Source organism: Actinoplanes sp. NPDC049599 (assembly GCF_044465625.1).
Lineage (GTDB): Bacteria > Actinomycetota > Actinomycetes > Mycobacteriales > Micromonosporaceae > Actinoplanes.
Window position 1 is genome coordinate 1 of the sequence record NZ_JBITLX010000031.1, and the last position, 56,898, is coordinate 56,898.

Consider the following 56,898-nt stretch of genomic DNA (forward strand, 5'->3'; position numbering starts at 1 on the left):
GTTCTCCGGACGACAATCGTGGTGCCATCTGCACACACCCCGTCTTGATCAACGATCAACGACAGGTGTTGCAACCACCGGCTGAGCCCAAGCTCCTCACCCCACCGTCACAAGATCGCCGCCAACACCCACCACGGCGCCACATTTGCGGTGTTTTGGGAGTAGCGGCGGCTCGGATGGTGAGACGCCTGGCCGTCTGCTGAGACGATCGGCCAGCATCCGAGACCGACACTCATCATGCGGACACCGCGTCCAGTAGCCGGGAGCACGCCTCGTGCCGGGAGCACGTCCCGTGCCGGGAACACGCCTCGTGCCGGGAACACGCCTCGTGCCGGGAACACGCCTCGTGCCGGGAACACGCCTCGTGCCGGGAACACGCCTCGTGCCGGGAACACGCCTCGTGCCGGGAACACGTCCCGGGAGCACGTCCCGTGCCGGGAGCACGCCTCGCGGCCGACGGCACCCGCAGCCGGGAGCACCGCAGCCGGCAGCACCCGCAGCCCGGCCCGCACCGCACCGCACCCCGACCGGAACGACGCTTCCCCGCACGACCGGCCGCCGATCCACCGCCACCCGCCTGCCGCCACCCACTGCCGCCACCCACTGCCGCGACGCCGGACCAGCACCGCCCGGCTTCAGCACGGCCGGGCGACAACCACCCACCCAACACGGTGCCGTCCAGCGATCCGCGTGCGGGGTCCGGGTTGAGCCAGCCGGCCTTCCCTCGAAAGGGCAAGTTGACACCGACGCGCCACCGGTCACGCAGAAGGCTCAGCCGGGTGGAGGACCGCGGGAGATCGGCACCGGTCCGGGACGGATCTGGCACACATCGAACAGACCCGGTCGAACAACCCGGGCCGCCTAACGCAGGCCGATCAGACGCAGGCCGACCAGACGCGGCCCGGACAGAACGCAAGCCGGCCAGACGCAGACCGATCAGATGAGCATTTCAGGTCCTACCTGGGACTGGCGCCGCGGGCTTCGGAGACCGGGGACAACGACCGCAAGGGCCAGCCGATGTCCAAGGCCGGGTCGAGGCTGGCAAGGGCCACTCTGATCCGCGCCGCGGACACCGCCCGCAAACAGGACCCCCAACTCGCCCGGGTCTACCACCAGCAGATGCTCGAACGCGGCGCCGGACACCTCAAGGCCAGCTGCGTGGTCGCCGGCCGGCTCGCCGAACGGCTCTGGACCGTGATGCGCCGCCGCAAGCCCTACGTCGACGGCACCTCGATCACACTCGAACAGGCACAAACAAGTCATCGCCGAGCAGTGGACCGTTACCGAGACGTTCGCCGACGACGGCGCAGCAACAAGAGGAAGGCGGGGAAGCCCCCTCAGCAAGTCCTCACAGGACTTGACAGCAAATCCTCGATGGGGAATCAGTCGAGGAAGTCTTGGAGCGACGGCTTCTCGCCGGCGGTGTGGGCAGCGAGCAGCTCCGCGAACCGTTCCGACGGCATGATGCGGACGCCCAGCTCCTCCGCCTTCGCCGCCTTCGAGCCGGCTCCCGCGCCCACCACCACCAGATCCGTGCGGGCCGAGACCGAGCCCGAGGATCTGCCGCCCAGGTTTTCGACCGCCTCGTTGCCCTCGTTCCTGGTCAGGCCCGGCACCGAGCCGGTCACCACGACGGTCATCGGCTTTCCGTCCTCCCTCCGCAGCGGGAGCGGGGCCGCCACCTCGGCGTTGCCGGAACCGGTCGCTTCGGCGGTCGTCTCGCGGCCGGGGACGCCGGGCTCGGTCATCGTGATGCCCCGGGCGATCAGTTTGTCGATGACCGGGCCGAGCTCGACCAGTTCCGCCGCGATTGTTGTCGCGCGTTCCGGGCCTACCGCTTCCACCTCCTGCAGCTGCTCGACCGTTGCCGCGCGCAGCGCCGCCATGGTGCCGAAGTGGCGGGCCAGCCGGCGGGACATGGAGCGGCCGGTCATCCGGACGCCCAGGCCGGTCAGGACGCGGGACAGTGGCTGGGCCTTGGACGCCTGGATGGCCGTCACCAGCTTGGTGGCCGACGTGCGGCCCTGCCTGTCCAGCTCGGTCAGGGCCTCCGGCGTCAGGTCGTACAGGTCGGCCGGGTCCGTCACCAGGCCGGCCGCCACCAGGCCGGCGATCACCTTGTCGCCCAGGCCCTCGATGTCCATCGAGTCGCGGGCGGCGAAGTACGACAGCGACTCCCCCGCGCCACAGGCTCTGCCCTGGGTGCAGCGCCAGCGTTTCTGGCTGCGGTCGATCTCGCCGCCGCAGCGGGGGCAGACCTCCGGCGGGGTGAACGGCTGCGCGTCGGCCCGGCGTTCGTCCAGCTTGGCGCCGGTGATCTCGGGGATCACCTCGCCGGCCCGGCGGACGAACACCGTGTCGCCGACCCGGACGTCGCGGCGGACCAGGTCGCCGAAGTTGTGCAGGGTCGCCGAGGTGACCACCACGCCGCCGACCTGGACCGGCGCCAGCACCGCCACCGGGGTGATCAGGCCGGTGCGGCCCACCTGCACCTCGATCGCGGTGAGCGTGCTGGTCCGGGTGTCGGCCGGGAACTTGTAGGCGATCGCCCAGCGCGGCGCCCGGCTGGATGAGCCGGCCCGGTCGCAGTCGCCGGGGTCGTCGGCCTTGACCACCGCGCCGTCGATGTCGAAGCCCAGCGTGCCGCGTGCCGCGCCCATCGCCGCGATGGCCGCCGACAGCTCGTCGATCGTGGCGCACTGCGGCATCCCGGTGGGGGAACCGGCGGTGGTGGCCACCCCGAGCTCCGCGACGGCGGCCATCGCGGCGGTGTGGGTCAGGCCCTCTCCCTCGGGGAGGTCGTGCACCGCGTACGCCAGGAACGACAGCGGCGCGTCGTAGGCCCGGTCCTGAGCACGCAGGGTGCCGGCCGCGGCGCTGCGGGGGTTGGCGAACGCCTGACCGCCGTGGGCGGTCCGCAGCTCGTTGGCGCGGGCGAAGTCGGCGTCGGTCATGAAGACCTCGCCGCGCACCTCGACCGTCACCGGCCGGCGCAGCTCCGCGGGGAGCCCGGCCACGAGCCGGGCCTGGGTGGTGACGTCCTCGCCGGCCCGGCCGTCGCCGCGGGTGGCGATCTGGCGCAGCCGGCCGTCGACGTAACGGGCCGCGATGGCCATGCCGTCGATCTTGGGCTCGACCGTGTAGCCGAGCGCGGGGCGGCCGAGCACCCGGTCCAGCCGGGCCGCCCAGGTGCGCAGCTCGTCGGCGTCGAACACGTTGTCGAGGCTCAGCATCGGGGTGCTGTGCTCGACGTCGCCGACGGCCACCCCGGCGCCGACCGTCACGGTGGGTGAGCCGGCCTCGGCCCAGCCCGGCTCCGCCCGCTCGGTCGCGGCGGTGCGGGCCAGCAGCGCGTCGTAGGTGGCGTCGTCCATGACCAGATCGCCGCCGGCGTAGTAGGCGGTGGCGGCCGCGCGCATCCGCTCGATCGCCGCGCGGTATTCCTCGCGCGTGCCGAACGCGCTGGCGTGGGCCGCGTCGACAACCGGGGCGACCTCGTGGTCGCGGGTGGTCAGGCCGGCGGACGGTCCCGTGCTCGACATGCTGTGCTCTCCTCCTGGCGACGCCCGGCCGCGGAAAGCGGCCGGTGGTTCTTGATACCGCAGGGGTCCGACAGAAACCCGCGATCACGGCGGCCCCGCGGTTATCTCACCCATTGCTGGTACGCGATACACGCACCGCAGTCAACGAGGGCCGGACTGAGCCTCATTTTGCAGTTGATGTGAGAATTCCGTCCGAACGTCCATGGCAATCGGATCATCGCTTGCGGAGCATGGACCCGTGCCCGGACGCCATCGAAGAACCTTGAGTATCACCGGCATCGTCGTCAGCGCGGCCACGGCCGCGCTTGTCGTCATCGGCGCCGGATCCTGGCTGGGCTACCAGCGCCTCTCCGCCGGAGACTGTTCCGGGCAGGTGCGGCTCGACGTCACCGCCGCCACCGAGATCGCCGGGGCGGTGCAGACCGCCGCGGACGCGTGGACCAAGGGCGAGGACGCCCAGGTCGACGGCGTCTGCGTGAAGGTCAACGTGGCCGCCGTCGATCCCGCCGCCGCGGCCGCCGCCATCGCCGCCAAGCACGGCGTCAGCCTGCCCAGCGTGAACGGGGGCAAGGCGGCCGTGCCGGACGTCTGGATCCCGGACTCGTCCACCTGGCTGCTGCGGGTGAGCCGCGAGGCCCCCGGCTTCGTGCCCACCGACACCGTCCCGGTCGCCGGCAGCCCGGTGGTCCTGGCCATGCCGGCGCCGGTCGCGCAGCAGCTGGGCTGGCCCGCCAAGCAGCTCAAGTGGTCGGACCTGCTCGGCCAGCTGACCGCGGGCAAGTCCCTGCGCCCCGGCATCGTCGACCCGACCCGCGACGCCGCCGGGCTCACCGGCCTGCTCGCGCTCGGCGGGGCGGCGGGCAACGACGCCGCCGGCGCGACCCGGAAGGTCCGCGCGCTGCGCGAGCTCGCGGCGAACACATCGAGCATCCGCCAGGACCTGGTGGAGAAATTCCCGCGTACGGCCGAAGAGGTCACCACCGGCCTGAGCGCGGCGCCGCTGTCCGAGGAGGACGTGCTGGCGTACAACGCGGACAAGCCGCCGATCCCGTTGGCCGCGCTCTACCTCGACCCGGCGCCGGCGGTGCTGAACTACCCGTTCGCGATCATGCCCGAGGTCGACCCGCAGAAGTCCCAGGCCGCCGCCGGGCTGCACCAGGCGCTGCGCGGCACCACGTTCCTGAACGCACTGGCCGCCGCCGGTCTGCGCGGCCCGGACGGCAAGGCGGGAGCGGGCTTCACCGCACCCGCCGGCGCACCCGCGGAGGTCGCCACCGCGATCCCCGCCGGCGGCGCCGCAGCCCAGGGCACGAGCGCCGCGGCCCAGGCCGGCACGGCGATCAGCCAGGTGCTGGGCAGCTGGGCCGCGATCACCCAGCCGGGCCGGGTGCTGGCCGTCTTCGACATCTCCGGCTCGATGCTCAAGAAGGTGCCCACGGCGGGCGGGCTGACCCGCGCCGAGGTCACCAAGCGGGCCGCGGCGCAGGGGCTCCAGCTGTTCGACGACAAGTGGGCGGTCGGCACCTGGTTCTTCTCCACGGATCTGGTCGGCTCGCAGGCGTGGCAGCCGAAGGTGCCGATCAGCCCGCTCTCCTCGGCGCGCACCCAGCTCAACGACGCGCTCAACGAGATGCAGCCGAAGAAGACCGGCGACACCGGGCTGTTCGACACGGCGCTGGCGGCCTACAAGACCGTGAAGACCGGATGGCAGGCGGGCCGGGTCAACTCGGTCATCCTGTTCACCGACGGGGTCAACGAGAACGACGGCGGCCTCACCGAGGACGAGCTGGTGGCGGGGCTGAAGAAGGCCCGGGACCCGCGCAAGCCGGTCCGCATGGTGATCATCGGCATCGGCACCGAGGTCGACCGCAACGAGCTCAAGACGATCGCGGACGCCAGCGGATCAAGCAGCGGCGTCTTCGTCGCCGAGGACCCTGCCAAGATCAACGAGATCTTCCTGCAGGCGATCGCCACCCGCACCGGAGCCTGACCCGTCCGGGGCCGGGGCAGCGCAAGCGGCGCCCCGGCCCCGGACGGTCCGGAAAGCCTTCACCACGCGCCAGGCACCGGCCAACCGGCCAAGCCCGGAAACAGCCCAGGCCCGGGAAACAGCAGGCCCGGGAAACAGCCAGGCCCGGGAAACGGCCCAGGCCCGGGAAACAGCCAGGCCCGGGAAACAGCCAGGCCCGGGAAACGGCCCAGGCCCGGAAACGGCCCAGGCCCGGGAAACGGCCCAGGCCCGGAAACGGCCCAGGCCCGGAAACGGCCAGGCCCGGAAACGGCCAGGCCCGGAAACGGCCAGGCCCGGAAACGGCCAGGCCCGGAAACGGCCAGGCCCGGAAACGGCCAGGCCCGGGAACACCCGGGCCCGGAACTCGGCCGACCGCCCGGGGGCCACGGCCGAGGAGGCCCGGCCCCGGAAAGCCCCAGCCCGGCAAACCCCGGGCCCAGACAGCATTCAGGCCCGGAAAGACCCCAGGGCCCGGCCGGAAACCCCGGCAAGCGCGCCGAGCTCCCGGCCGAACCCCGGGTAAAGCACCTGCTGCCCCGGCTCACCCGGTCCGGGACAGCAGGCGGTCCGTCAGGCGACCGCGCAAGCCGCCCCGTTCAAGGTGAACGCCGCCGGCCGTCCGCTGTCACCGGTATGCGTGGCCTGCAGACCGATGCTCGTGGACGCCCCCGTCGCCAGGCTCCCGTTGTACGACACGTTCCGGGCCGTGACCGCCCCGCTCGACCCGGTCCACGTCGCGTTCCAGCCCGACGTGATGGTCTGCCCCGCCGGCAGCGTGAAGCCGAGCGTCCATCCCGTCAGCGGCGCCCCCGTGTTGGTGATCGTGATGGAGGCTGTCAGCCCGGTGTTCCAGGCGTTCACCACGTACCCCACCCGGCACGCCCCGGACGAGGGCGGCGGACTGGTCGGCGGGCTGGTCGGCGGGCTGGTCGGCGGGCTCGTCGGCGGGCTCGTCGGCGGCACCGATGGGGTGCTGTCCAGGCCGAGGAACGTGATGGCCCGTTCGGCCATGCCCGACTGCGGCAGCGAGTGTCCCGTGTTCGCCACGCTGATCGCCTCGACCGGCGCCTGCGCGGAGGTCGAGCCGTACCGGGTCCGGGTCCAGCCCGACTGCGGGGTGTCGGTCAGCACCGGGGTCTGGCTCACGCCGTGCACGTTGGTCCACTGCTTGATCTGCTCCGCGAAGTTCGGGTAGCGCAGTGTGTCGTCGTTGACCCCGTGCCAGGTCTGCATGCGCGGCCGGGCGCCGCTGTAACCCGGGTACGCGGCGCGCACCAGGTCGCCCCACGCCTGCGGGGTCTTGGTGACCTGGCCGTTGGCGCAGGCGCTGTTCCAGCTGGAGCCGTCGGTGGTGGCGAAGCAGCCGAACGGCACCCCCATGAACGCCGCGCCGGCGCGGAACACGTCCGGGTAGTCGCCGAGCAGCACGTTGGTCATCATCGCGCCGGACGAGGCGCCGGTGACGACGGTCCGGGCCGGATCGGTGTGGTAGCGGTTCTGCACGTAGCGGACCATCGACACGATGCCCACCGGGTCGCTGTTGCCGTCGTGCCGCAGCGCGCCCGGGGAGGACACGTCGAAGCAGTTGCCGGAGCGGGTCGCCGACGGGTAGATGACGATGTAGCCGTAGCGGTCGGCGAGCGAGGCGAACGAGGTGCCCGAGTAGAACGCGGGCCCCGAGCCGGTGCAGTAGTGCACGGCCACCAGCAGCGCCGGGTTGGTGGGCAGCCGGTCCGGCACGTACAGGTGCATCCGCAGGTTGGTGGGGTTGGTGCCGAAGCCGGTGATCTCCTGGAGGGTGGCCGCGGCCGCCGGCCCGGCCGGCAGCAGGACGGAGGCGGCGAGCGCGACGGTCGCGGCGGTGACCGCGAGCAGGGTCTGTACCAGTCTCTTCATGATTCCTCAGTGGGGGGAGGTCCGGCGCGGGGGGGGGGGGGGGCCCCCCCCCCCCCGGGGGGGGGGGGGCGGGGGGGGGGGGGGGGGGGCCCCGCCCCGCGCCGGAGGTACGGTCAGCGGGTCAGGACGCCACGCAGGTCGGCGTGGCCGTGGGGCCGGTGCCGGTGCCCTGGAAGCCGAACTCGGTGCTGGAGCCGGCCGAGATCCGGCCGTTGTACGACACGTTCGCGAACCGCACCGCGCCCGTGGTGCCGGTGTTCTGGGCGTTCCAGGTGTTGGTGACCGCCGCGCCCGACGGCAGGGTCAGCGTGACCGCCCACCCGTTGACCTGCGTGGCACCGGCGGTGACCCGGACGGTCGCGGTGAAGCCGGTGTTCCACGAGTTCAGCGTCACGGTCGCCGAGCAGCCCGTGCCCGTCGGGGGCGGCGAGGTCGGCGGGGTCGTCGGCGGCGTGGTGGGCGGGGTCGTCGGCGGCGTGGTGGGCGGCGTGGTGCCGCCGTTCAGGGCGTCCAGCGTCGCGGTGTAGGCGGCCTTCTTGTTGCCGGAGCCGTCGAAGAGCAACGGGGTGCCGCTGGCCCGCCACGAGTCGGAGTCCCGGATGCCCCAGACCGTGATGCCGTTGCACCGGGCGACCGCCAGGCAGTCCTTGACGACGTTGCCGTAGGTGGTGGCCTGGGTCTGCCCCGAGCCCTCGATGTCCAGCTCGGTGATCTGCACGTCCACGCCGAGCGCCGCGAAGCTCTCCAGCGTGGTGCGGTAGTTGCCGGGGTACGGCGACCCGCTGTTGAAGTGCGACTGCAGCCCGACGCAGTCGATCGGCACGCCGCGGGACTTGAAGTCGCGGACCATGGTGTACACGGCCTGCGTCTTGGCCCACGTCCAGTTGTCGATGTTGTAGTCGTTGTAGCAGAGCTTGGCGCCCGGGTCGGCGGCGCGCGCGGCCCGGAACGCGGCCTCGATCCAGTCGTTGCCGGTGCGCTGCAGGTTGGAGTCGCGCCGGCCGCCGCCGCTGTCGGCGAACGCCTCGTTCACCACGTCCCAGGTGACGACCTTGCCCTTGTAGTAGGTGGCGACCCGGGTGACGTGGTTGAGCATGGCCGAGCGCAGCGCGGAGCCTTCCATGCTCTGCATCCAGCCGGGCTGCTGGGAGTGCCAGGCCAGGGTGTGCCCGCGCACCTTCATGCCCTGGGCGGCGGCGTGGTTGACGATCCGGTCCGCGTTGGTGAAGGTGAACTGGTTCTGCTGCGGCTCGGTCGCGTCGATCTTCATCTCGTTCTCGGGCGTGACCGAGTTGAACTCCCGGTTCAGGATCCCGACGTAGGTGCTGTCGCTGAGCTTGTTCGCCGCGACGGCCGTGCCGAAGTACCGGCCGCTGGCCGCCGCGGAGGCGCCCAGGGTCGTGGCGGCGTCGGCGCTGGGCGCCATGAACAAGGTCAGGCTTCCGGCCGCGGCACCGGCCGCGATCAGGGCGAGAGTGGTGCGTAGTCGCTTCGACATGGAGGACGCCTTCCGAGGGGGACGGGGAGTGGGAGCGCTCCCATTTTGAGCCGGTCCAGGGGTCAAGGGAATAGACCGGCGTGATTCTTATCGGGACAGGGAACGGGCGATGCCCGCGGCGGTCGCCGCGCCGTGGTACTTGCGGACCAGGTGCAGGCACAACTCCAGGCCGGGCGGACCGGCCGCGGCCGTGAAGATCGGGTCGTCGTCGACGTACCGCACGCCGGGCGCCAGCCGCACGCGCGGATAGCGGCGGCGCAGCTCCTCGGCGTGCGCCGGGCAGGTGGCGACCGCCCGGCCGTCGAGCAGGCCGGCGGCCGCGACGGTGAACACGGCCTCGCCGACGGCGAGGATCCGGCAGCCGCGCACCACCGCTTCGCGCAGCGCGGCCGCCTCGTCGGCGGTGATGGTGTCGGCCCCGCGCCGCACCGGCGGGGCGATCGCGAGGATGTCGGCATCGGCCAGCAGGTCGATGGCGCCGGCCGTCGCGAAGGCCAGGTCGAAGATCGGATGGGTGAAGACCTCACGGTACGTGGACAGCCGCGCCGGCAGGGCCGACAGCGGCGGCAGCAGCACCGCCACACTGGTCATGCTCCTCATCGGAACCACCGCCCCGGCACCGCGTCGGCGAGGGCCTGGTAGCCGGCCGGGTTGAGGTGCAGGTGATCACCGGTGTCGAACAACGGGTTCAGCTGCCGGGGCGCCGCCGGGTCACGGACCGCGGCGTCGAAGTCGGCGACGCCGTCGAACCGCCCGGCGCCGCGGATCCACTCGTTGAGCCGGGTCCGGGTGCGCTCGCGCAGGCCGTCCGGGTCGTCGTAGCCGGTGTTGCCGCCCAGCGGCGTCAACGTGGCGCCGTAGACCCGCAGGTCACGTGCGTGCGCCCGGGTGATGATCTGGTCGTGGGCGAACACCAGCTCGTCACCGACCGCCTGCTGAGCCGCCGGCGTGGCTGCCGCCGTACCGATGTCGTTGACGCCCTCGAAGACGATCAGCGCGACCGCACCGCCCACCGCGAGCACGTCGCGGTCCAGGCGGGCGAGGGCGCTCGGCCCGAGGCCGTCCTGCAGCACCCGGTTCCCGCCGGCGGCCTGGTTGAGCACCGCGTGCCGGCCGCGCAGCCGCTCGTTGAGCCGGTCCGGCCAGCGGTCGTTGCCGTTGGTCGTCGAGCCGCGGCCGTCGGTGAGCGAGTCGCCCAGGACGATCGTCGCCGAGAGGTCGGCCGGGGCCAGCACCTCGACGCCGCTGATCAGGTACCAGTGGTCGGTCGCGGTGGCGCCCGGCAGGTCCACGGCCTCGTGGTGGTCGCCGCGCAGCAGATGGGAGGTGGTCCGCGAGCCGGGATGCGAGGTCACCGAGGTGGAGGCCTGACCGGTGGCGAGATAGGCCGTCACCGTCAGCTCCCCGGCGACCGGCATGACGACGGGGTCCGAGACGACCTGCGCGCCGATCGGCACTGTCACCGACGGTCGTCCGCCGAAGGTGACCGGGCGGGAGGAGCCCGGCTCGATCGCCGCGACCCCGGCCCGGCCCCCGGCGGGCCGGGCCAGCGAGACCGCGGTGAGGGGCAGCGGGGCGCCGCCGAAGGCGTTGGAGAAGCGGACCCGGACGGCCGAGCCGGCGACCGACGGGTGCACGGTCTGCCGCAGCGTGGCGTCGACCAGCACCGAGTCCGTGCCGGTGAACGGCGCCGGCGGCAGGTTGTGCGGCTCGGTGAGCTGCGGCATGGCGACCCAGGTGGGCAGCCAGCGGCGGCCGGGACGCGACCCGCGGTGCTGGAGCGCGGTGGCGACGGAGACCGCGGCGGCCCCGCCGAGGCCGAGCAGCGACCGGCGGTTCACCGGTTCACCTGCCGGCTCTCCGGCGGGCCGAGGTAGCTGTACGGCACGCCGCCGGTGTCGACCTCGAGGCGTTGCACGATCACGGTCGGATCCACCATCCAGAACTTGAGGGTGTGCGTCCCCGCGGCGGCCACGGTGTGCGTCGTGGTGGTGCGGTTGACGTTGTCGGAGGTGTTGCGTTCCCACTGCTTGTTCATGGTCGTGTCGTCGGCGCCGGTGGCCGTGGTGATGTTCACCGTCTGCGGCGGCTGGTCGTCCAGGCTGATCGCGTACTTGAGGCCGTCGGTCGGGCGGGTGTTGTTGCGCGGCGACAGCACCGCGGTCACCTGGACCGGGCCGGTCGTGGTCAGGGTCATCGCGTACTCCAGGCGGGCGCCTTCGCCGCCCAGCGGGGTCAGGCCGTTGCCGGTCTTGCCGATCTCCGGCAGCAGCCGCCAGTCGCCGACCTTGCGGGTGTAGTGGTCGGCCTCCATCGCGACGTAGCCGTTGGCCTCCACGAAGCCCTCCGGCCGCAGCACCGGGTTGTCGATCGGCGCCCGCACGACCCGGCTCGCTCCCGCCCCCGTGACGGTGAGGGGCACGGTCGTGGTGCCCTTCGGCGCGCGCCGCCAGTCCACCCGTACGGTGGCCCGGACCTGCTCGGTGACCGTCCCGGCGGCCGGCGTAACCTGCACCCACGGCACGGCCGAGGTGATCGTGTACGGGAACGGCGTGGTGCCCTTGTTGTAGACCTCGATGAACTGCTGCGGCTGCGCCTGGTACGGGCTGAACGCCGGCAGCGTCTCCGGGTCCCCGCCGTCGAGGTCCACGCCCAGCTCAGCCTGAGCCGGCACCTCGATCCGCTTGAGGTACGGGTAGATCTCGTCCGGCAGCGCCACGTTGTCCTTCTCCGGCTGCTGCCACGGGGCGTTGGGGCCGTACCGGGCCACGTTGCCGTAGCCGATCTTGGGCTGGAGCTGCCAGTTCTTCCACTTCCCGCCGGCCAGTCCGGTGTTGTAGTACGCGTTCAGCGCCTGGTCGTCGGCGAACCGGGCCTCGGCGAGGTCGGCCAGCCGGTTGGTGGCGGCGCGCCCCTGCCCGGCGTACCGGATGTTGGTGAACTCGGCGAGCCGCAGCGCGTAGAGGTTCGCGGTGGCCTTGACCTGGTACCAGACGAGCTGGAAGTAGGCGTCCTGCCAGGCCGCCGGCACCTTGGCCTTGATCTTCTCGGCCCGGGCGGCGAGCGCCTGCCACTCGGCGGTGACCCGGTCGATCTCGCGGTAGTCGGTGAGGCTGAACGGGCTCGCCTCGTCGTCGTAGGTGATCACCTTGGTCGCGGGGTCGATGGTGATGCGCCGGTTGAGCAGCTCGGGCTTGCGGCGCGACTGCAGGTGGCCGTAGTCGCCGAGCACGCCCGCGATCTCGCCGGCCAGCGCCGGGCCGAAGTTCTGCGCGGCGTAGCCCCGTTCCCACTCCCCCAGCCCGCCGAGCGGGAACGGCTTCCACGCGTAGTCGAGGAAGAGCTGGGTGGGCTGCTCCTCGTTCTTCAGGTCGCCGACGTTGACCATCCAGAGCCGGTCGACCCCCGAGCGGTACGCGAGGTTCAGCTGCTCCCAGGTGTTGGTCAGGTTGACCGTGTCGGCCCACTTGTAGTTGCGGCCGCCGCCGACGTAGTCGAAGTGGTAGTACAGGCCGTAGCCGCCGCTGCGGGCCGGCAGCGAGGCGTCCGGCAGCTTGCGCATGTTGCCCCAGTTGTCGTCGCAGAACACCACCGTGACGTCCTCCGGCGGCCGGTAGCCGCGGTCCCAGTAGCGCTGCACCTCCTTGTAGAGGGTCTGCACCTGGGGCGCGCCGATCAGCCCGGTGTCGCGCAGGATCTGCCGCTGGGTGTCGATGATGGAGCTCATCAGGTCGATGCCGTCGCCGTCGGGCAGGCTCACGTCGCCGTTGCCGCGCATGCCGAGCGTGACGACACCCTCGATCTTCTCGCGGGCCATCCGCTCCGCGCCGTCCCGCCAGTACGCCTTGATCGCGTCCGGGTTGCGCCGGAAGCTCCACTCCCGGGTCCCGGCCGGATGCCGGTTCCACTCCTCGATGCCGCGCATCATCGGCGCCTCGTGCGAGGTGCCCATCACCACCCCGTAGAAGGACGCGGTGGCGTGGTTCTGCGGGTCGTCCTCGGCGAAGGCCCGGCCCCAGACCGCCGGCCACAGGTAGTTGGCCTTCAGCCGCAGCATCGTCTCGAAGACCTTGGCGTAGTAGGCCGCGTTGAGCCCGCCCGGATAGCCCGGCGCCTTGCCGGGACCGAAGTAACCGGGCGCCCAGGTGCCGGTGGCCGGGTTCTCGTCGTTGATGAAGAAGCCGCGGTACTTCACCGCCGGCGTGCCCTGGGTGTGCCGGCCGGGCAGCAGGTACACGGCGTCCCGGTGCGCCACCGGCACGTCGTCGAAGAACCGCCACGGCGAGACGCCGATCCGCCGGGACAGGTCGTAGACGCCGTAGATGCTGCCGCGCTGGTCGCTGCCGGCGATCACGAACGCCCGCCGGACGCCCGGCAGCGGGTTCTCGACGATCTGCTGGAGCGAGGTCTCCCACTTGCCGGCGACGCCGCGCACGTCGAGCTTGCCCGCGGCGACCAGCCGGTCGATCAGCGGGCTCTTGCCGATGGTGCCGACCAGTACCGGGTCGCGCCGGCCGCCGGGCACCTTGTCGAGCCCGACGGCCGGCTTCACCCCGGTGACCGCGGCGATGTCCGCCTGCAGGTCGTCGACGACCCGGATCACCCCGGCGTGGTCGCCGGCGCTGACCACCAGCGGGGCGCCCACCAGCGGGAAACGGTCCCGGCCGGGCCGCGAGGACACGTAGGAGTCACGGTCGTCGGCCGCCGGGACCCCGGCGGTCGCCGGGGCCGCGACGAAGAAGGGAGCGGCCAGGGCCGCGAGAGCAAGCAGGAGTCTCATCGGTACGCCTTCCCTACCGGAACAGTCGCAGCGGCACGGCCGCGGCGAGCGCGGCCATCCCGGCGTCGTTGGGGTGCAGGTGGTCACCGCTGTCGTAGGCGGCCGCGAGCCGCAGCGGATCGGTCCGGTCCCGGACGGCGGCGTCGAAGTCGATGACCGCGTCGTACTCCCGGCCGGTGCGGATCCAGGAGTTCAGGGCGGCGCGCTTGCGCTCGTTCTCCACCGAGTAGAAGCCCAGGGTGTCGTCCTTGAACGGCAGCACGGTGGCGCCGTAGGCACGCAGCCCGGCCTGGTGCGCCCGCGCGATGAGCTGCCGGTGCCCGGCGATCAGGTCCTCGGCGGTGACCGTCTCGTCGGCCGGCGCGGCGGTGCCGGGATGCCCGAGGTCGTTGACCCCGAGCAGCACGATCAGGTACGCGGCGCCGGGCTGGGCGAGCACGTCGCGGTCGAAGCGGCGCAGCGCGCTCTGCGCGAAGAACGCGGCGTAGGCCTCGGCGTCGCTGCCGGCCGGCGGGTTGGGGTCGCGCAGCAGCCGGTTGCCGGAGACGCCGACGTTGACCACGCCACGGTCGATCCGGGCCGCGCGCAGCCGCTCGGCCAGCAGGTCGGGCCAGCGGTGGTTCAGGTTGGCCACGGTGTTGGCGCCGTTGGTGATGGAGTCGCCGAGGGTGACGATCGCGCCCGCCGGCGAGGCGACGCTGACCCCGGACAGGAAGAGGTTCTGCCCGACCACGGCGGTGGGCGTGACGACCCGGGCCGCGGTGACGTTGCCGGCGGCGATCACGTTGTCCTGGAACGCGAACGCGGCCACCGTGGTCACCGGGGTGCGGCGCGGCAGGTGGATGCTGACGATCAGGTCGGTGCCCGCCGGTACCCGCAGCGGCACGGGGTCGCTGACCAGCGGCGCGCCCGCCGGCACGGTCACCGCGCCGCGCCCGCCGAAGGTGACCGGGCGGTCGGTGCCGGGCCGGCCGTCGGTGCTCGCCCCGCTCCCGGCCCGGCGGGCGACCCGGACCTCGCCGACCACCAGCGGCTGCGCGCCGAACTCGTTGGTCAGCCGGATCCGCAGCCGGTCGCCGCCGGCGCTGACGTGCACGACGTGGCGCACCGTCTGGTTCTCCAGCACGGTCGGCGGGCCGGGCGGGACGGTGGTGGGCGCGGCCGCCCAGGTCCCGGTCCAGCCGGCGCCGTCGTGCGGGTGGGCAGCCGCCTGGGCGGGCGCGGCCGGCAGGGTCGCGGCGACGGCGGCGCCCGAGGCGAGCGCGAGCAGTTCGCGTCTGGTGGACATCGATTCTCCTTGGTCAGCCACGGCGCCGGGGCAGGGTGAAGCGCCAGCCCTGGGCCCGCAGCTCGGGGATGATCCGGTCGACCGCCGCGACCGTCTGGCTGCGGTCACCGCCGCCGTCGTGCATGAGCACCACCGCGCCCGGGGTGATGCCGTCGCGCAGCCGCTGCACCAGCACGTCGGTGCCGGGCGGCTCCCAGTCGGTGATGGCCAGCCGCCAGCCCAGCGGCTGCATGCCGAGCGCGGCCGCGACCTGTGGGCTCTGCCCCCAGCTGCCGTACGGCGCCCGGAAGTACGGGATCCGCGCGTGCGGGACCGCCTGCCGGATCAGCGCGCTGGTCTCGGTCAGGTCGGCCCGGATCTGCTCCGGGGTCAGCGGGCCCAGGTCGTCGTGGTGCAGCGAGTGGTTGCACAGCAGGTGACCCCCGGCGGCGATCCGGCGTACCACCTCGGGGTGTGCCCGGACCTGGTCGCCCACCAGGCAGAAGACCGCGCGCACGCGCCGGTGGCGCAACACGTCGAGCAGCCGCAGGGTGTCCGCCGGGTTGGGGCCGTCGTCGAAGGTGAAGCTGACGACGTCACCGTGGCCGCGCGCGGTGTCCACCACCACCGCGGTCGGGCCGCCGGCGTGGGCCGGGGCGGCGAGGCCGCCGGAGAGCAGCAGGACCGACATCGGCAGCGCCCACCGGCGCCACCACTTCGGACGATAGGACATCGGAACCCCCGAAACTTTCGGAAACCGTACGGCCGAACGTCCGTAACATAGAACCCGGTCGAAGTCCCGTCAAGGAGCTGCTGCGTACCAGATCAAGCGCCCGCGTCATTGATCTTCACCATTCTCTGTCCACGTTGTTAAGTGTTGACCGACGTTGCTGATCGGCATATGTTCCGGTCACGTAACGGAACTTCTCGGAACTCTCGGCCGTCCGTGGAGGGCCGGAAAGGATGGACGACGATGAAAGTTCGCGCTCTCGCCGGCGTCGCGCTCCTGACGACCATGACCCTGACCGGCAGCCCCGCCACCGCGGGCGCCCCCACCACGGCCGCGCCCGCCCACCCCACCGCCCCGCAGCAGGCCACCGGGCTGCGCGCCGTCGCCGACCGGGCCGGCCTGCGGATCGGCACCGCCGTCGACATGAACGCGCTGGCCGACGACGCCCCCTACCGCGCCGCGGTCGCCCGCGAGTTCTCCACAGTGACCGCCGAGAACGTGATGAAGTGGGAGTCCACCGAGCCACAGCGGGGCGTGCACGACTGGGCCGCGGCCGACCGCCTGATCGATTTCGCCCGCGCCAACCGGCAGAAGGTCCGCGGGCACACGCTGGTCTGGCACAACCAGAACCCGGCCTGGGTGAACGAGCGGGACCTCACCCCCGCGCAGCTGCGCGCCGTGCTGCGCCAGCACATCATCGACGAGGTGACCCACTTCAAGGGCCGGGTCTGGCACTGGGACGTGGTCAACGAGGTCTTCAACGACGACGGCACCTGGCGGGACACCATCTGGCTGCGCAACCTCGGCCAGGGCTACGTCGCCGACGCGTTCCGCTGGGCGCACCAGGCCGACCCGCAGGCCAAGCTGTTCCTCAACGACTACAACAACGAGGGTGTCAGCGCCAAGAGCGACGCCTACTACGCGCTGGTCAAGCAGCTGAAGGCGGCGGGCGTGCCGGTGCACGGCTACGGCGTGCAGGGCCACCTCGCGGTGCAGTACGGCGTGCCCGGCGACACCCTGACCAACCTGCGCCGGTTCGAGCGGCTCGGGCTGCAGACCGCGTTCACCGAGGTCGACGTCCGGATGCCGCTGCCGGCCGACCCGATCAAGGTGCAGGCCCAGGCGCAGGGCTTCACCGCGTTGCTGCAGGCCTGCCTGCTGGCCGACCGCTGTGTCTCGTACACGCTGTGGGGCTTCACCGACCGCTACTCCTGGGTGCCCGGGGTCTTCGACGGCGAGGGCTCGGCCACGCCGCTGGACGAGAACCTGACCCCCAAGCCCGCGTACGCCGCCCTGCGCGACACCCTGGCCATCGCCGCCCGCTGACCGGAGGACGGCCCATGACCGCGGACGAGCGCCGGGTGACCATCGCGGCCATCGCGGTGGCCGCCGGCGTCTCCGTGCCGACCGTCTCCCGGGTGCTCAACGGCCGTACCGACGTGTCCGCGGCCACCCGGGAGCGGGTCGAGCAGCTGCTGCGCGACCACGGCTACCGGCGGCGCAACTCGCGACCGCCCGGCCGGGCCCAGGTGCTCGACGTGGTCTTCGACTCGCTCGACAGCTCCTGGGCCGTCGAGCTCATCCGCGGCGTCGCCGACGTGGCGCACGCCGCCGGGGCCGGCACGGTGGTCTCGGCGGTGCACCACGACGAGACGGCGACCCGGCAGTGGCTGCGCAACCTGCGCAGCCGGACCTGTGACGGGGTCGTCTTCGTGCTCTCCGACGTGACCGCGCCGATCCACACCCAGCTGCGCCGGCTGCACATCCCGGTGGTCGTCATCGACCCGGCCGGCGGCTCGGCCGCCGCGGTGGCGACCGTCGGCGCGACCAACTGGGCGGGCGGGCTCAGCGTCACCGAGCACCTGCTCGCCCTCGGCCACCGCCGGATCGGGCTGGTCGCCGGGCCGCGCAAGCTGGCGTGCAGCCGGGCCCGGCTGGACGGCTACCGGGCCGCGCTGGCCGCGGCCGGGATCGGCACCGACCCGGCGCTGGTCGTGCAGGGCGACTTCCACCACGAGTCCGGGTACGCGGCCGGCGGCCGGCTGCTCGATCTCGCCGAGCCGCCGACCGCCGTGTTCGCCACCAGTGACCAGATGGCGCTGGGTGTCTACGAGGCCGCCCGCCGCCGCGGCCTGCGGGTGCCCGCCGACCTAAGCGTGGCCGGCTTCGACGACCTGCCCGAGGCGCGCTGGTCCGCGCCCCCGCTGACCACCGTGCGCCAGCCGCTGGCCGAGATGGGCGGGCTCGCCGCGCACACCGTCCTGCGGCTGGCGCGCGGCGAGACCCTTCAGGCGCCCCGGGTGGAGCTCGCCACCGAGCTCCGGGTGCGGCACAGCACCGCGCCGGTCACTTCCCGAAGCCCGCGGTCAGCCCGCTGAGCAGCTGCCGCCGGCCGACGGCGTAGCAGATCAGGATGGGCAGGGTGGTCAGCACCACCGACGCGAGCACGGCCGGCACGTTGACGCCGTACTGGCCCTGGAAGCTCCACAACCCCAGCGGCAGGGTGCGCTGCGCCGGGTCCTGGGTGAGGATCAGCGGCAGGATGAACCCGTTCCAGACCCCGAGCCCCTGATAGATGGTCACGGTGACCAGGGCCGGACGGGTCAGCGGGAACGCCAGCCGCCAGAGCGTGCCCCACTCGGTGGCGCCGTCGAGCCGCATCGACTCGAACAGCTCCTTGGGCACGTCCCGGATGAAGTTCGCGAGCACCAGCACCGACAACGGGATGGCGAACGCGATCGACGGCAGGATGATCGCCAGCAGGGTGTCGTACATCTGCAGCCGGATGATGATCAGGTAGATCGGGATGATCACCGCCTGCAACGGGATCGCCAGCCCCATCAGGAACAGCCCGTTGACCGACCGCAGGAACCTGCTGCCAGCGCTGCCGCGGACGATCGCGTACGCCGCCATGAACGAGATCAGCACCGCCGGCAGCGTCGCCCCGGCGGTGACGATCAGGCTGTTGCCGAAGTACCGCGTGAAGTCGGCCTCGATGACCTGGCGGTAGTTCTCCAGGGTGGGCTCCGTCGGCGGCGCCAGCGGGTTCTGGGCGTAGTAGTTGGCCCGGGTCTTGAAGCTGGTGATGACGATCCAGTAGATCGGCAGCATCACCACCACCAGCCAGAGCCAGCCGAAACCGCCGCCGATCCAGTTCCACCGCAGCGGGGAGGACCGGCGCGCCGGTACCCGCGGCGTGGCCGTGGCCGGCCCACCGGAGCGCGGTGGTGCCGGCCGGGTCGAGATGGCCATCAGGCACCTTCCAGTTGGCTGTCGGTCGGGTTACCGCCGAGCCGCCGGAGCAGCAGCGCCAGGCCGAGCCCGACGAGCACCAGGATCACCGCGATGACGCTGGCGGGCCCCATCAGGTTGGCCTTGAACCCGGTCTGGTACATCTCCAGCGCCAGCACCCGGGTGGCGTCGCCGGGACCGCCGGCGGTGAGCACGAAGATCAGATCGAAGAAGGTCAGCGAGCCCACCACCATCAGCGTCGACGACGTGATGATCGTGTACTTGAGCTGCGGCAGGGTGATGCTGAAGAAGGTCCGCATCTTGCCGGCCCCGTCGATCTGCGCCGCCTCGTACATCTGGATCGGGATCTGCCGCACCCCGCCCTGGTAGATCAGCGAGTGGAACGGGATGAACTGCCAGGAGACCACGAAGATCAGCACGCCCAGCGCCAGGTTGCCCTGGCCCAGCCAGTCCTGGTTGAGCAGTTCGACGCCCAGGCCCGCGCCGAGCCCGAAGTTCGGGTTCAGCAGCGCGCTGAAGGTGATCGCGATGGCCGCCGAGCTGAGCAGCAGCGGGATGAAGTAGAGCACCGCCAGGAACCCGCGGTACCGCTTGTGCGAGGCCAGGAACACGCCGATGAGCAGGCTCAGCGGCGTCTGGAACAGCCACGACAGCGCCATCACCAGGAAGGTCACCCAGAGCGCGTGCAGCAGCCCGGGCTCGCTCAGCACGGCCGTCCAGCTGTCGAACCCGGCCGGGTTGATCGCACCGATGCCGTCCCACTGGGTGAAGCTCAGCCCGAGCACACCCAGCAGCGGGATGAGCCCGAACGCGGTGAACATCAGCAGCGCGGGGAGCACCATCCACATGACGGGCTTGCTCCGCCCGCCGGTCGGGATGGAGCTTTTCGCCACCCGGATCGGGGGCGGAGCAAGTGCCGTCATTTGCCGATGACCTGGTTCATGTTGGTGACCCACTGCTGGGGCGAGACCTGCTTCTGGAACAGCTTGGCGATGTTGTCCAGCAGCGCCTCGGCGGCGGTCGGGCTCATCGCCTGGTCCCAGGACTGGGCGAAGACCTTGGCGTTGACCGAGGTGTCGTAGACGAACTTGAGGAACTCGGCGTCCGGCGAGGCGGCCAGGATGCTCTCCGTGCCCTTGACGACCGGCACCGAGCCGCCGTCGTTGATCCACGCCTTGGTCTCCTCGGCGTCGAGGACCCCGCTGGTGAAGAACTTCTTCGCGGTCTCCTTCTGCTCGGCGGTGGCCTTGGCCGAGATCGCCAGGTACTGACCCGGGTTGCCGACCGTGTTGTTCGGGTCGCCCTTGCCGCCCGCGACCGGCGGGAAGTTCATCCAGCCGAGGTTGCCGCCGGAGACGAACTTGCCGCCGTCGTTCTTCATGCTGCCGTAGGTCCAGCCGCCGTGCAGCATCATCGCGGCCTTGTTGGTGTAGAGCAGGGCCTGGTCGGCGTTGCCCGCGGCGTCGACCGAGGAGAAGCCCTTGCCGAACGCGCCGGCGTCGACCATCGTCTGGATCTTGGTGAGCATGTCCAGCACGGCCGGGTTTGACCAGGCGTCCTTCTCGCCGGCGAAGACGGCGTCGAACACCTCGGGGCCGCCGATGCGGTCGAGCAGGAACTCCAGCCACATCATGTTGGTCCAGCGGGACTTGCCGGCCAGCGAGAACGGCGCGATGCCCTTGGCCTTGAACGTCGGCACCAGGGCCATCATGTCCTCGAACGACTGCGGCGGCTGCGCGCCGGCCTGCTCGAAGACCTTCTTGTTGTAGTACAGGATGATCGGCTGGACCGTCTCGCACGGCATCGCGTAGATCTTGCCGCCGATCGTGGCCGGGCCGAACGACGACGGGAACAGCTTGTCCTTGACCGCGGCGTTCTCGCCGAACCATCCGGTCAGGTCCTCAACCTGGCCGGCGTCGACGTAGCTCTTCAGGCCGCCGCCGCCCCAGCCCCAGATCAGGGTGGGCGCCTGGCCCGCGCCGATGGCCGTCTTGATCTTCTGCTTGTAGGCGTCGTTCTCGAACGCGGTGAACTGGAGCTTGTTGTTCGGGTTGGCCTTGGTGAACCGCTCGGCCGCGGCCTGCCGGATGCCCTCGCCGGGCTGGCCGGTGAGGAACCAGTAGCTGGCGGTGCTCGCGGCGCCGCCACCGGAGGAGCCACCGCCGGGGCCGGAGCTGCCGCAAGCGGCGAGGGCCGCGCCGGCGCCGGCGGCGGCGGTGAGGCTGAGGAAGTTGCGACGGGATATCGGGCTGCGTTCCACGCTGGTCTCCGTACTCGAGAAGCCGAAAGTTTCGCGGCCGGTCGAAGGTGCTGAGGGGGTGGGTCGGCGAGCTGGGTTCCGAGGTCTGGAACTTTCGATCGCCAACCGCAAATTACCGAGAGATTTCGTTAACGTAGGATTTCGCGATTGGCGTGTCAAGGGCCTTGAAAGACTCGTGCTTTACCCGCGAGAGTGGACCCATTGCTGCGCTGCGAGGCCGATCTGCCCCCTCCCAAGGTCACGGTAAGGTCGCGATCCGGTCTCGTCGACAGTCCGAAAGTTTCGGAGTGTCTGCACCCGTCCGGCTCGTAAGGAGAACCATCGTGACGACACCTGACTGGCACGACCCGACCCGCAGCGTTGCTGATCGGGTCAGCGCCCTGCTGACGCACATGACCCTCGAGGAGAAGGTCGCACAGCTGGGCAGCCGGTGGGTCAACAACGACATGGACCACCCCGATGAGCCGGACGCCACCCCCGAGGTCTCCCCCAACGTCGCGCCCATGCAGGACGTCTTCGCCGCCTCCGGCAGCATGTCGCTCCAGGAGGCCAGCCGGCACGGGCTGGGCCACCTCACCCGGGTCTACGGCGGCACCCCGCTGACCGTCACCGAGGGCGCCGCCGAGGTGGTCCGCCAGCAGCGCATCGTGCTCGAGGACAGCCGCCTGGGCATCCCCGCGCTGGTGCACGAGGAGTGCCTGACCGGCTTCACCACCTACGGCGCGACGGTCTACCCGGCGGCGATCGCCTGGGGCGCGACCTTCGACCCGGACCTGATCGAGCGGATGGCGGCGGCGATCGGCCGGGACATGGCCGCGGTCGGCGTGCACCAGGGCCTGTCGCCGGTGCTGGACGTGGTCCGCGACTACCGCTGGGGCCGGGTCGAGGAGACCATGGGCGAGGACCCGTACCTGGTCTCGATGCTCGGCGCCGCGTACGTGCAGGGGCTGCAGAGCGCCGGGGTCATCGCCACCCTCAAGCACTTCGCCGGCTACTCGGCCGCCCGCGCCGCCCGCAACCACGGGCCGGTGCCGATGGGCCGGCGCGAGCTGATGGACGTGATCCTGCCCAGCTTCGAGACCGCGATCCGGGTGGCGCGGGCCGGCTCGGTGATGAACTCGTACTCCGACGTCGACGGCGTGCCCGCCGCGGCGGACTCCTGGCTGCTCACCGACCTGCTGCGGGACCAGTGGGGCTTCACCGGCACGGTGGTGAGCGACTACTGGGCCGTGCCGTTCCTCGCCACCATGCACCGGGTCGCCGCGGACCCCGGCGAGGCCGGCGCGCAGGCGCTGGCCGCGGGCATCGACGTCGAGCTGCCCGACACCATCGGCTACGGCCGCGAGCTGGTCGACCGGGTCCGCGCCGGCACGGTGCCGGAGGAACTGGTCGACCGGGCCGCCCGGCGCCTGCTGACCCAGAAGGTGGAGCTCGGCCTGCTCGACCCGGGCTGGACGCCGGAGGGCTCGGTGGCCCGCGCGGCCGGCACCGACCTGGACTCCCCCGCCAACCGCGCGCTCGCCCGCGAGCTGGCCGAACGCTCGATCGTGCTGCTGGACGCGGGCACCGCGCTGCCGCTGGTCGACGGCACCCGCCCGGCGCCGAGCCGGGTGGCCGTGGTCGGCCCGTGCGCCGACGACCCGCGCACGTTCATGGGCTGCTACGCGTTCCCCAACCACGTGCTGCCCCGGCACCCCGGGCTCGGCCTGGGCGTCGACGTCCCGACCGTGGTGGACGCGCTGCGCAAGGAGCTGCCGGGCACCGAGATCGTGCACGAGCCGGGCAGCCAGGTGCAGGGCACGGACCGGTCCGGCTTCGCCGCCGCCGTCGCCGCGGCCCGCGACGCGGACCTCTGCGTGGCCGTCGTCGGCGACCTCGCCGGGCTGTTCGGCCACGGCTCGTCCGGCGAGGGCTGCGACGCCGAGGACCTGCGGCTGCCGGGCGTGCAGGCGGAGCTGCTGGCCGAGCTGCTCGACACCGGTACGCCGGTGGTGGTGGTCGTGGTCTCCGGACGCCCGTACGCGCTGGGTGACGTGCACGGTCGTGCCGCCGGGCTGGTGCAGGCGTTCATGCCGGGCCAGGAGGCGGGCGGGGCCGTGGCCGGAGTGCTCAGCGGCCGGATCCAGCCCGGCGGCAAGCTGCCGGTGCAGATCCCGCGGCACCCGGGCGGCCAGCCGGGCACGTACCTGCAGCCGCCGCTGGGCGCGGACAAGACCGACATCAGCAACCTGGACCCGACGCCGCTGTTCCCGTTCGGGCACGGGTCCTCGTACACCACGTTCGCGCTGGACCAGCTGCGGATCAGCGCGTCCGAGGTGGCCACCGACGGGGAGTTCACCGTGACGGTCCGGGTCTGCAACACCGGCGAGCGCACCGGCGAGGAGGTCGTCCAGCTCTACCTGCACGACACCCTCGCGCAGGTGACCCGGCCGGTGAAGCAGCTGACCGGGTTCGCCCGGGTGTCGCTGGAGCCGCACGCCGACGCGCTGGTGCGCTTCCACGTGCACGCCGACCGGACCGCCTTCACCGGCCGCGACCTGCGCCGCATCGTGGAGCCCGGGGACATCGAGGTCATGGTCGGCACCTCGGCGGAGGACCTGCCGTGCCGCGGCACGGTCCGGCTGACCGGGCCGCTGCGGGAGGTCGGCGCCGACCGCCGGCTGGTCACCCCCGTGGACGTGCTGCCGGCCAAGGAGTAGCGGCGGGTCAGGGGGCGACCAGCCGCGGCTCCGGGCACGAGCCGACGATGGCGCCGGACCACGCGGACGGCCTGCGCACCGGGGACCGGTTCCCGGCCGACACGCTGTCGTGACCGGGCCGGGCCTCAGCCCGGCACCACGGCGCCCCGCTCGTCGACGACGACCGTGCTCCAGTACTGGTCCCACTTGTCGCCGACGTGTTCGGGCACCTGGCCCGCCGGGTAGCGCACGTAGCCCGCCGGCGGCTCCTGGCCCTCGGGGACGCAGTCCTGCCCGGTCCGGGAGCCGACGGCCTTGACCGGGTAGTGGTCGGAGCCGCAGACAGCGTCCTCCCCGCATCCCGCCGTCAGCAGGGTGACCCCGAGGGCGGCGGCGAGCACAACCGGCGTGAATGTCCTTCGCATGGCGGCCAGTCTGGCGTACTCAGCCGAACTGCGGGATGACCTCCTGGGCGAAGCGCAGCATCGGCTCGTGGTCGTACGCGACCCGGGGCACGTAGACGATCACGTAGTCGGCGCCCGCCTCGGCCATCCGCTCGACCCGGCCGATCGTCTCCGCCACCGGCTCGCCGAGCTTGAGCTCCAGCGAGGTGGACTTGATGATCCGGTCGTAGTCGCGGCCCAGGTCGTCGCAGTGCCGCCGGAGCACGCCCAGCTTGTGCTTGATGAGCTCGGGGTCGCCGCCGCCCACGTTGCACGCGTCGGCGTACCTGGCGACCAGCTTCAGCGTGACCTTCTCGCCGCCGCCGCCGAGCCAGAACGACGGGTGCGGCTTGCGGACGCCCTTGGGCTCGTTGATCGGCCCGTCGATCGAGTAGTGCTTGCCGGTGAAGACCGGCCGCTCCTCGGTCCACATCTTGTGCACGATCTCCACGGCCTCGCGGAACTCGGCCATCCGCTGCGGCACCTCGCGCCACTGGTAGCCGTACGCCTTCCACTCGTGCTCGTACCAGCCGGCGCCGAGCCCGGCGTAGAGCCGGCCGTGGCTGGCCACGTCCACGGTGGAGGCGATCTTGGCGTACAGCGCGGGCTGGCGGTAGCCGTTGCAGCCGACCATCTGGCCGATGTTGACCCGGCTGGTGTCGCGGGCCAGCGTCGAGGTGACCGTCCAGCACTCGAAGGTCGTGTTGATCGTCGGCTCGGGGACGGTGTGGAAGTGGTCGTAGACCCAGACCGAGTCCCACGGGCCCGCGTCGGCGGCCCGCGCCACCGCCGTCATCGCCTCGTACTGCTCGACCGGGTCGGCGATCTCGACCAGGTCCATCTTCCAGCCCTGCGGCACGAACACCCCGAAACGCACGCTCATACCGGCAACGTACCGGATCTTGGCGGGCGGCTCAGCGGCGTACCCTCATCAGGTGGGCGACCGTCACAGCGAACTCGCTGCCCGCCGGGCAGTGCCCGGCGACGGTCGGCACGTCCGCGCCGGTGCCCAGTTCCCGCAGGGTGGGCAGCATGGCGACGCGCAGCCCGAGGCGCAGCGCCGCGACCGTCAGGGAGCCCGCGCTCAGCAGCGCTCCGGGCATGGCGCGCAGCGCGGCGCCGTGCTGCGGCTCGCGGAGCCCGAACGCCCACCAGCTGTCCCCGGTGGTCGGCCCGAGCACCGCGTCGAACTCGCCCAGCAGCCCGGCCGCCTCGGCCAGTAGGTCCGCGCTGAGCTGGGGCACCTGCGCCGCGACCAGCAGCGTGCCGCCGCGCCCGGCGCCCGCGTCGGCGAAGGCGCCGGCCAGCGGGCCGACCCCGATCGACCAGCCCGGCACCGCCCGCACCGCGCGCAGGGTGTCGGCGGTGGCGGCCGCGGCGATCATGGCGGCCTGCACGCCGGTCCACGGCCGGTCCAGCCGCGAGGCCGGCCCGGTCAGGTCGGTGACCACCTGCACCCGGCACGGCCACGCGGCTTGCGGACGCTGCGGCCGGCACGGGTGGACCCGGCCACCGACAGGTCGCCGCCCGACCACCGAGGTGTCCCGGGTCCGCCGGGCCGGCCGGCCGGCGTACGGCGCGCGAGGTCGAGTCATCACCCATCCATTCCGCAAGGACCTGGACGGCGGCGGGTGCCCCGTCCATCTGCACAGTGGCGGCCGGGCCCCGGAAGGTTGCCGGGATCCGCCAACTTTCTTCGGCGCGCCGATGCATTGACAGGCACCGATCCAGTCAGCGAGGCTGGGCGCGCACCCCGCCGGGCCAGGTGAGGGGCGGGAGCCGTGGGCAGCTTCCGCCGTACCCGTCTCGACCCGTGCCCTTCCCCGGGCATTTTCTGCAACGGAGTGCTGAGTCCACATGTCCTCTTCGCTACGCATCCGCATACTGATCAGCGGCCTCGTCGGGATCGTCGTGGCCACCCTGGCCGCGGTTGTCCTCCCGGCCGCACCCGCCGCCGCGCACGGCAACATCACCGGCCCGGCCTCCCGCAACTACGGCTGCTGGGAACGCTGGGGCAGCAAGTTCCAGGACCCCACCATGCAGACCCTCGACCCGATGTGCTGGCAGGCCTGGCAGGACAACCCGAACGCGATGTGGAACTGGAACGGCCTCTTCCGCGAGGGCCTGGCCGGTAACCACCAGGCCGGCATCCCGGACGGCCAGCTGTGCAGCGGCGGCCTCGCCGAGGGCGGCCGCTACCGGTCCATGGACGCCGTCGGCAACTGGACGGCCGCCTCGGTCGGCAACAGCTTCAACGTGCGCCTGTTCGACGGTGCCCGGCACGGCGCCGATTACGTCGACGTCTACGTGACCAAACCCGGCTACAACCCGGTGACGACCCCGCTGAAGTGGTCCGACCTGGACCTCGTTTCGCGGATCGGCAACACCCCGGCGGCGCAGTGGCCGGAGCAGCGGACCGACGGCGTGGCGATCAGCGTGCCGGTGTCGCTCTCCGGCCGCACCGGGCGCGCCGTGGTCTACACCATCTGGAAGGCCAGCCACGCCGACCAGTCCTACTACTTCTGCAGCGACGTGGCCTTCGGCGGCACCAGCACCACGCCGCCTACCACGCCGCCCGCCACCACCCCGCCGGCCACGACCCCGCCCGTCACGACGTCCCCCACGACCCCTCCCACCTCGACGCCCCCGGCGACGGGCGCCTGCACCGCCACCTACGCGGTGGGCTCCTCCTGGCAGGGCGGCTTCCAGGGTGACGTCAAGGTGACCGCGGGCTCCACGGCGATCAAGGGCTGGACCGTCACGCTGGCCTACGCCGGCAGCCAGACGGTGCAGCAGGGCTGGAACGCCACCGTGTCGGCGAGCGGCAGCACAGTGACGGCCACCAACGCCGGCTACAACGGCGCCCTGGCGGCCGGCGCGAGTACGACCTTCGGATTCATCGGCGCCGGTGCGAGCAGCACACCGACGGTCACCTGTCGCGCCACCGTCTGAGCAATTCCTTAAGGACCTTCCACCGGGCCGTAACAACAGTTACAGTCATGAATGGGAGCGCTCCCAACGCTATCCTCCCCACCCCCTGGAGGTGACCCGCAAGAACTGTTCACCGGCCCGGCTCCCGTACCGAAACGATCCGTCCGAATAAGTACTGGGCGGGGGATGAGGCGCCCTCCTCATCCCCCGTTTCCCGTGCCCGGCGCCTGCCGCCGGCCCACGGGCGCACAACGAGGGCCCGCGCCGGCGTTCCCCTCCGCCGCGGGCCCTCGCGCCTGTCCGGCCGCAGCCGGCCGGCCGGTCAGCCGGTGACCACGGGGTTCCACCCGTCCGTGCCGGCCAGGTACTTCTGGGCCGTGTAGCTGGCCGCCGAGGCGGCACTGAGCTGGGGACGGTTGCTGTTGACGGTCGCGCCGGGCCCGGTGTTGCGGTACTCCGAGAGCCGGGCGTCCTTCCAGGAGAAGCCGCTCATGTCCGTCCACGGCTGCGCGGTGCGGATGTGCGCGCCGAGCACCGAGTCGCGGATCAGCACCTGCGGATCGGCGGTGGTGTCGCCGCCCGGGTGCCACGGCCGGCCCAGGTAGACCGTGCCCGCGGCCGCGTCACTGGTCAGCCGGGAATTGACGATCAAAATCCCGTAGGTGCGCGCGCCCGGGGTCGCCGAGGCCGTCACATAGCCGTTGTTGGACTGATTGCGGGTCGACGAGAAGATCTCGGAGTTGTCGAACACCGAGGTGCCGCTGCCGTAGATGAAATCGACATCACCCTCGACATAGGCCTTGTAGAAATACGCCCGTACCGCGCCGTGCACCAGCAGCGTGTCCTGATCACCGATGAACCGGATGTTGCGGAACTTCGCCCGGTCGGCCTTCACGTAGAGCGCCAGCGCCTGGGAGGCGCCGTTGGCACTCTCGTTGTAGTCGTTGCGGACGGTGAGGTGGCGCATCTCGATGTCCTTGGCGCCGAGCAGCACGGTGGCGCTGCCCTCGGTGCCGTCGGTGTTCTGCGGCCGGCTGGCCGTGATGACGACGTCGGTGGCGACGCCGGTGGCGCCGGTGAAGACGATGTTCGGCTTGGTGGACGGCACCACCACCCGGCCGGCGTAGGTGCCCTTCTTGATGGTGATGGTGGCGGTGGCGGAGTTGCCCGCCGGGACCAGGTCGACGGCCGCCTGCACGGTGCGGACCGTGCCGGAGCCGTCGGCCGCCACGGTGATCGCCAGGGCGGCCTCCGCGGCGGTGACCCCGGCCAGGGTGCCGGCCACGGTGGCCACGCCGGCCAGGGTGGTGGCGAGCAGTCTGCGGTGGATCATGAATATCTCCTGCCGGACGGAACCCGAAAGCCCGGCCCCCCGCGGTCGCGGGAGGCCGGGCTGTCAGCGGGTCAGAGCGAGATGCGGCCCGCACCCGCGTTGGCGGTCACGATGGACTTCACGTTGCCGGCGGCATCCGCCGTGTAGGAGTACGGGATGGACTTGACGCTGCCACCGGTCTGCCCGGAGCCCGAGCCGACCAGCAGGTTGCCCCGGGCCACCAGCGTGCCCGGCCCGGAGTCACCCTCACCCAGGTGGTACGGGTCGTCGACACCCTCGAAGGAGTTGTTCTCGACCAGCACGCCGGCGCCCTCGGTGGACGCCACGCCGTACCCGCTGTTGTTGCGGTAGTAGTTGTTGTAGACGTGCACCGGGTTGCCGAAGCGCACCCGCGGGTGCCGCTGGGTCGACGCGTCGAACCAGTTGTGGTGGTAGGTCACCCGCAGATGCCCGGTGTCCTGCGACGCGTTGTCGTCGCTGTGCCCGAGCAGCATCGACTTGTCGTGGTTGAAGACGCGGTTCCACGACACCGTGATGAAGTCGGAGCCGCGCTTGATGTCCACGGCGCCGTCGTAGCCGTTGCTGAAGGTGTTGTGGTCGACCCAGATGTTCGTGGCCGAGGTCTGCACGTTGATCGCGTCGTCGTTCCAGCCGCGGAACGTGAGGTTGCGGATGATCACGTTGCGGTCACCGTTGATGTTGAAACCGCAGCCCACGATCGTGGCGCCGGAGTTGCCGATGATGGTCTTGTTCGACCGCACCCGCAGCATGCCGGAGCAGGAGATGGTGCCGGAGACCCGGATGACCGCGGCCGAGCTGGAGCCGAGCGCCGTGGTCAGCGCGGAGGCGCTGGACACCGTGGTGGTCGCGGCGCTGCCGCCGCCGGTGGTACCGCCGTTCTGGGTACCCCAGCCGACCAGGTCGGTGATCGCTGCGAGCGTGCTCGGCGGCGCCGGGGCGGGCCCGGTCTCCGCGGCGGAAGCGGCGCCGGTCAGGGTGATGCCGGCGGTGACGAGAGCGAGGGCGGTCGCACCGGCGGAGGTGCCCAGCACGAGCTGGCGCACGTTTCTGCGCATGGTGTTCTCCTTGACATTCGGTGAGGTGCCGCGGGTGGATCGCGGCGATCGAGATACGGATGGGGTGCCGTCCGGACCGGCACCAGCGGGCCCCCGGCGCGTGCGCCGGGGATTCACGCTGCAGCATCTGTTACCTGGCTCCTGCGCCCGCTTTGCCCGAAGCAAGCGCTTACCTCTTCCAGAACAACACAGACGGATGTCAATGTGAAGACATAGCCGTTTGCAGGATGTTTGCAGACATCTGGGCTAGTACACGTACGGCCACCCGGCCGCGTCGTAGCCGATCAGGTTGATGCCCAGATAGGACGCGCCGTTGTCGGCGTAGTAGTGGTAGACCAGCACGTCGCCGTCGGTGTCGGTGAACACCGCCTGATGGCCGGGCCCGTGGATCGCGCCGTGCGAGGCCAGCACCTGGGTGCCGCCGCCGGCCGTCATCGCGGTGCCGTTGCGGTCCACGAACGGCCCGGTGACGCTGGTGGACCGGCCCACCATGATCCGGTACGTGCTGGCCGCGCCGCGGCAGCAGAGGTCGAACGACACCCAGAGGTAGTAGTACGAGCCGTGCCTGACCAGCGTCGGCGCCTCGATCGCGCCGCCGCCGCGCCCGGCGATCGCCCGGATCGTGGTGTCCGCGCGCTTGCCGGTCGCGGCGTCCAGCGCGATCAGCTTGATCCCGGACCAGAACGAGCCGAAGCTCAGCCACCACCGGCCCTGCGCGTCCACCACCAGGTTCGGGTCGATCGCGTTGTAGTCGTTGGCGCTGCTCGACTCGATCACCAGGCCCTGGTGGGTCCACGAGCCGGAGGCGCCGGTGGTGCTGGTGGCCAGGAAGATCGCCGAGCGGTTCGAGCCGAACGTGGAGGCCGAGTAGTAGAGGTAGTAGCGGCCGTTACGGTACGAGATGTCGGGCGCCCACAGGTTCCGGCTGCCCCCGGTGTACGCCGTGGTCCAGCTCGCGCCGTTCGGGAAGACCGCGCCCGCGTTGCGGAACGCCGTGCGGTCCGGCGAGGTCTTGAGCTGGATGTTGTTGCCCGTGTACGCGGCGAGGTACCCGCCCGCGGGCGTCTTGACGATCGACGGATCGTGCACCCCGGTGTCACCGGTGACGACTCCCGGGTTCGGATAGTCGGCCGCCTCGGCCTGGCCGGCGACGGCCACCGTCACCGCCAGCAACGCGCCGGCGACCACACCCGCCAGCAGGGTTCGCCGCGCGGTGCGGCGCTTGCGGAGTTCCAGCATGGGGACCTCCCGGTCAAGAAAGAGACATCGGTCGATGTCGTGCCGCAGTGTGAGCGGTAACAGATTTGACGTCAAGGTTTCCCCGTTGTTTCCGGCAGATCCGGCCAAGGTATTGACCCTCGACGTTGTTACCGTTCACAATCGCCAGGCCGGACGGACCGGCGAACAGCCCACCTGAGGACAGGCCTATGGAGCTGCACCTGCGCCGGGGGTTCCGGCCCTTGTTCCTGCTGGTCGCGGCGGTGCTGGTGATCGTGGTCGCGGTCGTCGCGCCGCGGTCGCAGCGCCCCGCCGCGGCCGCCGCCACGTTCACCAACCCGGTGGCGTCCGCGCCGTACGGGGCGGATCCGTGGCTCGGCTACTACAACGGCAACTACTACCTGGCCGCGACGACCTGGAACTCCCAGCTCGTGATCAAGAAGGCGGCGTCGGTGGCCGCGCTGGCCGGGGCCGCGGAGACCGTCGTACACACCGGAACCGGCTCGGCGAACTGCTGCAACATGTGGGCGCCGTCGCTGCACCTGCTCGACGGCCCGAACGGGAAACGCTGGTACTACTACTATTCGGCCGGCCCGGCGGCCTGCTGCGACGGGCAACGGTCGTACGTGCTGGAGAGCTCCGGCACCGATCCGATGGGGCCGTACAGCTACAAGGCGCAGCTCAACGTGCAGGCGGGCAACGGCTGGGCGATCGACGGCAGCGTCGCGACCATCAACGGCGCGAACTACTACTTCTACTCGTCCTGGGTCGGCAACCTGCAGAGCCTGTTCGTCGCGCCGATGAGCAACCCGTGGACGGTCAGCGCGTACGGCACCAGGATCTCCCAGCCGTCGCTGTCGTGGGAGACCTCCGGCGGCAACACCCAGGAGGCGCCGTACGTGCTCCAGCGGGGTGGCAGGACGTTCCTGACGTACTCGGCCAGCTCGTGCAACACGCCGGACTACAAGCTCGGCATGCTGACCCTGACCGGCAGCAACCCGCTCAGCGCGTCCGCGTGGACCAAGAAGAGCACGCCGATCTTCCAGCGCGCCGACGGCAACGGCGTCTACGGCCCCGGCGGGCAGGGCTTCTTCACCTCCCCCGACGGCACCGAGACCTGGGTGGTCTACCACGCCAACGAGACCACCGGGCAGGGCTGCGGCGGCACCCGGACCACCCGGATCCAGAAGATCAGCTGGAACTCCGACGGCACGCCCAACCTGGGCACCCCGGCCGCGCTGGGCAGCAGCCTGACCGCCCCGGCGGGCGACCCCGGCGGCAGCGTCTCGTTCCCGGTGCCCGGCACGAAGTACCGCCTGATCAACCAGAACAGCGGCGCGGTGCTGGACGCGGTCAACTGCGGCACGGCCAACGGCACGGCGATCGACCAGTGGGCCTCGCTGGGCAACGCCTGCCAGCAGTGGACGTTCGCGAAGACGACCAGCGGCTACTACACGATCACCAACGTGAACAGCGGCACGGTGCTCGACTCGGTCAACTGCGGCACCGCGGACGGCACGGCGCTCAACCTCTGGGCCGCCCTCGGCAACGCCTGCCAGCAGTGGAGCGTCACGCCGGTCAACGGGCGCTACCTGATCGCCAACCGCGGCAACGGCAAGGTCCTCGACGTGACCAACTGCGCCACGGCCAACGGCACGGCGGTCCGGCAGTGGGCCGCGCTCGGCAACACCTGCCAGGAATGGCGGATCACTCCGTAGCTCCACCGGCACGCACTGCGCGGGCGGTGTCCCTCGATAGACGTCTGCACCACGGCGTGGATCGTGCGGGTCACCGCCCGCGCGGTGACCGGCACCGCGACCAGGCCCCCGGCAGGCCGCACTGTTGCACATCCTTGGCAACAAGTCTGGACCGCGGGTCTGATTGTAAGTAGCGTGACGGGCATGACTCATTACCTCGCCGACGTGGCGGACGCCTGGCAGGAAAGCTGGGACCGGCAGCAGGAAGCGTTCCTGCCGGACCGGGAACACCGGATCGCGGCGATGCTCGACGCCGTCGCGGCGGTCGCGCCGGAGGGCCGCCCGGCGCTCCTCGACCTGGCCGGCGGCACGGGCACGATCGCCCTGCGCGCCCTCGACCGGTTCCCGCACGCCCGGGTCACGGTGGTCGACCAGGACCCGGTGCTGCTCACGCTGGCGGAGGCGGCACTGGGCGACCGGGCGCGGATCGTGGCCGCGGACCTGAGCCGTCCGTCCTGGACGGACGCGTTGCCGCACCGCGACTACGACGCCGTGCTGACCGCGACGGCGCTGCACTGGCTCACCCCGGACCGCCTCGCCGTGCTCTACGGCGAGCTGCACGGGGTGCTCCGCGCCGGCGGCCTGTTCGCCAACGCCGACCACATGCCCGACGAGGGCCTGCCCGGCCTGACGAAGCGGCTGCTGGAGGCGGCGGACGCCCGCCGCGAGGCCCGCTACGCGACGGGGGCGGCGCTGTCGTGGCGCGACTGGTGGGCGCGGGTCGCCGCGGACCCACGACTGGCGGCGCTCTACGCCGAACGCTCCAAGATCTACCCGACGGCGCACGGCAGCGCGGAGTGGACCCCGCCGGCCGGCTGGCACCTGGCGGCGCTCCGGACGGCGGGTTTCACCGAGACGGGCCTGCTCTGGCGCGGCGCCGCCGACGCCACGGTCGCGGCCGTGGCGTAACAGCCGCCGAGGCCGGCGCGGCGTGCCGCACTGGCGCGATCACCGCCCGAGCCAGCCTGGCGCGGCCTCACAGGACCCTGCACTGGCGTGATCACCGCCCGAACCTGCCTGGCGCGGCGTCACTGGGACCCCGCACTGGCGTGATCACCGCCCGAGCCTGCCTGGGGCGCTGTCACGGGCCGGCGCGACGCGACCGCCGCGCGAACCGCGACCACCGTCCGTGGCGTGACCGCCACGTGGGCCTGCTCCGGCTCGGCGGGACAGCCGCGGCTGTGGGATCAGCCGCTGCGGCGGTTGCCGTACTGGCGGGGGCTCTGCACCGAGCCGCGGCCGACCGGCTGCTGGCCCTTGCTGAAGACCTCGCCGCCGCGGGCGGCCTTCTTGCCCTTCGCCCGGCGCTCGGCCCGGTTGGCGAAGACCTCGGGCTCCGGCTCGCCGTCGGCGGTCTCCGCGGCGGCGGTGTTGTCGGCGCTCGACTCGGACATCATGGCTCCCTGACCTATCGACTGCCGCGTGGATCGTCACCGACCCGGGCGACGCGACGGCCCGACCGACAAACGGTATCGCAGTTGCCCGCGGCGCCTGCGCCCGATCCACCACGCCACGCCCGCCGGTGGCTCAGCCGGCGCCGCCGGTGCGGATGCTCTCGCGGATCCAGCCGGCGATGTTGTCGGTGCGGGCGCTGTTCTCCACCGCGGTGTGCGGGCAGCTCGGACCGTTGCTGACCACGGAGACCAGCACCGGTCGCGCCCGGTCGCGTTCGATGAAGAACGGGGCCCCGGAGTCGTAGGGGCACGGCGTGGTGTCCGGCTGGGGGGCGTACCCCTGGAGGCCCGTCACCGTGTCGCTCAGCGAGACCACCGTCATCTGCCCGGTCCGGAGCCGGGTGACCGGCGCCGGATTCACACTCGTGGTGGACCCGTAGCCGGTGACGCGCACGACGGTGCCGAGCTCGGGAGCGCGGTGGCCGACGCGCAGCGGCCGGATGTCGCGGACCGGCTCCGCCAGCCGGGCCAGCGAGACGTCCGCCGTCGGCGACTGGATCACCGCGACGACCTCCAGCTCGTGGCCGCCCGTGCCGGTCAGGTCGGTGCGGCCGACCGTCGCCGTGGTCAGGTCGGCCACCGGGTAGTTGACCCGCACGTTGTTGGCGTCCCGGAAGCAGTGCCCGGCGGTGATCACCCACTCGGGGGCGATCAGCGCGCCGGAGCAGGCGCTGTTGCGGCGCCCGCCGCTCGCGGTGGGGATGCCGGTCATGGTCAGCTTGACCGCGAACCGGTACTTGCCGTCCGGCACGGGCTCCCCGTTGGCTATCGCGGTCGCCGGGGCGGCGCTGCTCAGCAGCAGGCTGAGCGCGGCCGCGGGGCCGAGCAGGGCACCGACAAGAATCGATCTGGTCGTCCGTCGCATCGGGCCAACCTAGCGGCCGCCCCGACCCGGCGAAACCCCGGACCGGTACGGAAAGCCGACATTCGCCCCTCCACACCGGACCCGCGGGGCCGTCCGTGCACTGTCGACTAGCGCGGCGTGGTGGTGCGCAGCGAGAGCGCCTCCAGGAAGACCGCGTTGATCTGCGCCGGGTCCTCGGCGATGAAGACGCCGCCACCGGTCTCCTGGGTGATCCGCTCCAGCGGGGTCCGGTCCACCGAGTCGCCGACGCCGACCACGATCACCTGCACCGGCCGGTCCTCGCTCTTGACCGCCTCGAGCTCGCCGAGCAGGTCGTCCAGCGCGATGTCGCCGTCCTGCTGCCCGGCGTCGGCGCCGTCGGTGAGCAGCAGCACGGAGTTGACCCGGCCCGCCTGCCAGCCCTCCTGCACCTCGCGGTAGCCGTCGAGGATCGTGCGGTACAGCCCGGCGTCGCCACCGGCGGGCCGGATGGTGCGCAGCGCACCGGCCACGTCGTCCCGCTTCTCGGTGAGCGGCCCGATCGGCACCAGCTCGCGGTGGTTGTTGGTGCCCGCGCCGGCGGCATAGAGCCAGAGCCCGACCTGCCAGTCGTCGCTGAACAGGCCCAGACCGCCGCGGGCCGCCGCGAGCGTCACCTGCATCCTGCTCGCGTTGCGGGCGGTCGGCACCGGCGTCCGCATGCTCTGCGAGGCGTCGATGATGGCCAGGATCCGGGCCGGCGCGACGACCGCCGACCAGCCGGCCAGCGCCCGGTCGATGGTCGCCCCGTCGGTCGTGGCGGCGGCGGCCTCACCGCTGCCCGGCGCCGGCGAGGGGCCGATCCGCTCCGGCGCGCCGGCGGGCCCGGTGAACCCGCCGGGCGCGCTGCCGTCCGGCGCCCGGAAGCCCGCCGCGGCGAGCCGGCTGCGGAACCCGTCCGCGCCGCTCAGCGTCTCGTACAGCCGGTGGGCCGCCTCGGCCTGGGACGGGTCGAGCTCGGGCATGACGGCGAACGGGTAGTCCAACGGCGCCGCCGCGGGTTTGAGGTAGAGCGCGGCCAGGCGTACCGGCGGCTTGCCCGCGTTGTAGGTGATGACGTCGCTCTCGGACATGGCGGCGAGCCCGAGCCCGGCGGCCAGCGAGCCGGCGTCGGCGCCCTGCGGCAGCTGGGCCATCAGGTCGTCGCGCAGCACCGAGGTGTCGGTGGCCAGCGCCCGCAGCAGCCCGTTGGAGGTGCCGGGCCGGCGCTGATCCAGCGCCGACGCGGTGCCACCCAGCGCGAGCAGCCCGGAGAGCGCGGCGGCGTCCCGGGCCGGGTCGACCGTGCCGGCCCGGAAGTTGGTGCTGGTGGTGATCTGGGCGACCAGGTCGGCGTAGCCGAGCTTCTTGCGCGGCCAGCCGAGCCCCTTGGCGACCGGCTCCGGCATCGCCATCACCACCGGGCTCAGCGCGACCGAGCCCTCCTCGGTGAAGGCGAACTGCGGAGCGGCCGCGCGCAGCCGCTGCAACCAGGTGCCGGCGTCGGGAATCCAGACATCGGGCGGCGCGACCCCGGCCCGCGGCGCGCCGGCGCCGCTGAGCGAGACCTTCTGCTTCGCGCCCAGCACGGCGGCCACATCGGCCGGGTCGGCGGCCCGGACGTCGACGGCCACACAGGTCCCCTCGACCTCGGGACCACCACCGATCCACTCGGCGGCCGACTGCCGCACGGCGTCGGCGATGCCGGGGGCGACGGCCACACTCAACCGCACCTGACCGGTGCAGTCACTGCCCCCGAACTGCCCGACACCGAACCGGACGCCGGCCACCACAGCGACCACAGCCAGGGTGGCGAGCACAGCGGTGCCCGCGCGTAGTCGCATTGGTCGTCGATGCCGGCCCGTCACGTAGCCCATCATCGACAAGAACACCTTCTGCCGCTAGGCCCTGGAAGGAACGGATATGGCCGGGACAATCCGGTTAAGGACCCGGAGCTGTCCGAAAAGCGCGGAGTGCGCGGCTTATGCGGCATTTTTTCGGACACCCGGTCGACAACCGGGAACCAGCCGCCGACGAGTGGGCTCACGCGTCGCCGAAGGCTTCGAGCACTTCCAGGGCAGCGGGGTAGCTGTGGAATCGGACGTCGCCCCGCCGGCCCTGTCCCGCCAGGGTCAGGGCGAAGCCCCGCACCTCGGCGAGCGCGTCCGCGATCTCCCGAACGTTGTCCGGGGTGAAGTCCAGCCCGACCGCCAGCGGGCGTTCGCGGCCCAGCTCGTTCAGGTCGGCGATCTGGAACTCCTCCTCATATTCCGGGGCGCGGTCGCGTAGGAACGCCCACGAGCTCCGGTACTCCGGCAGCACGTCCGCGTGGAACAGGACCGCGTTCAGGTCCGGCACGTCGGTGTAGGCGCTGAAGACCCAGCCGGGGTCGTCGTCGTGGGCGATCTCGAGGTTGCCGTAGACGATGCCGACGCCGGCGTCGCTCAGGGCGGCGCGCACGTCGGCCGGTGGCACCGCACCAGTGATCGGCTGGACCATGCCCGCGCGGGTGGCCGACACCGTGCGGAGCACCCGGCCCGGGTCGCCGGCGAGTTCCATCGCCGCCACCAGCGTCGCCCGCTCCAGCACCCCGCCGATCACCGCGGCCTGCTCGACGGTGACCGTGCGGTCGTCGGCGAACCGGGGGTCCGTGCCGAGCGAGACCCCGACCAGGTCGGCGCCGAGGGTCTCGAGCCGGGCCGCCTCCGCGGCCGAGCCCACCCGGTCGACCTTGATCAGCCTATTCGTCATAGCGCACGACATTCCCGCCCAGTTCCTCAGCGCCCCGGAAGTCCCCGGGGATGACCCAGGTCTTGCCGGCCGTGTTCGTGGAGATCTTCCAGTATGGCGATCCCTCGGGCGTGTGCCGGCCGCCGCCCGGATGCACCTGGATGTTGGTGATCTCGGGATGGTTCCGGATGCGGACCTGGACGGCGTTGCCGGACGTGCCCTTCTTCCGGCTCTGCTCGACCGTCGCGGGGTATCCCGCCGCGGTGAACTGGTCGGCGATGTCCTGGGCGGACCGGCCCGCCACGGATCGCGGGTCGGCGGTGACGGTGTCGACGAAGGACCGCGCCGATCCGCTGTCCGGGCCGGCCGAGGTCCCTGTGCCGTCCCGGCCGGCGGCGGCGCTCTGCCGGCCCAGTTGGGCCTCGGCCGCCGCCGTTTCCTGGGCGGCCGACACGCTTTCGGGCCCGCCGTGCGGCCGTCCCGGACGCCCCGGCCGGTCCCCCGGTGGTGGGCCGTCCCCGCCGCGACCCGATCGTGCCATCGCCGCTATCCGTTCAGCAGGCGGGTCAGGTTGGTCAGGCTGGTCACCAGGGCCGTCGTGTAGCTCAGGATCCGGCCCGCCCATTTGGCGACCGCCGCGGTCAGCTGGGCGGCGATCACCGGGATGGTGACCACGAAGATGGCTTCCGCCGCCCACACGACGACCCGGGCCACCAGGTCGGCGATCAGGTCGCGGACGATCTCCCGGGTGGCCTGCACCAGGTTGCCGGCCGCCTGGGTCGCCGCCGCCATCGCGGACGCCACCGCGCTCAGGCCGCCGATCGCGGCCACGTTGTGGCCCATCATGCCCGCGTACGCCGTTGCCGCGCGCCCGTGCCAGTCGGGCAGGTCGCCGGCGAGGTGTGCGCCCAGGTCGGCGGCCATGTCGCTCAGCTCCGCCGCCATGTTCGCCCAGGTCGCGGCGTGCGCGGCCACCACGTCGGGCAGGCCGGCCAGGTCGTCGAGCATCTCCCGCAGCGGTGCGAAGTACTCCATCGCCCAGCCGAGCCCGTTGGACAGCAGCGCGCTGAACGGGTCGATGGCCGTGGCGACCAGTTCGGTGCCGAACGCGGCCCCGGCCAGCAGGTCGTCGACCCATCCGTCGCTCTCGACGGCCGCGACCAGGCCCTGGAAGTTCTCCGCCAGCGACACCCCGGTCCACGCCTCGCGGGTTGATACGACGTCGGCGACCAGCGGGTTGTCCGTCATGGCGCGCGCCGGCGGCCGGCCCGGTGGACCGTGTCGGCCGCGCCCGCGTCGGCCTCGTCGTACGCGTCGGCGACCTCGGTCAGCGCCTCGGCGGCCAGCGTCAGGTTCTCCTCGACGTAGGAGAGCAGGCTGTCCTGGCGCTGGTGCCGGCCCTCCAGCACCGCCGGCAGCCAGCCGCAGAGCAGCCCGTAGGCCGAGCCGTCACCGGCGATGGCGGCGCTCGCGGACCGGACCGCGCCGAACCGGGCGCGGACCGCCTCGAGGTGGGCCGCGTGCCGGCGGAGCTGGGCCGGGTCGGCCGAGAAGCCGTCGGTCACGGCGCCCACCGGTTGCGCTCGACGACCTCGGCCGCGATGGCCCGGGCGGCCGGTGAGTCGGTGCCGATGGTGGCCGCGAGGATCTCCTGGGCCCGGGCGGCGAGCTGCCGCCGGGCCTGCCGGATCGTGCTCATCAGCACCTCGGCGAGCCGGCCGGGCTCGGTCTGCGGGGTCTGCCGGCCGAACCGTACGCCGACCAGCGCGCCCTGGGCGTCGACGGTCACCTCGACCAGCCGGGTCTCGTCGGCGACGGTGACCCGCAGCTCCGCCAGCCGGTCGCTCATCGTCGCGGTGTCGGCGGCCAGCCGGTCGATCTTGCCCTGCCAGGCCGCCAGCCGGTCGAGCGCGGCGCCCGGTTCCAGAACGGGATCCTCGTCCACCGCACCCCCGAGCTGATCGGCGTCGATGGGCCGATCGTACCGGCCGGGCGCACCACCGCGGCAGCCAGCTGACCGGCTGCCCGGCGACCGCGGAGCGGCTGACGGACCGGGTCGGCGCGACCCCTGGCGGTCTTCCGCGTGGGCCGGCCGGTCAGCGAGCCGGTGCGCTCCGCCCGCCTGACGCGGACGCTCCGGACGAGGACCGCTGTCCCGCCGGGGCAGCCTCCACTGTGACCAGTGCCGCCTGCTCGGGAGTGAGCAGCGGCGCCGGCAGCCCCACCTCGGCCAGCACGCTCCCGGGCAGCGTCACCTCTCCCGCCTGCCACCACGCCGGCGCGGCGTCCTGCACGACCCGGGGCGCGGGCCCGATCGTCAGCGGGCGCACCGTGTACCGGGTGCCGGGGTCGAGCCCGGCGAACCGGATCGGCTCGGGCAGCGCCGCGCCGGCGGCCCGCAGGGCGACCAGCGCGTAGATCCCGCGACGCCGGTCGGTGCTGACCACGCCGTGCACGAAGTGCGCGTCCCCGTCGGAGCGGACCACCACCCCCGTGTGCAGCAGCGGCCGCAACCGCCGGTACTCCCCCACCCACTGGGCCACCGCCGCCAGGTCCGCCTCGCTCGCGGTGGTCAGGTCCCACTCGATGCCCGCGCTGCCGAACAGCGCGGTGGCGAAGCGGAAGCTCAGCGCGGAGGTCCGCCCGGTGATGTGCGCGGTCGGCGCGCCCAGGTGCCCGCCGAGGAACTCCGGTGGCACCAGCACCCCGGTCCAGCGCTGGATCCGCTGCCGCTCCAGCGGATCGTTGGTGTCCGAGGTCCACACCCGGTCGACCAGTTCCAGGATGCCCAGGTCGATCCGGGCGCCGCCGGAGGCGCAGCTCTCGATCTCCAGCTCCGGGAAGTCCGCGCGCAGCCCCGCGAGCAGGCGGTACAGCGCCGCGGTCTGCCGGTGGGTCGCGCCCGGCTGCAGCAGGTCGCGGTTGTGATCCCACTTCAGAAAGGCGATCGGGTACGCCGTCAGCAACGCCCCCAACCGCTCCCGCACGTACGCGTACGCGCCGGGGTGGGCCAGGTCGAGCACCCGCTGATGCCGCCAGGTGGGCCCGTCCACCCCGCCCAGCACCCAGTCCGGGTGCTCCCGGGCCAGCGCCGAGTCCGGGTTCACCATCTCCGGCTCGACCCACAGCCCGAAGTCCATGCCCTGCTTGTGCACGCGGTGGATGAGCGGTCGCAGGCCCTGCGGGTAGCGCCGCTCGTCGACGAACCAGTCGCCCAGCGCGCGCCGGTCGTCGGTGCGCCCGGCGAACCAGCCGTCGTCGAGCACGAACCGCTCCACCCCCGCCGCGGCGGCCGCGTCCACGAGCCGGTCCAGAGTGGACGGGTCGTGGTCGAAGTAGACCGCCTCCCAGGTGTTCAGCACCACCGGGCGCGGCAGCCGGGCGGCGGTCCGGGACCGGATCCACGGGTGCAGCCGCGCCGACAGCCCGTCGATGCCGTCGCCGGAGTAGACCGCGACCGTCCACGGTGTCGTGTACTGCTCGCCGGGCGCGAGGCTCACCTCGCCGGGCGCCAGCAGCTCGCCGGCGCCGAGCAGGCCGTAACCCAGGGCCTGGCGCTCGGCCCAGATCCGCTTGTCGCCGCTCCACGCCAGGTGCACCGCCCAGACCTGCCCGGTGCGGAAGCCGAAGCCGGGAGTGCCGGCCATCAGCAGGTACGGGTCGTCGTGGCCGGGCCGGCCGTGCCGGGTCTCGCGGCTCCACACCCCGTGCCCCAGCGGCGTGCGCTGCGGCCGCCTCTCGTACGCCCACAGCCCGCTGAAGTCGAGCAGTTCGGCAGCCCGCGCGGGCACCGGCAGCAGCACGTCGAGCGCGGTCAGGTGGAAGGTCTCCGTACCGTGACAGCCCAGCGTGTGGCGCACCCGCAGCACGCCCTGCTCGCTCAGCTCGATCTCCGTCGTGACCCGCAGGAAGTCGTTGGCGTGCTCGAGCCGCACCTCGCGCGGGCCGGCCTGCCGGGCCTCGCGCAGGCGGAGGTCCGCGACCGGCGCGCCCCAGCCGGCGAGCGCGGGCCGGCCGGTCCAGCCCTGGTCGACCGTGGGCAGCAGGGACAGCCGCAGCGGCTCGTCCAGCGAGCTCGGCGGCACCGCGGGCACCGCCGCCCCGGCCAGCGCCGCCAGGTCGGACTCCGGCAGGGCGCCGAGGTCCGGTCCCCAGTGCAGGACGACAGCCGGCCGCGGGCCGCGGGCGTCCAGCACGAGGCTGGTTCCCGCGGCCCGCAGCTGGATGATCACCAGGTCACTCCTTGACCGGGATGGCCTGCGACTTGAGCGTCTGGATGGTGGACGCCTGGGCGGCGGTCAGCGCCTCGGTCAGGGTGCCCTTGCCGGAGACGGCGGCCTTGAAGCCGTCGGAGGCGTTGGCGTACGTGGAGGTCATCGTCGGCCCCCAGGTGAAGTCCGGCGCGACCTGGGTGGAGGCCTCGGCGAAGACGTCGTAGATCGGCTGGTCGCCGTAGAACGCGACGCCCTCCTTGAGCGCCGGCAGGGCGGCGCCGGCCTTGGTGGCCGGGTAGAGGTTCGCGTTCTTGTTCAGCAGCGTCAGCGCCTCCTCGGAGGTGTTCAGCCAGAGCGCGAACTGCGACGCCTCGTACACGTGCTTCGAGCCCTTGAAGACCACGGTGGAGGAACCGCCCCAGTTGCCGGCGACCTTCTCGCCCGCGGTCCACTGCGGCATCGGGGCGACCTTCCACTTGCCGGCCGTCTTCGGCGCGCCGGTGGCGATGGAGTTCGCGCCCCAGACCGCGGAGACCCAGGTCCACGCGGCGCCGGTGTTGTAGGCGTTGTCCCATTCGGTGGTCCACGGCGGCACGGCCGAGACCAGCTTCTTGTCGATCAGGCCCTGCCAGTAGTCGGCGACCTTCTTGGTGTTCGGGTCGGTCAGGTTGACCGTCCACTGGTTGCCGTCGTTGGCGAACCAGCGGCCGCCGGCCTGCCAGGAGAGCCCGGCGAACTGGTTGATGTCGCTCTGCGAGAAGTTGGTGATGTACCCACCGGCGGCCTTGACCTTCTCGGCCGCGGCGGCGTACTCGTCCCAGGTGGCCGGGATCGCGATGCCGTTCTTCTCGAACAGGTCCGCGCGGTAGAACAGCGCCATCGGGCCCGCGTCCTGCGGCACGCCGTACGCGTGACCCTGCTCGCCGAAGCTCACCTGGTTCCAGGTCCAGTCGACGAACTGGTCCTTGCTCTTGGCCACGATGTCGCAGCCGCCGAGGTCGACCAGGCCGTCCTGGACCCGGAAGCTGGGCATCGCGTCGTACTCGACGTGGCCCAGGTCGGGGGCGTTGCCGGCCTTGAGCTGGTTGAAGAAGTTCTGGTACGTGCCGCCGTTGCCGTTCGGGCCGGTCTGCACCTTGACCTGGACGTTCGGGTTCTTGGCGTTCCAGACCTTGACGACGTCCTCGATGCCGGGGATCCAGGTCGTGTAGGTCAGGGTCACCGGGCCTGACGACGGCGTGCAGGACGACGCGCCGGCGGCGGTGGACTCGGTGTCGTCGCCGGAGGAGCAGGCGGCGAGCAACAGCGCGGAGGTCAGCAGGACGCTGACCGACCGGAGGGATATGCGCATGGCAGTTCCTTCTTGTCGGACGGGATGAGAGAGGGGCGTTACTTGACTGCTCCGGCGCCGATGCCGCTGCGCCAGAAGCGTTGGAGGAAGAGGAAGGCCACGACCAGCGGCGTGATCGACAGCAGCGCGCCGACGATCACCAGCCCGCGCAGCCCGGGCACCTGGTTCACCTGGGTGTTCCAGGAGTAGAGGCCGAGCGTGACCGGGAACAGCCGCTCGTCGCCGAGCATGATCAGCGGCAGCAGGAAGTTGTTCCAGACCGCCACGAAGTGGAAGAGGAAGATCGTGACCAGCGCCGGGAACATCAGCCGGGCTGACACCGTGAAGAAGCTGCGCACCTCACCCGAGCCGTCCAGCCGGGCGGCCTCCAGCAGCTCGTCGGGCACGCTGGCGGTGGCGTAGATCCGGGCCAGGTACACCCCGAACGGGTTGACCAGGCTGGGCAGGAACACCGACCAGAAGGTGTTGGTCGCCTCGACCTTGCTGAAGATCAGGAAGAGCGGCAGGGCGAGCGCGGTGGCCGGCACCAGCACGCCGCCGAGCACCACGTTGAACAGCGTCTCCCGGCCGGGGAACCGGTACTTGGCCAGCGCGTAGCCGCACATCGCGGCCAGCAGCGTGCCCAGCAGCGCGGCCCCGCCGGTGTACAGCAGGCTGTTGAGCATCCAGCGCAGGAACACGCCGTCGCGGTAGGCCAGCAGCTCGCGGATGTTGGCGATCAGGTCGAAGTCGGCGAACCACAGCGGGTTGGTGCCGGAGAACTGTGCCCGGCTCTTGGACGCGCCGACGAACAGCCACCAGATCGGCACCAGGAAGTAGACGGTGCAGACGCCCATGACGATCATCGCCGCGGTCCGGGAGAGCAGGCTCTCGCGCACCTTCACCCCGGGGGCGCTCACTGCTCGCCCCGGCGCTGGGTGGCCTTCAGGAAGGTGAACGACAGCGCGAACGTGGCCAGCGCCAGCACCACCGAGAACGCCGCGGCCAGGTTGAAGTTCGGCACCGACGAGGTGGAGTAGACGGTCAGGTTCGGCGTGTAGGTGCTCGACACCGCCGAGCTGAAGCTGCGGAACACCTGCGGTTCGGCGAGCAGCTGGAGCGTACCGATGATGGAGAAGACCGTGGTGAGCACGATCGCCGGCATGACCAGTGGGATCTTCACCGACCAGGCGGTGCGCACCGGGCCCGCGCCGTCCAGCCGGGCCGCCTCGTAGATCTCGGCGGGGATGGCCAGCAGCGCCGAGTAGATGATCAGCATGTTGTAGCCGACGTACACCCAGGTCACCACGTTCGCCATGGCCCAGAGCACGAGGTCGGCGCTGAGGAAGTCGATGTTGCTGGTGAGCGCGGTGAACGGCGACAGGTTCGGCGAGTAGAGGAAGCCCCACATGATCGCGGCGACCACCCCGGGCACCGCGTACGGCACGAAGAACGCCAGCCGGAAGAAGCGGCGGCCCCGGACCAGCCCGGAGTCGAGCAGCAGGGCCAGCAGCAGGGCCAGGCCCAGCATCACGGGCACCTGCACGACCCCGAACAGCAGCACCCGGCCGACCGAGGTCCAGAACGGGCCGTCGGAGAAGACGCGCTCGTACTGGGCGAGGCCGCCGAAGACCTCCCGGGCGGGGCCGAAGGTGCCGGTGCGCTCGATCTTGTAGAGCGACTGCACGATCGCGTACCCGATCGGGATCAGGTAGAAGAGCACGAACAGCACCCCGAAGGGGGTGACGAAGAACAGCACGGCCCGGGCGTGGCCGGACCTGACCCGGCGCTTGGTCCGCCCGCCCTCGGGCGGGGCGTCCCCGGCGATAGCTAGCTCGGTCACGGTCACGAGACCGGTTCCTCTCTGACGACGCGTACGGCGCCGGCACCGACCTTGAGCAGGCCCGGCACGGCCTCCCCGGTGAGCAGGTCGTGTCCGGTGACGGTGTGCTCGATGTCCTGCCTGCCGTGGTTGATGACAAAGACGTAGCTGTGCCCGCCGCCGGCCCGGCGGACCACCTCGACCGAGCCGTCGGTCTCCGGTCCGGCGGCGCGGACCCCGGCGGCGCGGCCGGCGTCCCGCAGCAGATCCCGCAGGCCATCGTCATCCAGCGCGGTGGCCACGTACCACGAAGTGCCCTGTCCGTAGCTGTTCCGGGTGACAGCCGGCACCCCGGGCAGGGGGCCGTCGGCGTAGCTGTCGATGATCTCGGCGGTGGTGGCACGCAGCTGCTCGGTCCAGAGCGACGCCGTCGCGCCCCCGGTCAGCGTGACCCGGTGGCCGGGCAGCAGCGGGAAGAACTCCTCGGCGACGACGCCGAGCATCTCCCGGAACGCGCCCGGGTAGCCGCCCAGCCGGACCCGGTCGGCGACGTCGACGATGCCGCTGTAGAAGGTGACGACGGCGTGCCCGCCGCCGGCCACGTACGCGTTGATCGCGGCCGCGTCCTCGTCCGAGACCAGGTGCAGGCAGGGCACGACGACCAGGCGGTAGCGGCTCAGGTCGGTGCCGGGCGCCACCACGTCGGCGGTGTGCCCGAGCCGGCGCACCGCCCGGTACGCCGCGTGCACCTGGTCCAGGTACCGCACGTCCTGCGAGGGCCGGGCCTCGGTGTCGGTGGCCCACCAGGACTGCCAGCTGAACAGGATCGCGACGTCGGCGCGGACCGTGGTGCCGGCGACCTCGGCCAGCGCGTCCAGGGCCGAGGACAGCTCGAGCACCTCGCGCCAGCTCGCCGTGTCGGTGCCGGCGTGCGGCACCAGCGCCGAGTGGAACTTCTCGGCGCCCTGCGCGGAGGCCCGCCACTGGAAGAAGCAGACCGAGTCGGCGCCCCGGGCCACGTGGGTCAGTGAGTTGCGCAGCATCTGCCCCGGCACCTTGGCCAGGTTGTACGGCTGCCAGTTGACCGCGCCGGTGGACTGTTCCATCAGCATCCAGGGCCGGCCGCCGGCCAGCCCGCGGGTGAGGTCGGCGGCGAAGGCCAGCTCCGCGTCCGGGTCGCCGAGGCGGTGGTCGAGGTAGTGGTCGTTGGCGATGACGTCCATCTCCGGCGCCCAGCTCCAGTAGTCCAGCGCCCGGATGTGCGCGGTGACCATGAAGTTGGTGGTGACCGGCGCGCGGGTGTGCCGGCGCAGCACCTTCGCCTCGGCGCGGTAGTGATCGAGCAGCTCGTCGGAGCTGAACCGCTGGAAGTCCAGCAGCTGGCCGGGGTTGCGCAGGCTCAGCGCGAGCCGGGGCGGCTGGATCTCGGCGAAGTCGGTGTAGCGCTGGCTCCAGAACGAGGTGCCCCAGGCCTTGTTGAGCGCCTCGATGCTGCCGTAGCGGCGGGCCAGCCAGACCCGGAACGCCGCCGCGCTGGCCTCGTCGTAGCAGAGCGCGTTGTGGCAGCCCAGCTCGTTGGAGACGTGCCAGAGCGCGACCGCCGGGTGCGCGCCGTAGCGGATGGCCACCTGCTCGACCAGCGCGAGGGCGCGCTCGCGGAAGACCGGCGAGCTGGGGCACCAGGCCTGGCGCCCGCCGGGGAACCGGGTGGTGCCGTCGGCGGCCGCGGGCAGGATCTCCGGGTGCCGGGTGGTCAGCCAGGGCGGCGGCGACGAGGTGCCGGTGCCGAGGTTGACCCGGATGCCGTTGGCGTGCAGCAGGCCGATGATGCGGTCGAGGGTGCCGAAGTCGTACTCGCCGGGCCGGGGTTCGATGCTGGACCAGCCGAAGATGTTGACGGCCACCAGGCTGACGCCCGCCTCGCGCATCAGCGCGACGTCCTCGGCCCAGACCTCGGGCGACCACTGCTCGAAGTTGTAGTCGCAACCGAGGCTGATGCCCGGTAGTTCCGCCATCGGATCCCCTTACCGTCCGCCGCATCTGTGCACGTGCACACATTGCGTCGCGGAAACGGGACCGTGACGGGTGTGTGAACGTGCACACACTAGGCACGGGTCGGAAGCCAGGTCAAGACCCTGGCCCTACACTGCTTCCGTGGCCCCGCCGAACAAGCACAGACGCGCCACCGTGCACGACGTCGCCGCGGCTGCCGGCATCTCCCGTGGCACGGTCAGCCGGGTGCTCAACGGCGGATACGTCTCGGCCGAGGCCCGGGCCGCCATCGAGGCCGCGATCGCCGAGGTCGGCTACGTGCCCAACACCGCCGCCCGCAACCTGGTGATGCGCCGCTCCCAGGCGGTCGGCTTCCTGGCCCTCGAGCCGCACTCGCTGCTGCTGGACGACCCCAACATCGGCGCGATCATGCTGGGCGCCAACGAGGTGCTGTCGATGGCCGACCACCAGATGGTCAACCTGGTGGTCGACTCCGCGCGCGACACCGAGCGGGTGGCGCGCTACCTCAGCGGCGGCTTCGTGGACGGGGCGATCATCGTCTCGGCCCGGACCCACGACCCGATCACCAAGGTGATCGCCGAGCTGCGGCTGCCGGCCACCTTCGTCGGCCACCCGCCGGACCTGCACCGCTCCATCCCGTACGTGGGCATCGACAACGTGGGCTCGGCCCGCTCGATCACCGAACGGCTGATGGCCACCGGCCGCCGGCACATCGGAATGATCGCGGCGGCGCTGGACCGCGACTCCGGCGCCGACCGGCTGACCGGCTTCCGGGCCGCGCTCGGCGACCGCTTCGAGCCCGACCTGGTCGCCGAGGTGCCGCTCTACGACTACGCGTCGGGGGTCAAGGGCATGCGCGAGCTGCTGGCCCGCCAGCCGGCCGTCGACGGGGTCTTCGCCGCCTCGGACGCGGTGGCGGCGGGCGCGCTGGAGGTGCTGCGCGACGCGGGCCGCAGCGCGCCGGAGGACGTCGGCGTGGTCGGCTTCGACGACAGCTCCTGGGCCCTGCGCACCCAGCCTCCCCTGTCGACGGTGCACCAGCCGGCCCGGGAGATCGGCCGCAACGCGGCGGAACTGGTGCTCCGCCAGCTCCGCGACGAGGACCCGGCGCCGGGCAACATCCTGCTGCCCACCCCGATCGTCTGGCGCGACTCGGCCTAACGCCCGTCCGGCAGCTTCCGGGCGCGGGCTTCCAGGTAGCGCTGCTCGGCGAGGCTGGCGGTGGCCCGCGCCGCGCGGCGGAAGTGCTCGTACGCCCCGGCCGGGTCGCCGGCGGCCTCCAGCAGGTGCGCCCGGACCGACAGCAGCCGGTGGTGCCCGGCCATCCGCTCGTCGCCGTCGAGCCGGGACAGCAGCGCCAGGCCCGCCCGCGGGCCGCTGATCTCGGCGAGGGCGATGGCCCGGTTGAGCGTGACCATCGGGTTGGGCGCGATCCGTTCCAGGATCAGGTACAGCGCGTGCACCTGCCGCCAGTCGGTCTCCGCGGCGGTGGCGGCGTCGGCGTGCGTGGCGGCGATGGCCGCCTGCAGCTGGTACGGCCCCAGCGCCGGGCCGGCCAGCGCCGCCTTCGCCAGCTCGGTGCCCTCGTCGACCAGCCGGCGGTCCCAGCGGGTCCGGTCCTGCTCGGCCAGCGGCACCAGGTCCCCGGCCGGCGTCGTCCGGGCCGCGCGGCGGGCGTGGGTCAGCAGCATCAGCGCCAGCAGCCCGGTCACCTCGTCGTCGCCGGGCAGCCGGGCGTGCACCGTGCGGGTCAGCCGGATCGCCTCCCGCGCGAGGTCGGCCCGGTGCAGCTCGGGGCCCGAGGAGGCGGTGTAGCCCTCGTTGAAGATCAGGTAGAGGACGTGCAGCACCACCCGCAGCCGGTCCTCGCGTTCCGCGCCGGCGGGCAGCCGGAACGAGCTGCCCGCCTCCCGGATCCGCTGCTTGGCCCGGCTGATCCGGGCCGCCATCGTGCCCTCCGGCACCAGGAACGCCCGGGCGATCTCGGCGGTGCTCAGGCCGCCGACCGCGCGCAGCGTCAGGGCGGTCTGCGAGGCCGCGGTCAGCGCCGGGTGGCAGCACAGGAACAGCAGGACCAGGGTGTCGTCGGTGTCCGGCACCTCGGGCGCCTCGTCGACCGCCGCGGCCGATTCCCGCTCCCGGCGGGCGAGGTCGCTGCGCAGCTGGTCGATGAGCCGCCGGGTCGCGACCGTCATCAGCCAGCCGCGCGGGTTGCCCGGCACGCCCTCGGCCGGCCACTGCACGGCGGCGGCCAGGACGGCCTCCTGGACGGCGTCCTCGCACCCTTCGAACTGGCCGTGCCGGCGTACCAGCGCGCCGAGGACCTGCGGCGTGAGCTCCCGCAGCAGGTCCTCGATGGCCGGTGCCGTCACGCCTCGAGCGATCCGTCCGAGAACATGACCTGCCGCACCTCGACGCCGAGGCCCTCGATCCGGGTGTCCGGGATCTGCGCGGCCAGCTCGATCGCCCGCTCCTTGCTCTCGCAGTCGATCAGGTAGAAGCCGCCCAGGAACTCCTTGGATTCCAGGAAGGGCCCGTCGGTCACCACCGGCCGGCCGTTACGGACCCGGACCACGGCGGCCTGCGCGGGGTCGACCAGGGCCTGCGTGATGATCAGCTCACCGGAGCCGCGCAGCGCCTCGATGAACGCGCCGTGCCCGTCGCCGATCGCGGCCTTCTCCTCGTCGGTCAGCGCGTCCAGCACGGCGGGGTTGATGTGCATGCTGATCACGAACTTCATCGGATGCTCCTCGGGTCTTCCGGGGCCCGGCCGGGCCCTTCGACCGGTTGGTCGGAGCCGGCGCCGCCGTCTTGACATCCCGCCGAACATTTCCACAATTCCCCGCCCGTGGGTCACCCGCCGGAAGATCGCCCCGCCGCGGTCGATCCGGACGGGCCCGGCATCCGTAGTCACCAGGGAATCACCCCGCACCGGCGGCCGCAGCGATCCCGCGGCCGGCGGTGCTCGCCCGAGGGAGCAGACGCGCAGTGGACAACCCCGCCCCGGCCGACCCCGATGCGATCTACCGGCGGTCCGCCGCCCCGACGCCACCGACCCTGCCGTCCATCTCCGACTACTGGCCCGACGCGCCGCACCGGATCGGGCCGCCCGCCGACCACTACTCCGACGAGCCGACCGAGGCGGCGATCGACGCGCTGCTGCGCTCCGGCAGCCGCGGCCGGGCGGCCGCGGCCCCGCACGTCGTGCCGGTCGTCCGCCGGCGCTCCCGGCGGCCGGCCGCCCTGGGGTTCACCCTGGCCGTGCTGCTGCTGGCCGGGGCAGGCGTCGCCGGGTTCACCCTCACCCGGGACGACGGCCGGGCGCAGCCGCCCGTCGAGGCGCCACGGGCGCAGGCGCCGCGGACGCCGCAGACCCCGCAGGCGCCGGCCGTGACCGTGACGCCGTCCGCCTCTCCGAGCCGGGCGACGACCGTGTCGGCGCCCGTCCGGGACCGGGACAAGGCGGGCTTCGAGCTGGTCAGCGACGTCGCGGTGATCAACTTGCGGGCGGCGGAGCTGGGCGCCGACCTCTACCGGATCACCACGCCGGAGCAGAGCAGCGTGGTGCCGCGGGCGCAGCTCGGCGAGGCGGGCGTGCAGCTCTTCCTCGACGACAACGGCGAACGCGGTGACGCGGCGGTCACCGTGCTGCTCAACGCGGACGTGCGGTGGAGCATGCGGATCACCGGCGGGGTCAAGGCCGGCGTGTTCGACCTGGGCGCGGCCCGGGTGGACCAGGTGGACTTCGCCGGCGGCGCAGCGCGGATCGACCTGACGCTGCCGCGGCCGGACGGGACGCTGCCGATCCGGCTGTCGGGCGGGGTGAACCGCTTCGAGGTGTCCACGGATCAGGGGGTGCCGGTGCGGGTGCGCACCCGGCGCGGGGCCGGCCAGGTCCGGCTCGACGGGCGGACCGACGACGGGGTCGCGCGGGGCGCCTCGTTCCTGTCACCGGACTGGGCCAAGAGCGAGAACCGCATCGACCTGGACGCGGTGGCCGGCGTCGGCACCCTGCGGGTGGGACGCGGCTGAGGGCGTACCGGAGAGATCGGGAGGGTAGGTGCCGTCCGTGGGCGACGGCCGGCACCTACCGCGGGCGAAGTCAGTTGTTGACGCAGCCGGCGTTGCTGGTGGCGAGCCCGAGCAGGGCGATGCTGTTGCCGCAGGCGTTGATCGGGATGTGGACCGGGATGGCGGCCTGGTTGCCGTTCAGCAGACCGATGTTGCCGTGGCTCGACTGGCTGCCGTGGCCGTGGTCATACCGGTGGCCGTGGCCGTGGCCACGCCCGTGGTCGTGCCGGTCGCCGTGCCCGCCCGCACTCGCCGGCCCGGCCGTGCAGGCCAGGGCGGCGGCTGCCGTGCCCAGAACGAGCGCGAGGCCTCGAACGATTTTCATGATAAACCCTTCCTTAGCGGACAAATACTGACGTCACGGTAACCAGACTTTTGCCGCATTTTGCCCGTTTTAGGGAAGTTTGCCGCGAATCGGTATCGGTGCCGTCAGGCCGGCGCCCGCGAGGGCGCTTCTGCATCAAGTCGATGTTCCGGCGACGGTTCGACCGGCCGGGGTGACCCCCAACCCTTCAGTCCCCGGCTCCCGGGTCGATAGAAGGGGCATGCGGCGCCGCGGCACGACCAGACGGGGTACGAGTGCCGGCTCCCGCCTGTTCCTCGCCTACGCTGCCGCCAGCCTGGTGCTGGTCGCCCTGCTCGGCGGGCTGCTGGTGCAGGGCTACCACGAGGACGCCGCCCGCCAGGGCGAGGACCAGGGCCGCTCCCAGGCCTCGGTCATCGAGGAGATGGCCGTCGCGCCCGCGCTGGACGGCGCCGACCTGGCCGGCGGGCTGACCGCCACCCAGCGCGAACGCCTGCAGGAGGCCACCGACCTGGCCATCTTCCACGGTTCGGTGCTCAGCCTGCGGCTGCGCAGCTTCGCCGGCCAGGTGGCGTTCTCCGACGACGGCTCGACGGCCGGCGGCATCGCGGTCTCCGAACCGGCCTTCCGCTCGGCGACCGCCGGCCGCACCGACGTCGCGATCGTCGCGGACACCGCGCGCAGCTCCGGCAAGGTCATCCGGGTCCTGCAACCGGTGATCGCGGGCGCCTCCGGCCAGGCGATCGGCGTGCTGGAGCTGTACCTGCCGTACGACGCGATCGCCGCGCACCTGCGCCAGCAGATGGTCGTCACCTACTGGCGGCTGGGCGCCGCGCTGGCCGCGCTGTACCTCGTGCTCGCGCTGATCGCCTGGTCCACCACCCGTTCGCTGCGCCGCTACGCCTCCCGCCGCGAGCACGAGGCGATGCACGACGGCCTGACCGGGCTGCCGAACCGCGTCGCCTTCCGGGTCCGGGCCCGCGACACCCTGGCGGCGGCCGGGCCCACCGGCCCCGGCGGCGCGGTCGTGCTGGTCGACCTCAACCGCTTCAAGGAGGTCAACGACACGCTCGGGCACCACGCCGGTGACGAGCTGCTCAAGGTGGTCGCCGGCCGGCTCACCGGGTCGCTGGGCGCCGCCGGCACGGTCGCCCGCCTCGGCGGGGACGAGTTCGGCCTGATCCTGCCCGCACTGCCGGCGCAGGAGGTGCTCGCCCTGCTCGAGACGGCCCGCAGCGACCTGGTCCAGGAGACCCTGCTGGACGGCGTCGCGCTGCGGATCGAGGCCAGCTTCGGCGTGGCGCTCTACCCGGAGCACGGCACGGACGTCGAGGAGCTGCTCCAGCACGCCGACGCCGCGATGTACCACGGCAAGCGCGGCACGGCCGACATCGTCCTGTACGCGGCCGGCCAGGTCGCCCACCCGGCGCACTGGCTGGTGGTGCAGACCGAGCTGCGGCACGCCCTGGAGCGCGACGAGCTGGTGCTGCACTACCAGCCCAAGGTGCGCTTCGCCGACGACACGATCAGCGGCCTGGAGGCGCTGGTGCGCTGGCAGCACCCGCAGCGTGGGCTGCTGGCCCCGGCGGAGTTCCTGCCGGCCGCCGAGCAGTCCGGGCTGATCGAGCCGCTCACCGCCTGGGTGCTGCGCCGGGCCCTGGCCGACCAGGCGGGCTGGACGGCGCTCGGCCAGTCCTGGCCGGTGGCGGTCAACGTGTCCGCCCGCAACCTGGAGGCGCCCGGCTTCCCCCGGTTCGTCGCCGACCTGCTGGCCGAGCAGGGCACTCCGCCGGCCCGGCTGCTGCTGGAGGTCACCGAGACCGCGCTGGCCGGCGACGCCGCACAGGCCGCCCGCGCGGTCGTCGAGCTGACCGCGCTCGGCATCGGGGTGGCCGTCGACGACTTCGGCATCGGTTACACCAGCCTGTCGCAGCTGCGGTCGGTGCCGGTGGCCGAGGTCAAGATCGACCGGAGCTTCGTCGCCGACCTGGACAGCGACCCGCAGAACCAGGCGATCGTCCGGTCGGTGATCGCGCTGGCGCACGGGCTCGGCCTGCGGGTCACCGCCGAGGGCGTGGAGACCCAGCGGGTCGGCGCCTGGCTGGCCGCGGCCGGCTGCGACGACGCCCAGGGCTTCCTGTACGCCCACCCGCAGGTCTGGCCGCATCTGCTCGACCTGTTCCTGCACCCCCGCGGCACCGGCCGGCACGCCCGCGCCGAGCTGACCGCGGTCGCCGAGCCCGCCACCCACCCGTTCGACCGAGTATCGGAGGTCCCCCGATGAAGCACTCCCACCGCGGGCGCGTACGCCTGGCCGCAGCCGGCATCGCGCTCACCCTGGCCGCCGGCGGGTGCGGCACGGCCTCGGCCGGCACGGACAGCCCGGCCACCGGCGCCATCGCGCTCAGCCAGGAGATCCACGACATGCTGCCGCAGAACGTCCGCGACCGGGGCGGCATCCAGCTGGCCACCGACCCCAGCTACGCGCCGATGGAGTCGTACGCGGCGGACGGCCGCACGATCATCGGTTTCGACGCCGACCTGGCCGCCGCGCTCGGCGCCGTGGCCGGCATCCGGGTGGAGCTGGTGGCCGCCGACTTCGGCAGCGCGCTGACCGAGACCGCCAAGGGCACCTACGACGGCGTGCTGTCGTCCATGACCGACACCGCCGAACGCGAGAAGCAGGCCGACTTCATCGACTACTTCTCGGCCGGCACCGCGGTGGTCGTGCAGCGCGGCAACCCGCACGGCATCTCCGACCTCAAGGACCTCTGCGGCCAGGTGGTCGCGGTGGAGAAGTCCACCGTGCAGGCCGACCTGCTGCGCCGTTCCCAGCCCGGCTGCGGCGCGGACCCGATCGTCATCAAGACCTTCAAGACCCACGCGGACGCGCTGCTGCAGGTGCGGACCGGGCGGGCGGTCGCGATCCTGAACGACTACCCGCCGGCGGCGTACCTGGCCAACGACACCAAGACCCGTTCGTACTACCAGCTGGCGTCGACCACCCAGTACGAGCCCGGCCTGGTCGGGCTGGCGGTGGCCAAGGACAACCCGGAGCTGCGGGACGCCCTGCGGGCCGCGCTCGACGTGCTGATCCGCTCGGGCCGCTACACCGAACTGCTGCAGCGCTGGGGCCTGACCAACGGCGCGCTCGCCGCCTCGTCGATCAACGCGGGCAGCTGAGCCGCGGCTTCGCTCAGGTGCGGGTGTTGCGGGGCAGGGAGGCCAGCCGGCGGCCGCGGACCAGGGCCTGCCGGCGGCCGATCTCCCGGCCGTCGGTGGTGACCTCGATGCCCTCCACCTCGTACCAGTTCTCGCCGTCGCGGATCACCGGGCGGTTCCAGTCCACCCGGTCGACGCGCATGACGAGGGAGCCGGTGCCGAAGCAGTAGTCGGTCTCCGCGAAGTGGCTCACCGGCCGGTTCGGGCCGCGGTTGGCGTCCATGCCTGCACTCCTCAGCGTCCGGTCATCCTGCACGTGCCCAAGCATGGCCATATGCGCGAACGTAAGCAAGCACCGATGCACGTGCATATGCACACTGGACCAAAAGTGGAAGATCCGGTGCGGCGCCCCGCCGTTCGGCCGATGTCCGGCGTGTCAGCCGTGACTGTCAGCGCGCGATCTGATGCAGCATGTCATCGAGAATGGCCGGCGTCCGCTCCGGCGGCTCGGCCTCCAGACAGGACCGCTCCATCGCGATCGCGTACTGCTCCACGTCGCCCGGCTTGTCCAGATAGACCGCGCCGGTGAGCTGCTCGACGTAGACCACGTCGGGCAGCTCGGGCTCGGCGAAGCGCAGGATGGCGAACGGGAAGCCGGCCGGGCCGCCCTGGTGGAACCGGACGATCTGGAGCCGTACGTTGGGCAGCTCGGCGGCCGCCAGCAGGGCCCGCACCTGGGCCCGCATCACGCCGGGCCCGCCGACCTCACGGCGCAGCACCGCCTCGTCCAGCACCGCCCACAACATCGGCGGATCCGGCCGGGTGAGCACCCGCTGGCGGTTGCGCCGCAGCTCGATGCGGCGCTCGATGGCGGCGGCGGGCGCGGCGGCGTGCTCGCGTTCGAGCACCGCACGGGCGTAGTCGGGGGTCTGCAGCAGCCCGGGCACGAAGTGCGCCTCGTACGCCCGGATCAGCGACGCCGCCTCCTCCAGGCCCAGATAGGACAGGTACCAGGGCGGCACCACCTCGCCGAACTGCCGCCACCAGGCCGGGGCGTTCGCCCGCCGGGCCAGGTTCAGCAGCGCCGTGCGCTCCGGCTCACCGACGCCGTAGAGGGCGAGCAGGTCGGCCACGTCGCGTTCCTTGAAGGGCACCCGGCCGAGCTCCATCCGGCTGATCTTGGACTCGGACCCGCGGATCTCGTAGCCCGCCGCCTCGCGGCTGATCCCGCGCGCCTGTCGCAGCCGCCGCAACCGGGCACCGAGCTGGATCCGCAGCGCCGTGGAGCCACCGCTGCCGTCCGGCTGAGCCGAGGCCATTGTTCCTCCGTCTCCCGACTTGTGCCCCGCGCACGTGCATACAACCGTGCAGTGTCCTTCGAAGATGCGCAACCTTCTGCACGATCATCAATCCTGCCGGGTTATCCGGCCACCCGTGGCCCCGCCCCCGGCCCTCCGGTGGTACGCAGGGCGGATGACACAGATGACCGAGGCCGGGTACGACGTGATCGTGCTGGGCGCCGGGCCGGTCGGCGAGAACATCGCCGACCGCGCCGTCCGGGGCGGGCTGACCGCCGCCGTCGTCGAGCACGAACTGGTCGGCGGCGAGTGCTCCTACTGGGCCTGCATGCCGTCCAAGGCGCTGCTGCGGCCGGCCGAGGCGCTGCGCGCGGCCCGGCAGGTGGGCGGCGCCGCCGCGGCGGTGACCGGCGCACTCGACGTGCCGGCGGTGCTCGCCCGGCGTGACTCCTTCACCAGCGACTGGTCCGACGACGGGCAGGTGGAGTGGCTCGCGGGCGCCGGCATCACGCTGGTCCGCGGCCACGGCGCGTTGACCGGCGTCCGGGAGGTCACCGTCACCGCGGCCGACGGCAGCACCACGGTGCTCACCGCCCGCCACGCGGTGGCGATCACCACCGGCTCGGACGCGGCGGTGCCGGACATCCCCGGGCTGCGGGCGGCGGAGCCCTGGACCAGCCGGGAGGCGACCAGCGCCCGGAAGGTGCCGGCCGGCCTGGCGATCATCGGCGGCGGGGTGGTCGCCACCGAGATGGCCACGGCGTACGCGAGCTTCGGCACGGCCGTCACGCTGATCGCCCGCAGCGGCCTGCTCGGCGGGATGGAGCCGTTCGCCGGCGAGCTCGTCGCCGCCGCCCTGCGCGACCAGGGCGCGACGGTGCTGCTCGGCACCGCCACCACCGAGGTGACCAGGACCGCGGACGGCGTCACGATCCGCACCGGCGACGGCGGCACCGTCACCGCCGA

The 56,898-nt window shown here is 72.4% G+C and carries 47 protein-coding genes and 1 pseudogene (1 of these 48 only partly in view); 13 read left to right on the forward strand and 35 right to left on the reverse strand.

Going from position 1 to position 56,898, the window contains the following annotated elements:
• Positions 1-828: 828 nt before the first annotated feature.
• Positions 829-1,098, forward strand: a pseudogene (locus tag ACIBQZ_RS36000) (transposase); the annotation flags it as partial.
• Positions 1,099-1,382: 284 nt separating this feature from the next.
• Here ACIBQZ_RS36000 and ligA read toward each other — a convergent pair.
• Positions 1,383-3,542 carry an NAD-dependent DNA ligase LigA gene (gene ligA / locus ACIBQZ_RS36005; RefSeq protein ID WP_396093342.1) on the reverse strand — a complete coding sequence of 720 codons (2,160 nt, stop codon included), beginning with the start codon at positions 3,540-3,542 and terminating at the stop codon, positions 1,383-1,385.
• Positions 3,543-3,804: 262 nt separating this feature from the next.
• Here ligA and ACIBQZ_RS36010 point away from each other — a divergent pair, with 262 nt between their 5' ends.
• Positions 3,805-5,532 (forward strand): VWA domain-containing protein, encoded by a 1,728-nt coding sequence (locus tag ACIBQZ_RS36010; protein WP_396093343.1) that lies wholly within the window; start codon positions 3,805-3,807, stop codon positions 5,530-5,532.
• 591 nt (positions 5,533-6,123) lie between these two features.
• On the opposite strand, the gene ACIBQZ_RS36015 is transcribed toward ACIBQZ_RS36010, so the two are convergent.
• From ACIBQZ_RS36015 to ACIBQZ_RS36045, 7 genes are all read right to left on the reverse strand, one after another.
• Positions 6,124-7,449, reverse strand: coding sequence for a PHB depolymerase family esterase (locus ACIBQZ_RS36015; RefSeq protein ID WP_396093344.1), 1,326 nt, complete (start codon positions 7,447-7,449; stop codon positions 6,124-6,126).
• A 121-nt stretch (positions 7,450-7,570) separates the two neighbouring features.
• Complete coding sequence (locus ACIBQZ_RS36020; protein ID WP_396093346.1) at positions 7,571-8,947, reverse strand: endo-1,4-beta-xylanase; 1,377 nt, start codon at positions 8,945-8,947, stop codon at positions 7,571-7,573.
• 87 nt (positions 8,948-9,034) lie between these two features.
• The gene (locus ACIBQZ_RS36025) at positions 9,035-9,538 is read right to left on the reverse strand and encodes a hypothetical protein (protein ID WP_396093347.1); all 504 of its coding nucleotides are present in this window, start codon (positions 9,536-9,538) and stop codon (positions 9,035-9,037) included.
• 5 nt (positions 9,539-9,543) lie between these two features.
• Positions 9,544-10,788 carry a GDSL-type esterase/lipase family protein gene (locus ACIBQZ_RS36030; protein WP_396093348.1) on the reverse strand — a complete coding sequence of 415 codons (1,245 nt, stop codon included), beginning with the start codon at positions 10,786-10,788 and terminating at the stop codon, positions 9,544-9,546.
• Complete coding sequence (locus ACIBQZ_RS36035; protein ID WP_396093349.1) at positions 10,785-13,727, reverse strand: glycosyl hydrolase 115 family protein; 2,943 nt, start codon at positions 13,725-13,727, stop codon at positions 10,785-10,787. The genes ACIBQZ_RS36030 and ACIBQZ_RS36035 overlap by 4 nt, the downstream gene beginning before the upstream one ends.
• A gap of 13 nt (positions 13,728-13,740) precedes the next feature.
• Positions 13,741-15,015 carry an SGNH/GDSL hydrolase family protein gene (locus ACIBQZ_RS36040; protein ID WP_396093350.1) on the reverse strand — a complete coding sequence of 425 codons (1,275 nt, stop codon included), beginning with the start codon at positions 15,013-15,015 and terminating at the stop codon, positions 13,741-13,743.
• 13 nt (positions 15,016-15,028) lie between these two features.
• A complete protein-coding gene (locus ACIBQZ_RS36045; RefSeq protein ID WP_396093351.1) occupies positions 15,029-15,727 on the reverse strand; it encodes a polysaccharide deacetylase family protein in 699 nt (232 codons plus the stop codon).
• A 240-nt stretch (positions 15,728-15,967) separates the two neighbouring features.
• On the opposite strand from ACIBQZ_RS36045, the gene ACIBQZ_RS36050 reads away from it, so the two are divergent.
• Together ACIBQZ_RS36050 and ACIBQZ_RS36055 are read left to right on the forward strand one after the other, a co-directional pair.
• Positions 15,968-17,050 carry an endo-1,4-beta-xylanase gene (locus ACIBQZ_RS36050; RefSeq protein WP_396093352.1) on the forward strand — a complete coding sequence of 361 codons (1,083 nt, stop codon included), beginning with the start codon at positions 15,968-15,970 and terminating at the stop codon, positions 17,048-17,050.
• Between the two features lie 14 nt (positions 17,051-17,064).
• A complete protein-coding gene (locus tag ACIBQZ_RS36055; protein ID WP_396093353.1) occupies positions 17,065-18,102 on the forward strand; it encodes a LacI family DNA-binding transcriptional regulator in 1,038 nt (345 codons plus the stop codon).
• Here the strand turns inward: ACIBQZ_RS36055 and ACIBQZ_RS36060 are convergent.
• From ACIBQZ_RS36060 to ACIBQZ_RS36070, 3 genes are read right to left on the reverse strand one after another with little or no spacing between them, the layout of a single operon-like run.
• On the reverse strand, positions 18,071-18,976 hold the full coding sequence (locus ACIBQZ_RS36060) for a carbohydrate ABC transporter permease (protein ID WP_396093354.1): 906 nt from the start codon (positions 18,974-18,976) through the stop codon (positions 18,071-18,073). The two genes, ACIBQZ_RS36055 and ACIBQZ_RS36060, sit on opposite strands and share 32 nt — an antisense overlap.
• The gene (locus tag ACIBQZ_RS36065) at positions 18,976-19,899 is read right to left on the reverse strand and encodes a carbohydrate ABC transporter permease (RefSeq protein ID WP_396093355.1); all 924 of its coding nucleotides are present in this window, start codon (positions 19,897-19,899) and stop codon (positions 18,976-18,978) included. The genes ACIBQZ_RS36060 and ACIBQZ_RS36065 overlap by 1 nt, the downstream gene beginning before the upstream one ends.
• A complete protein-coding gene (locus ACIBQZ_RS36070; RefSeq protein WP_396093356.1) occupies positions 19,896-21,236 on the reverse strand; it encodes an extracellular solute-binding protein in 1,341 nt (446 codons plus the stop codon). Before ACIBQZ_RS36070 ends, ACIBQZ_RS36065 begins: the two co-directional genes overlap by 4 nt.
• Before the next feature lie 323 nt (positions 21,237-21,559).
• Here ACIBQZ_RS36070 and ACIBQZ_RS36075 point away from each other — a divergent pair, with 323 nt between their 5' ends.
• Positions 21,560-23,935, forward strand: coding sequence for a glycoside hydrolase family 3 N-terminal domain-containing protein (locus tag ACIBQZ_RS36075; protein WP_396093357.1), 2,376 nt, complete (start codon positions 21,560-21,562; stop codon positions 23,933-23,935).
• Between the two features lie 125 nt (positions 23,936-24,060).
• On the opposite strand, the gene ACIBQZ_RS36080 is transcribed toward ACIBQZ_RS36075, so the two are convergent.
• Genes ACIBQZ_RS36080 through ACIBQZ_RS36090 form a run of 3 tightly spaced genes read right to left on the reverse strand, consistent with a single transcriptional unit; the run spans position 24,061 to position 25,952 of the window.
• Positions 24,061-24,339, reverse strand: coding sequence for an SCO0607 family lipoprotein (locus tag ACIBQZ_RS36080; RefSeq protein WP_396093358.1), 279 nt, complete (start codon positions 24,337-24,339; stop codon positions 24,061-24,063).
• 19 nt (positions 24,340-24,358) lie between these two features.
• Positions 24,359-25,240 carry an LLM class F420-dependent oxidoreductase gene (locus ACIBQZ_RS36085; protein WP_396093359.1) on the reverse strand — a complete coding sequence of 294 codons (882 nt, stop codon included), beginning with the start codon at positions 25,238-25,240 and terminating at the stop codon, positions 24,359-24,361.
• 31 nt (positions 25,241-25,271) lie between these two features.
• Entirely contained in the window at positions 25,272-25,952 is a 681-nt protein-coding gene (locus ACIBQZ_RS36090; RefSeq protein ID WP_396093360.1) for a DUF2064 domain-containing protein, read from the reverse strand.
• Between the two features lie 262 nt (positions 25,953-26,214).
• On the opposite strand from ACIBQZ_RS36090, the gene ACIBQZ_RS36095 reads away from it, so the two are divergent.
• The gene (locus ACIBQZ_RS36095) at positions 26,215-27,309 is read left to right on the forward strand and encodes a lytic polysaccharide monooxygenase (RefSeq protein WP_396093361.1); all 1,095 of its coding nucleotides are present in this window, start codon (positions 26,215-26,217) and stop codon (positions 27,307-27,309) included.
• A 301-nt stretch (positions 27,310-27,610) separates the two neighbouring features.
• On the opposite strand, the gene ACIBQZ_RS36100 is transcribed toward ACIBQZ_RS36095, so the two are convergent.
• From ACIBQZ_RS36100 to ACIBQZ_RS36110, 3 genes are all read right to left on the reverse strand, one after another.
• Positions 27,611-28,621: a pectinesterase family protein gene (locus ACIBQZ_RS36100; protein ID WP_396093362.1), complete on the reverse strand. Its 1,011-nt coding sequence runs from the start codon at positions 28,619-28,621 to the stop codon at positions 27,611-27,613.
• Positions 28,622-28,692: 71 nt separating this feature from the next.
• On the reverse strand, positions 28,693-29,697 hold the full coding sequence (locus ACIBQZ_RS36105) for a polysaccharide lyase family 1 protein (protein ID WP_396093363.1): 1,005 nt from the start codon (positions 29,695-29,697) through the stop codon (positions 28,693-28,695).
• Between the two features lie 246 nt (positions 29,698-29,943).
• Positions 29,944-30,936, reverse strand: a complete 993-nt coding sequence (locus ACIBQZ_RS36110; RefSeq protein ID WP_396093364.1) for an arabinan endo-1,5-alpha-L-arabinosidase — start codon at positions 30,934-30,936, stop codon at positions 29,944-29,946.
• A 188-nt stretch (positions 30,937-31,124) separates the two neighbouring features.
• On the opposite strand from ACIBQZ_RS36110, the gene ACIBQZ_RS36115 reads away from it, so the two are divergent.
• Positions 31,125-32,633: a family 43 glycosylhydrolase gene (locus ACIBQZ_RS36115; protein WP_396093365.1), complete on the forward strand. Its 1,509-nt coding sequence runs from the start codon at positions 31,125-31,127 to the stop codon at positions 32,631-32,633.
• Positions 32,634-32,816: 183 nt separating this feature from the next.
• The gene (locus ACIBQZ_RS36120) at positions 32,817-33,581 is read left to right on the forward strand and encodes a class I SAM-dependent methyltransferase (protein WP_396093366.1); all 765 of its coding nucleotides are present in this window, start codon (positions 32,817-32,819) and stop codon (positions 33,579-33,581) included.
• A gap of 278 nt (positions 33,582-33,859) precedes the next feature.
• Here ACIBQZ_RS36120 and ACIBQZ_RS36125 read toward each other — a convergent pair whose 3' ends face one another.
• The 13 genes from ACIBQZ_RS36125 to ACIBQZ_RS36185 all read right to left on the reverse strand — a co-directional run bounded on the left by ACIBQZ_RS36125 (position 33,860) and on the right by ACIBQZ_RS36185 (position 47,099).
• The gene (locus ACIBQZ_RS36125) at positions 33,860-34,066 is read right to left on the reverse strand and encodes a hypothetical protein (protein WP_396093367.1); all 207 of its coding nucleotides are present in this window, start codon (positions 34,064-34,066) and stop codon (positions 33,860-33,862) included.
• Between the two features lie 133 nt (positions 34,067-34,199).
• Positions 34,200-34,991: a S1 family peptidase gene (locus tag ACIBQZ_RS36130; RefSeq protein WP_396093368.1), complete on the reverse strand. Its 792-nt coding sequence runs from the start codon at positions 34,989-34,991 to the stop codon at positions 34,200-34,202.
• 107 nt (positions 34,992-35,098) lie between these two features.
• Positions 35,099-36,832, reverse strand: a complete 1,734-nt coding sequence (locus ACIBQZ_RS36135) for a substrate-binding domain-containing protein (protein ID WP_396093369.1) — start codon at positions 36,830-36,832, stop codon at positions 35,099-35,101.
• Positions 36,833-37,031: 199 nt separating this feature from the next.
• A complete protein-coding gene (locus tag ACIBQZ_RS36140) occupies positions 37,032-37,739 on the reverse strand; it encodes a hypothetical protein (RefSeq protein ID WP_396093370.1) in 708 nt (235 codons plus the stop codon).
• Positions 37,729-38,172: a hypothetical protein gene (locus tag ACIBQZ_RS36145; RefSeq protein ID WP_396093371.1), complete on the reverse strand. Its 444-nt coding sequence runs from the start codon at positions 38,170-38,172 to the stop codon at positions 37,729-37,731. The genes ACIBQZ_RS36140 and ACIBQZ_RS36145 overlap by 11 nt, the downstream gene beginning before the upstream one ends.
• A 92-nt stretch (positions 38,173-38,264) precedes the next feature.
• Positions 38,265-38,966 (reverse strand): WXG100 family type VII secretion target, encoded by a 702-nt coding sequence (locus ACIBQZ_RS36150; RefSeq protein WP_396093373.1) that lies wholly within the window; start codon positions 38,964-38,966, stop codon positions 38,265-38,267.
• The gene (locus tag ACIBQZ_RS36155; RefSeq protein WP_396093374.1) at positions 38,963-39,283 is read right to left on the reverse strand and encodes a type VII secretion target; all 321 of its coding nucleotides are present in this window, start codon (positions 39,281-39,283) and stop codon (positions 38,963-38,965) included. Before ACIBQZ_RS36155 ends, ACIBQZ_RS36150 begins: the two co-directional genes overlap by 4 nt.
• Positions 39,280-39,663, reverse strand: a complete 384-nt coding sequence (locus tag ACIBQZ_RS36160) for a YbaB/EbfC family nucleoid-associated protein (RefSeq protein ID WP_396093375.1) — start codon at positions 39,661-39,663, stop codon at positions 39,280-39,282. The genes ACIBQZ_RS36155 and ACIBQZ_RS36160 overlap by 4 nt, the downstream gene beginning before the upstream one ends.
• A 151-nt stretch (positions 39,664-39,814) precedes the next feature.
• Positions 39,815-41,950, reverse strand: coding sequence for an alpha-galactosidase (locus tag ACIBQZ_RS36165; protein ID WP_396093376.1), 2,136 nt, complete (start codon positions 41,948-41,950; stop codon positions 39,815-39,817).
• Positions 41,951-41,954: 4 nt separating this feature from the next.
• Entirely contained in the window at positions 41,955-43,283 is a 1,329-nt protein-coding gene (locus tag ACIBQZ_RS36170) for an ABC transporter substrate-binding protein (RefSeq protein WP_396093377.1), read from the reverse strand.
• Between the two features lie 38 nt (positions 43,284-43,321).
• Entirely contained in the window at positions 43,322-44,182 is an 861-nt protein-coding gene (locus tag ACIBQZ_RS36175) for a carbohydrate ABC transporter permease (protein ID WP_396093378.1), read from the reverse strand.
• Positions 44,179-45,111 (reverse strand): carbohydrate ABC transporter permease, encoded by a 933-nt coding sequence (locus tag ACIBQZ_RS36180; RefSeq protein ID WP_396093379.1) that lies wholly within the window; start codon positions 45,109-45,111, stop codon positions 44,179-44,181. Before ACIBQZ_RS36180 ends, ACIBQZ_RS36175 begins: the two co-directional genes overlap by 4 nt.
• Positions 45,108-47,099: a beta-galactosidase gene (locus ACIBQZ_RS36185; protein ID WP_396093380.1), complete on the reverse strand. Its 1,992-nt coding sequence runs from the start codon at positions 47,097-47,099 to the stop codon at positions 45,108-45,110. The genes ACIBQZ_RS36180 and ACIBQZ_RS36185 overlap by 4 nt, the downstream gene beginning before the upstream one ends.
• Before the next feature lie 139 nt (positions 47,100-47,238).
• On the opposite strand from ACIBQZ_RS36185, the gene ACIBQZ_RS36190 reads away from it, so the two are divergent.
• Positions 47,239-48,258 carry a LacI family DNA-binding transcriptional regulator gene (locus ACIBQZ_RS36190; RefSeq protein ID WP_396093381.1) on the forward strand — a complete coding sequence of 340 codons (1,020 nt, stop codon included), beginning with the start codon at positions 47,239-47,241 and terminating at the stop codon, positions 48,256-48,258.
• Here the strand turns inward: ACIBQZ_RS36190 and ACIBQZ_RS36195 are convergent.
• Together ACIBQZ_RS36195 and ACIBQZ_RS36200 are read right to left on the reverse strand one after the other, a co-directional pair.
• On the reverse strand, positions 48,255-49,469 hold the full coding sequence (locus ACIBQZ_RS36195) for an RNA polymerase sigma factor (RefSeq protein ID WP_396093382.1): 1,215 nt from the start codon (positions 49,467-49,469) through the stop codon (positions 48,255-48,257). The two genes, ACIBQZ_RS36190 and ACIBQZ_RS36195, sit on opposite strands and share 4 nt — an antisense overlap.
• A complete protein-coding gene (locus ACIBQZ_RS36200) occupies positions 49,466-49,837 on the reverse strand; it encodes a YciI family protein (protein WP_396093384.1) in 372 nt (123 codons plus the stop codon). The genes ACIBQZ_RS36195 and ACIBQZ_RS36200 overlap by 4 nt, the downstream gene beginning before the upstream one ends.
• A gap of 248 nt (positions 49,838-50,085) precedes the next feature.
• Between ACIBQZ_RS36200 and ACIBQZ_RS36205 the strand changes: the two genes are divergently transcribed.
• Positions 50,086-51,129 (forward strand): hypothetical protein, encoded by a 1,044-nt coding sequence (locus tag ACIBQZ_RS36205; RefSeq protein WP_396093385.1) that lies wholly within the window; start codon positions 50,086-50,088, stop codon positions 51,127-51,129.
• A 70-nt stretch (positions 51,130-51,199) separates the two neighbouring features.
• Here the strand turns inward: ACIBQZ_RS36205 and ACIBQZ_RS36210 are convergent, their stop codons facing one another.
• Entirely contained in the window at positions 51,200-51,493 is a 294-nt protein-coding gene (locus tag ACIBQZ_RS36210) for a chaplin family protein (RefSeq protein ID WP_396093387.1), read from the reverse strand.
• A 220-nt stretch (positions 51,494-51,713) separates the two neighbouring features.
• Here ACIBQZ_RS36210 and ACIBQZ_RS36215 point away from each other — a divergent pair, with 220 nt between their 5' ends.
• Both ACIBQZ_RS36215 and ACIBQZ_RS36220 read left to right on the forward strand, forming a co-directional pair.
• Positions 51,714-53,756, forward strand: coding sequence for a putative bifunctional diguanylate cyclase/phosphodiesterase (locus tag ACIBQZ_RS36215; RefSeq protein ID WP_396093388.1), 2,043 nt, complete (start codon positions 51,714-51,716; stop codon positions 53,754-53,756).
• Complete coding sequence (locus ACIBQZ_RS36220; RefSeq protein ID WP_396093389.1) at positions 53,753-54,655, forward strand: ABC transporter substrate-binding protein; 903 nt, start codon at positions 53,753-53,755, stop codon at positions 54,653-54,655. Before ACIBQZ_RS36215 ends, ACIBQZ_RS36220 begins: the two co-directional genes overlap by 4 nt.
• 13 nt (positions 54,656-54,668) lie before the next feature.
• Here the strand turns inward: ACIBQZ_RS36220 and ACIBQZ_RS36225 are convergent, their stop codons facing one another.
• Positions 54,669-54,917, reverse strand: a complete 249-nt coding sequence (locus ACIBQZ_RS36225; RefSeq protein ID WP_396093390.1) for a hypothetical protein — start codon at positions 54,915-54,917, stop codon at positions 54,669-54,671.
• Positions 54,918-55,083: 166 nt separating this feature from the next.
• Complete coding sequence (locus tag ACIBQZ_RS36230; RefSeq protein WP_396093391.1) at positions 55,084-55,953, reverse strand: helix-turn-helix domain-containing protein; 870 nt, start codon at positions 55,951-55,953, stop codon at positions 55,084-55,086.
• Between the two features lie 163 nt (positions 55,954-56,116).
• Here ACIBQZ_RS36230 and ACIBQZ_RS36235 point away from each other — a divergent pair, with 163 nt between their 5' ends.
• On the forward strand, positions 56,117-56,898 hold the 5' portion of the coding sequence (locus tag ACIBQZ_RS36235) for a dihydrolipoyl dehydrogenase family protein (protein ID WP_396093432.1). Its footprint extends 634 nt past the window's final position; the window shows 782 of its 1,416 coding nt (coding positions 1-782); it begins with the start codon at positions 56,117-56,119; the stop codon falls past the right edge of the window.

Bases quoted from the DNA above. Each gene is read 5' to 3' on its own strand.
- ligA (WP_396093342.1), bottom strand. From the start codon at position 3,542: ATGTCGAGCACGGGACCGTCCGCCGGCCTGACCACCCGCGACCACGAG.
- ACIBQZ_RS36015 (WP_396093344.1), bottom strand. From the start codon at position 7,449: ATGAAGAGACTGGTACAGACCCTGCTCGCGGTCACCGCCGCGACCGTC.
- ACIBQZ_RS36020 (WP_396093346.1), bottom strand. From the start codon at position 8,947: ATGTCGAAGCGACTACGCACCACTCTCGCCCTGATCGCGGCCGGTGCC.
- ACIBQZ_RS36025 (WP_396093347.1), bottom strand. From the start codon at position 9,538: ATGACCAGTGTGGCGGTGCTGCTGCCGCCGCTGTCGGCCCTGCCGGCG.
- ACIBQZ_RS36035 (WP_396093349.1), bottom strand. From the start codon at position 13,727: ATGAGACTCCTGCTTGCTCTCGCGGCCCTGGCCGCTCCCTTCTTCGTC.
- ACIBQZ_RS36040 (WP_396093350.1), bottom strand. From the start codon at position 15,015: ATGTCCACCAGACGCGAACTGCTCGCGCTCGCCTCGGGCGCCGCCGTC.
- ACIBQZ_RS36045 (WP_396093351.1), bottom strand. From the start codon at position 15,727: ATGTCCTATCGTCCGAAGTGGTGGCGCCGGTGGGCGCTGCCGATGTCG.
- ACIBQZ_RS36050 (WP_396093352.1), top strand. From the start codon at position 15,968: ATGAAAGTTCGCGCTCTCGCCGGCGTCGCGCTCCTGACGACCATGACC.
- ACIBQZ_RS36055 (WP_396093353.1), top strand. From the start codon at position 17,065: ATGACCGCGGACGAGCGCCGGGTGACCATCGCGGCCATCGCGGTGGCC.
- ACIBQZ_RS36060 (WP_396093354.1), bottom strand. From the start codon at position 18,976: ATGGCCATCTCGACCCGGCCGGCACCACCGCGCTCCGGTGGGCCGGCC.
- ACIBQZ_RS36065 (WP_396093355.1), bottom strand. From the start codon at position 19,899: ATGACGGCACTTGCTCCGCCCCCGATCCGGGTGGCGAAAAGCTCCATC.
- ACIBQZ_RS36080 (WP_396093358.1), bottom strand. From the start codon at position 24,339: ATGCGAAGGACATTCACGCCGGTTGTGCTCGCCGCCGCCCTCGGGGTC.
- ACIBQZ_RS36085 (WP_396093359.1), bottom strand. From the start codon at position 25,240: ATGAGCGTGCGTTTCGGGGTGTTCGTGCCGCAGGGCTGGAAGATGGAC.
- ACIBQZ_RS36090 (WP_396093360.1), bottom strand. From the start codon at position 25,952: ATGACTCGACCTCGCGCGCCGTACGCCGGCCGGCCGGCCCGGCGGACC.
- ACIBQZ_RS36095 (WP_396093361.1), top strand. From the start codon at position 26,215: ATGTCCTCTTCGCTACGCATCCGCATACTGATCAGCGGCCTCGTCGGG.
- ACIBQZ_RS36100 (WP_396093362.1), bottom strand. From the start codon at position 28,621: ATGATCCACCGCAGACTGCTCGCCACCACCCTGGCCGGCGTGGCCACC.
- ACIBQZ_RS36105 (WP_396093363.1), bottom strand. From the start codon at position 29,697: ATGCGCAGAAACGTGCGCCAGCTCGTGCTGGGCACCTCCGCCGGTGCG.
- ACIBQZ_RS36110 (WP_396093364.1), bottom strand. From the start codon at position 30,936: ATGCTGGAACTCCGCAAGCGCCGCACCGCGCGGCGAACCCTGCTGGCG.
- ACIBQZ_RS36115 (WP_396093365.1), top strand. From the start codon at position 31,125: ATGGAGCTGCACCTGCGCCGGGGGTTCCGGCCCTTGTTCCTGCTGGTC.
- ACIBQZ_RS36120 (WP_396093366.1), top strand. From the start codon at position 32,817: ATGACTCATTACCTCGCCGACGTGGCGGACGCCTGGCAGGAAAGCTGG.
- ACIBQZ_RS36125 (WP_396093367.1), bottom strand. From the start codon at position 34,066: ATGTCCGAGTCGAGCGCCGACAACACCGCCGCCGCGGAGACCGCCGAC.
- ACIBQZ_RS36130 (WP_396093368.1), bottom strand. From the start codon at position 34,991: ATGCGACGGACGACCAGATCGATTCTTGTCGGTGCCCTGCTCGGCCCC.
- ACIBQZ_RS36135 (WP_396093369.1), bottom strand. From the start codon at position 36,832: ATGCGACTACGCGCGGGCACCGCTGTGCTCGCCACCCTGGCTGTGGTC.
- ACIBQZ_RS36140 (WP_396093370.1), bottom strand. From the start codon at position 37,739: ATGACGAATAGGCTGATCAAGGTCGACCGGGTGGGCTCGGCCGCGGAG.
- ACIBQZ_RS36150 (WP_396093373.1), bottom strand. From the start codon at position 38,966: ATGACGGACAACCCGCTGGTCGCCGACGTCGTATCAACCCGCGAGGCG.
- ACIBQZ_RS36170 (WP_396093377.1), bottom strand. From the start codon at position 43,283: ATGCGCATATCCCTCCGGTCGGTCAGCGTCCTGCTGACCTCCGCGCTG.
- ACIBQZ_RS36185 (WP_396093380.1), bottom strand. From the start codon at position 47,099: ATGGCGGAACTACCGGGCATCAGCCTCGGTTGCGACTACAACTTCGAG.
- ACIBQZ_RS36200 (WP_396093384.1), bottom strand. From the start codon at position 49,837: ATGAAGTTCGTGATCAGCATGCACATCAACCCCGCCGTGCTGGACGCG.
- ACIBQZ_RS36210 (WP_396093387.1), bottom strand. From the start codon at position 51,493: ATGAAAATCGTTCGAGGCCTCGCGCTCGTTCTGGGCACGGCAGCCGCC.
- ACIBQZ_RS36215 (WP_396093388.1), top strand. From the start codon at position 51,714: ATGCGGCGCCGCGGCACGACCAGACGGGGTACGAGTGCCGGCTCCCGC.
- ACIBQZ_RS36220 (WP_396093389.1), top strand. From the start codon at position 53,753: ATGAAGCACTCCCACCGCGGGCGCGTACGCCTGGCCGCAGCCGGCATC.
- ACIBQZ_RS36225 (WP_396093390.1), bottom strand. From the start codon at position 54,917: ATGGACGCCAACCGCGGCCCGAACCGGCCGGTGAGCCACTTCGCGGAG.
- ACIBQZ_RS36230 (WP_396093391.1), bottom strand. From the start codon at position 55,953: ATGGCCTCGGCTCAGCCGGACGGCAGCGGTGGCTCCACGGCGCTGCGG.